The 55,782-nt window shown below is 71.2% G+C and carries 53 protein-coding genes and 1 pseudogene (2 of these 54 only partly in view); 24 read left to right on the top strand and 30 right to left on the bottom strand.

What is annotated here, in order from left to right; translation table 11 throughout:
* Positions 1-7, bottom strand: the 5' end (the start) of a protein-coding gene (locus ABTY62_RS18760) for an NAD(P)H-quinone dehydrogenase (protein ID WP_352130515.1). Its footprint begins 1,442 nt before the window's first position; only the first 7 of its 1,449 coding nucleotides appear in the window; it begins with the start codon at positions 5-7; the stop codon falls past the left edge of the window.
* Positions 8-93: 86 nt separating this feature from the next.
* On the opposite strand from ABTY62_RS18760, the gene ABTY62_RS18755 reads away from it, so the two are divergent.
* The 3 genes from ABTY62_RS18755 (at position 94) to ABTY62_RS18745 (ending at position 4,117) form a co-directional block, all read left to right on the top strand.
* Positions 94-531 (top strand): gamma-glutamylcyclotransferase family protein, encoded by a 438-nt coding sequence (locus ABTY62_RS18755; RefSeq protein ID WP_311724193.1) that lies wholly within the window; start codon positions 94-96, stop codon positions 529-531.
* 153 nt (positions 532-684) lie between these two features.
* Positions 685-1,506 carry a purine-nucleoside phosphorylase gene (locus tag ABTY62_RS18750; RefSeq protein WP_311724194.1) on the top strand — a complete coding sequence of 274 codons (822 nt, stop codon included), beginning with the start codon at positions 685-687 and terminating at the stop codon, positions 1,504-1,506.
* An 865-nt stretch (positions 1,507-2,371) separates the two neighbouring features.
* Positions 2,372-4,117 (top strand): phospho-sugar mutase, encoded by a 1,746-nt coding sequence (locus ABTY62_RS18745; protein ID WP_352130514.1) that lies wholly within the window; start codon positions 2,372-2,374, stop codon positions 4,115-4,117.
* A 20-nt stretch (positions 4,118-4,137) separates the two neighbouring features.
* On the opposite strand, the gene ABTY62_RS18740 is transcribed toward ABTY62_RS18745, so the two are convergent.
* Positions 4,138-5,088 carry a helix-turn-helix domain-containing protein gene (locus ABTY62_RS18740; RefSeq protein ID WP_352130540.1) on the bottom strand — a complete coding sequence of 317 codons (951 nt, stop codon included), beginning with the start codon at positions 5,086-5,088 and terminating at the stop codon, positions 4,138-4,140.
* Positions 5,089-5,223: 135 nt separating this feature from the next.
* Here ABTY62_RS18740 and ABTY62_RS18735 point away from each other — a divergent pair, with 135 nt between their 5' ends.
* Entirely contained in the window at positions 5,224-6,261 is a 1,038-nt protein-coding gene (locus ABTY62_RS18735) for a saccharopine dehydrogenase family protein (protein ID WP_352130513.1), read from the top strand.
* A 31-nt stretch (positions 6,262-6,292) separates the two neighbouring features.
* On the opposite strand, the gene ABTY62_RS18730 is transcribed toward ABTY62_RS18735, so the two are convergent.
* Both ABTY62_RS18730 and ABTY62_RS18725 read right to left on the bottom strand, forming a co-directional pair.
* Entirely contained in the window at positions 6,293-7,237 is a 945-nt protein-coding gene (locus ABTY62_RS18730) for a YwqG family protein (protein WP_352130512.1), read from the bottom strand.
* Positions 7,234-8,451, bottom strand: coding sequence for an FAD-dependent monooxygenase (locus ABTY62_RS18725; protein WP_352130511.1), 1,218 nt, complete (start codon positions 8,449-8,451; stop codon positions 7,234-7,236). Before ABTY62_RS18725 ends, ABTY62_RS18730 begins: the two co-directional genes overlap by 4 nt.
* Before the next feature lie 115 nt (positions 8,452-8,566).
* Here ABTY62_RS18725 and ABTY62_RS18720 point away from each other — a divergent pair, with 115 nt between their 5' ends.
* Together ABTY62_RS18720 and ABTY62_RS18715 are read left to right on the top strand one after the other, a co-directional pair.
* Complete coding sequence (locus tag ABTY62_RS18720; protein WP_352130510.1) at positions 8,567-9,283, top strand: TetR/AcrR family transcriptional regulator; 717 nt, start codon at positions 8,567-8,569, stop codon at positions 9,281-9,283.
* Positions 9,284-9,304: 21 nt separating this feature from the next.
* Positions 9,305-10,636 carry an ankyrin repeat domain-containing protein gene (locus ABTY62_RS18715; RefSeq protein ID WP_352130509.1) on the top strand — a complete coding sequence of 444 codons (1,332 nt, stop codon included), beginning with the start codon at positions 9,305-9,307 and terminating at the stop codon, positions 10,634-10,636.
* 98 nt (positions 10,637-10,734) lie between these two features.
* Here the strand turns inward: ABTY62_RS18715 and ABTY62_RS18710 are convergent, their stop codons facing one another.
* From ABTY62_RS18710 to ABTY62_RS18700, 3 genes are read right to left on the bottom strand one after another with little or no spacing between them, the layout of a single operon-like run.
* Entirely contained in the window at positions 10,735-10,956 is a 222-nt protein-coding gene (locus ABTY62_RS18710) for a DUF397 domain-containing protein (protein ID WP_352130508.1), read from the bottom strand.
* Positions 10,953-11,174, bottom strand: coding sequence for a DUF397 domain-containing protein (locus ABTY62_RS18705; protein ID WP_352130507.1), 222 nt, complete (start codon positions 11,172-11,174; stop codon positions 10,953-10,955). The genes ABTY62_RS18710 and ABTY62_RS18705 overlap by 4 nt, the downstream gene beginning before the upstream one ends.
* Positions 11,171-12,007 carry a helix-turn-helix domain-containing protein gene (locus ABTY62_RS18700; protein WP_352130506.1) on the bottom strand — a complete coding sequence of 279 codons (837 nt, stop codon included), beginning with the start codon at positions 12,005-12,007 and terminating at the stop codon, positions 11,171-11,173. The genes ABTY62_RS18705 and ABTY62_RS18700 overlap by 4 nt, the downstream gene beginning before the upstream one ends.
* A gap of 210 nt (positions 12,008-12,217) precedes the next feature.
* Between ABTY62_RS18700 and ABTY62_RS18695 the strand changes: the two genes are divergently transcribed.
* Both ABTY62_RS18695 and ABTY62_RS18690 read left to right on the top strand, forming a co-directional pair.
* Positions 12,218-12,559 carry a hypothetical protein gene (locus tag ABTY62_RS18695; protein WP_352130505.1) on the top strand — a complete coding sequence of 114 codons (342 nt, stop codon included), beginning with the start codon at positions 12,218-12,220 and terminating at the stop codon, positions 12,557-12,559.
* An 84-nt stretch (positions 12,560-12,643) separates the two neighbouring features.
* The gene (locus ABTY62_RS18690; protein ID WP_352130504.1) at positions 12,644-13,120 is read left to right on the top strand and encodes a tautomerase family protein; all 477 of its coding nucleotides are present in this window, start codon (positions 12,644-12,646) and stop codon (positions 13,118-13,120) included.
* 50 nt (positions 13,121-13,170) lie between these two features.
* Here the strand turns inward: ABTY62_RS18690 and ABTY62_RS18685 are convergent, their stop codons facing one another.
* Positions 13,171-13,947 carry an SDR family oxidoreductase gene (locus ABTY62_RS18685; RefSeq protein ID WP_352130503.1) on the bottom strand — a complete coding sequence of 259 codons (777 nt, stop codon included), beginning with the start codon at positions 13,945-13,947 and terminating at the stop codon, positions 13,171-13,173.
* Positions 13,948-14,150: 203 nt separating this feature from the next.
* On the opposite strand from ABTY62_RS18685, the gene ABTY62_RS18680 reads away from it, so the two are divergent.
* Positions 14,151-15,035 carry a helix-turn-helix transcriptional regulator gene (locus ABTY62_RS18680; protein WP_352130502.1) on the top strand — a complete coding sequence of 295 codons (885 nt, stop codon included), beginning with the start codon at positions 14,151-14,153 and terminating at the stop codon, positions 15,033-15,035.
* A 47-nt stretch (positions 15,036-15,082) separates the two neighbouring features.
* On the opposite strand, the gene ABTY62_RS18675 is transcribed toward ABTY62_RS18680, so the two are convergent.
* The 3 genes from ABTY62_RS18675 to ABTY62_RS18665 form a co-directional block, all read right to left on the bottom strand.
* Complete coding sequence (locus ABTY62_RS18675; RefSeq protein WP_352130501.1) at positions 15,083-15,817, bottom strand: PH domain-containing protein; 735 nt, start codon at positions 15,815-15,817, stop codon at positions 15,083-15,085.
* 75 nt (positions 15,818-15,892) lie between these two features.
* Positions 15,893-16,534 carry a TetR/AcrR family transcriptional regulator gene (locus ABTY62_RS18670; RefSeq protein WP_352130500.1) on the bottom strand — a complete coding sequence of 214 codons (642 nt, stop codon included), beginning with the start codon at positions 16,532-16,534 and terminating at the stop codon, positions 15,893-15,895.
* A complete protein-coding gene (locus tag ABTY62_RS18665; protein WP_352130499.1) occupies positions 16,534-16,860 on the bottom strand; it encodes a non-heme iron oxygenase ferredoxin subunit in 327 nt (108 codons plus the stop codon). The genes ABTY62_RS18670 and ABTY62_RS18665 overlap by 1 nt, the downstream gene beginning before the upstream one ends.
* 245 nt (positions 16,861-17,105) lie before the next feature.
* Here ABTY62_RS18665 and deoC point away from each other — a divergent pair, with 245 nt between their 5' ends.
* From deoC to ABTY62_RS18645, 4 genes are all read left to right on the top strand, one after another.
* Positions 17,106-18,116 (top strand): deoxyribose-phosphate aldolase, encoded by a 1,011-nt coding sequence (gene deoC, locus ABTY62_RS18660; protein WP_352130498.1) that lies wholly within the window; start codon positions 17,106-17,108, stop codon positions 18,114-18,116.
* Between the two features lie 22 nt (positions 18,117-18,138).
* Positions 18,139-19,575, top strand: coding sequence for an aldehyde dehydrogenase family protein (locus tag ABTY62_RS18655; protein WP_352130497.1), 1,437 nt, complete (start codon positions 18,139-18,141; stop codon positions 19,573-19,575).
* Positions 19,568-20,449, top strand: a complete 882-nt coding sequence (locus ABTY62_RS18650; protein ID WP_352130496.1) for an aldehyde dehydrogenase family protein — start codon at positions 19,568-19,570, stop codon at positions 20,447-20,449. Before ABTY62_RS18655 ends, ABTY62_RS18650 begins: the two co-directional genes overlap by 8 nt.
* Positions 20,450-20,540: 91 nt before the next feature.
* Positions 20,541-21,212 carry an ATP-binding protein gene (locus ABTY62_RS18645; protein WP_352130495.1) on the top strand — a complete coding sequence of 224 codons (672 nt, stop codon included), beginning with the start codon at positions 20,541-20,543 and terminating at the stop codon, positions 21,210-21,212.
* Positions 21,213-21,433: 221 nt separating this feature from the next.
* Here ABTY62_RS18645 and ABTY62_RS18640 read toward each other — a convergent pair whose 3' ends face one another.
* Entirely contained in the window at positions 21,434-22,198 is a 765-nt protein-coding gene (locus tag ABTY62_RS18640; protein ID WP_352130494.1) for a SigE family RNA polymerase sigma factor, read from the bottom strand.
* A 200-nt stretch (positions 22,199-22,398) separates the two neighbouring features.
* Between ABTY62_RS18640 and afsQ1 the strand changes: the two genes are divergently transcribed.
* The 4 genes from afsQ1 (at position 22,399) to ABTY62_RS18620 (ending at position 25,905) form a co-directional block, all read left to right on the top strand.
* On the top strand, positions 22,399-23,076 hold the full coding sequence (gene afsQ1, locus ABTY62_RS18635; protein ID WP_311724214.1) for a two-component system response regulator AfsQ1: 678 nt from the start codon (positions 22,399-22,401) through the stop codon (positions 23,074-23,076).
* A 71-nt stretch (positions 23,077-23,147) separates the two neighbouring features.
* Positions 23,148-24,632: an ATP-binding protein gene (locus ABTY62_RS18630; protein ID WP_352130539.1), complete on the top strand. Its 1,485-nt coding sequence runs from the start codon at positions 23,148-23,150 to the stop codon at positions 24,630-24,632.
* Entirely contained in the window at positions 24,629-25,231 is a 603-nt protein-coding gene (locus tag ABTY62_RS18625) for a hypothetical protein (protein ID WP_352130493.1), read from the top strand. Before ABTY62_RS18630 ends, ABTY62_RS18625 begins: the two co-directional genes overlap by 4 nt.
* A 101-nt stretch (positions 25,232-25,332) precedes the next feature.
* Complete coding sequence (locus tag ABTY62_RS18620) at positions 25,333-25,905, top strand: VanZ family protein (protein WP_352130492.1); 573 nt, start codon at positions 25,333-25,335, stop codon at positions 25,903-25,905.
* Positions 25,906-25,979: 74 nt separating this feature from the next.
* On the opposite strand, the gene ABTY62_RS18615 is transcribed toward ABTY62_RS18620, so the two are convergent.
* On the bottom strand, positions 25,980-26,279 hold the full coding sequence (locus ABTY62_RS18615) for a hypothetical protein (RefSeq protein ID WP_352130491.1): 300 nt from the start codon (positions 26,277-26,279) through the stop codon (positions 25,980-25,982).
* Positions 26,280-26,404: 125 nt separating this feature from the next.
* Positions 26,405-27,571, bottom strand: coding sequence for an adenosine deaminase (locus ABTY62_RS18610; RefSeq protein ID WP_352130490.1), 1,167 nt, complete (start codon positions 27,569-27,571; stop codon positions 26,405-26,407).
* Between the two features lie 102 nt (positions 27,572-27,673).
* On the opposite strand from ABTY62_RS18610, the gene ABTY62_RS18605 reads away from it, so the two are divergent.
* Positions 27,674-28,438, top strand: a complete 765-nt coding sequence (locus ABTY62_RS18605) for an alpha/beta hydrolase (protein ID WP_352130489.1) — start codon at positions 27,674-27,676, stop codon at positions 28,436-28,438.
* A gap of 16 nt (positions 28,439-28,454) precedes the next feature.
* On the opposite strand, the gene ABTY62_RS18600 is transcribed toward ABTY62_RS18605, so the two are convergent.
* On the bottom strand, positions 28,455-29,468 hold the full coding sequence (locus ABTY62_RS18600) for a LysR family transcriptional regulator (protein WP_311724220.1): 1,014 nt from the start codon (positions 29,466-29,468) through the stop codon (positions 28,455-28,457).
* A 35-nt stretch (positions 29,469-29,503) separates the two neighbouring features.
* Between ABTY62_RS18600 and ABTY62_RS18595 the strand changes: the two genes are divergently transcribed.
* Positions 29,504-30,865: an MFS transporter gene (locus ABTY62_RS18595; RefSeq protein ID WP_352130488.1), complete on the top strand. Its 1,362-nt coding sequence runs from the start codon at positions 29,504-29,506 to the stop codon at positions 30,863-30,865.
* Positions 30,866-30,946: 81 nt separating this feature from the next.
* Here the strand turns inward: ABTY62_RS18595 and ABTY62_RS18590 are convergent, their stop codons facing one another.
* The 11 genes from ABTY62_RS18590 to ABTY62_RS18540 form a co-directional block, all read right to left on the bottom strand.
* Positions 30,947-32,227, bottom strand: a complete 1,281-nt coding sequence (locus ABTY62_RS18590; RefSeq protein WP_352130538.1) for a thymidine phosphorylase — start codon at positions 32,225-32,227, stop codon at positions 30,947-30,949.
* A gap of 44 nt (positions 32,228-32,271) precedes the next feature.
* Positions 32,272-32,691 carry a cytidine deaminase gene (locus ABTY62_RS18585; RefSeq protein WP_352130487.1) on the bottom strand — a complete coding sequence of 140 codons (420 nt, stop codon included), beginning with the start codon at positions 32,689-32,691 and terminating at the stop codon, positions 32,272-32,274.
* Entirely contained in the window at positions 32,691-33,950 is a 1,260-nt protein-coding gene (locus tag ABTY62_RS18580) for an ABC transporter permease (RefSeq protein WP_352130486.1), read from the bottom strand. The genes ABTY62_RS18585 and ABTY62_RS18580 overlap by 1 nt, the downstream gene beginning before the upstream one ends.
* On the bottom strand, positions 33,947-35,176 hold the full coding sequence (locus ABTY62_RS18575; RefSeq protein WP_352130485.1) for an ABC transporter permease: 1,230 nt from the start codon (positions 35,174-35,176) through the stop codon (positions 33,947-33,949). Before ABTY62_RS18575 ends, ABTY62_RS18580 begins: the two co-directional genes overlap by 4 nt.
* Positions 35,173-36,744: an ABC transporter ATP-binding protein gene (locus ABTY62_RS18570; protein ID WP_352130537.1), complete on the bottom strand. Its 1,572-nt coding sequence runs from the start codon at positions 36,742-36,744 to the stop codon at positions 35,173-35,175. The genes ABTY62_RS18575 and ABTY62_RS18570 overlap by 4 nt, the downstream gene beginning before the upstream one ends.
* Positions 36,745-36,898: 154 nt before the next feature.
* The gene (locus ABTY62_RS18565) at positions 36,899-37,942 is read right to left on the bottom strand and encodes a BMP family lipoprotein (RefSeq protein WP_352130484.1); all 1,044 of its coding nucleotides are present in this window, start codon (positions 37,940-37,942) and stop codon (positions 36,899-36,901) included.
* Positions 37,943-38,087: 145 nt separating this feature from the next.
* Entirely contained in the window at positions 38,088-39,395 is a 1,308-nt protein-coding gene (locus ABTY62_RS18560) for an amidohydrolase (RefSeq protein WP_352130536.1), read from the bottom strand.
* 270 nt (positions 39,396-39,665) lie between these two features.
* Entirely contained in the window at positions 39,666-40,727 is a 1,062-nt protein-coding gene (locus ABTY62_RS18555) for a hypothetical protein (RefSeq protein WP_352130535.1), read from the bottom strand.
* 217 nt (positions 40,728-40,944) lie between these two features.
* On the bottom strand, positions 40,945-41,877 hold the full coding sequence (locus ABTY62_RS18550) for an N-acetylneuraminate synthase family protein (protein ID WP_352130483.1): 933 nt from the start codon (positions 41,875-41,877) through the stop codon (positions 40,945-40,947).
* Entirely contained in the window at positions 41,878-43,098 is a 1,221-nt protein-coding gene (locus tag ABTY62_RS18545) for a cytidylyltransferase domain-containing protein (protein ID WP_352130482.1), read from the bottom strand.
* A gap of 256 nt (positions 43,099-43,354) precedes the next feature.
* Positions 43,355-44,680: a DUF6716 putative glycosyltransferase gene (locus ABTY62_RS18540; protein WP_502997478.1), complete on the bottom strand. Its 1,326-nt coding sequence runs from the start codon at positions 44,678-44,680 to the stop codon at positions 43,355-43,357.
* A gap of 322 nt (positions 44,681-45,002) precedes the next feature.
* On the opposite strand from ABTY62_RS18540, the gene ABTY62_RS18535 reads away from it, so the two are divergent.
* The 4 genes from ABTY62_RS18535 to ABTY62_RS18520 all read left to right on the top strand — a co-directional run bounded on the left by ABTY62_RS18535 (position 45,003) and on the right by ABTY62_RS18520 (position 49,272).
* Positions 45,003-45,977 (top strand): glycosyltransferase family 2 protein, encoded by a 975-nt coding sequence (locus tag ABTY62_RS18535; RefSeq protein ID WP_311724228.1) that lies wholly within the window; start codon positions 45,003-45,005, stop codon positions 45,975-45,977.
* Positions 45,977-47,410: an alpha-2,8-polysialyltransferase family protein gene (locus tag ABTY62_RS18530; protein ID WP_352130480.1), complete on the top strand. Its 1,434-nt coding sequence runs from the start codon at positions 45,977-45,979 to the stop codon at positions 47,408-47,410. Before ABTY62_RS18535 ends, ABTY62_RS18530 begins: the two co-directional genes overlap by 1 nt.
* A gap of 124 nt (positions 47,411-47,534) precedes the next feature.
* Positions 47,535-48,776 carry an acyltransferase family protein gene (locus tag ABTY62_RS18525; protein WP_352130479.1) on the top strand — a complete coding sequence of 414 codons (1,242 nt, stop codon included), beginning with the start codon at positions 47,535-47,537 and terminating at the stop codon, positions 48,774-48,776.
* Positions 48,777-48,858: 82 nt separating this feature from the next.
* Complete coding sequence (locus ABTY62_RS18520; RefSeq protein ID WP_352130478.1) at positions 48,859-49,272, top strand: peptidase inhibitor family I36 protein; 414 nt, start codon at positions 48,859-48,861, stop codon at positions 49,270-49,272.
* Positions 49,273-49,336: 64 nt separating this feature from the next.
* Here the strand turns inward: ABTY62_RS18520 and ABTY62_RS18515 are convergent, their stop codons facing one another.
* The 4 genes and pseudogenes from ABTY62_RS18515 to ABTY62_RS18500 all read right to left on the bottom strand — a co-directional run bounded on the left by ABTY62_RS18515 (position 49,337) and on the right by ABTY62_RS18500 (position 52,654).
* Complete coding sequence (locus ABTY62_RS18515) at positions 49,337-49,936, bottom strand: XRE family transcriptional regulator (RefSeq protein WP_352130477.1); 600 nt, start codon at positions 49,934-49,936, stop codon at positions 49,337-49,339.
* A 662-nt stretch (positions 49,937-50,598) separates the two neighbouring features.
* Positions 50,599-50,970 (bottom strand): annotated as a pseudogene (locus ABTY62_RS18510) (transposase family protein); the annotation flags it as partial.
* On the bottom strand, positions 50,971-51,387 hold the full coding sequence (locus tag ABTY62_RS18505; protein WP_352130476.1) for a hypothetical protein: 417 nt from the start codon (positions 51,385-51,387) through the stop codon (positions 50,971-50,973).
* 316 nt (positions 51,388-51,703) lie between these two features.
* Positions 51,704-52,654: a LysR family transcriptional regulator gene (locus ABTY62_RS18500; protein ID WP_352130475.1), complete on the bottom strand. Its 951-nt coding sequence runs from the start codon at positions 52,652-52,654 to the stop codon at positions 51,704-51,706.
* A gap of 138 nt (positions 52,655-52,792) precedes the next feature.
* Here ABTY62_RS18500 and dnaE point away from each other — a divergent pair, with 138 nt between their 5' ends.
* Positions 52,793-55,782, top strand: the 5' portion of a protein-coding gene (gene dnaE, locus ABTY62_RS18495) for a DNA polymerase III subunit alpha (protein ID WP_352130474.1). 607 nt of this gene lie beyond the right edge of the window; only the first 2,990 of its 3,597 coding nucleotides appear in the window; the start codon lies at positions 52,793-52,795; its stop codon lies beyond the right edge, outside the window.

The raw sequence follows: 55,782 nt of genomic DNA, 5'->3' as shown, positions 1-55,782 counted from the left end.
GCTCCATTGTCCCGCACCCGTTCGACATCACTCTCACGGGGGGTTCCCGCCGCCCCCGGAACCTTCTTCCCTCACTCCCGTACCCTCTGAGCCATGTCGCTCTACGCCGCGTACGCCGGCAACCTCGACGCGCGGCTGATGTCCCGCCGCGCACCGCACTCCCCGCTGCGCGGCACGGGGTGGATCAACGGCTGGCGCCTCACCTTCGGCGGCGAGCAGATGGGCTGGGAGGGTGCCCTCCCGACCATCGTCGAGGCGCCGCGCTCCCAGGTCTTCGTCGCTCTGTACGACATCGCCCCCATGGACGAGGACTCCATGGACCGCTGGGAGGGGGTCGGCCTGGACATCTACCGCCGGATGCGGATCCGGGTCCACACCCTGGACGGCGACGAGCCGGCCTGGCTCTATGTGCTCAACGGCTACGAGGGCGGCCTGCCCTCCGCCCGCTATCTCGGCGAGATCGCGGACGCCGCGGAATCCGCGGGGGCCCCGCACGACTACGTCATGGAACTGCGCAAGCGCCCCTGCTGAGGCCGGGCGCCCCGCCGCCCTTTCCGTTCCCTGCCCTTGCCCATTCCGTGCCTCTTTCCACACCACCCCGACGCGGTTCGATCGCGCCTTGGCAAAGAATCGAACACCGTCGTCAAGAACGTCTACGCGCGTAGGCAATCACCGGCTAGTCTCATGCGCGTGAACGCATCAGTTACCCATCAGGGGGACCCCTACGCCGCCGCCGACGTCGCGGCCGCACGCCTGCGCGAACTCACCGGCGAAGAGACCCACGACGTCGTCCTGGTCCTCGGCTCCGGCTGGGTGCCCGCCACCGACGCCCTGGGCGCCCCGGAACACGAGTTCCCGGTCACCGAACTCCCCTCCTTCCCGCCGCCCAGCGTCGAGGGCCACGCGGGCAAGATCCGCTCGTACAAGATCAACGACAAGCGAGCGCTGGTCTTCCTCGGCCGCACGCACTTCTACGAGGGCCTCGGTGTCGCCGCCGTCGCGCACGGCGTACGCACCGCCGTCGCCGCCGGCTGCAAGACCGTCGTCCTCACCAACGGCTGCGGCGGCCTCCGCGAGGGCATGCGCCCCGGCCAGCCGGTGCTGATCAGCGACCACATCAACCTCACCGCCGCCTCCCCGATCGTCGGCGCGAACTTCGTCGACCTCACCGATCTGTACTCGCCGCGGCTGCGGGCGCTGTGCCGGGAGATCGACCCCACCCTCGAGGAGGGCGTCTACGCGCAGTTCCCCGGCCCGCACTACGAGACGCCCGCCGAGATCAACATGACCCGCACCCTCGGGGCGGACCTGGTGGGCATGTCCACCGCCCTGGAGGCGATCGCCGCCCGCGAGGCGGGCGCCGAGGTCCTCGGCATCTCCCTGGTCACCAACCTCGCCGCGGGCATGACGGGCGAACCCCTCAACCACGAGGAGGTCCTCCAGGCGGGCCGCGACTCGGCCGCGCGGATGGGGAGCCTCCTGGCGCAGGTCCTCGACCGCGTCTGACGGCACCCGCCGGCGCCCCGCCCGCGGGCGCGGGCCCGAACCGCCGGCTCGCCGACCCGAGCCGACGCCCCGGGCCCGCAGGACCGGACTCACAGGACCTGATGCGGCGCCCCGGACGCTCTGCCCGAGGCCGGTGACCCCGGCAGTACGGACCCGAGCCGCCGCGAAGCGAGTTACGACCCGAGTCACGGACCCCGAGCCGCCGTCCGGGCCCGCTGACCGACCCGGTCAACCGGAGCTGCCGACCCGAGTCACGGACCCCGAGCCGCCAGCCGGACCGGCTGACCCGGACCCGCGGATCCGAGCCAGTGCCTGGGACACACTGCCCCGGGCCGCAGACCCGACCCGCTGATTCGAGCCGCCGGGCAGGGTTACCGGCCCGAGCCGCCGGACCGGACCGCTGGGCGGCTGCCGTCCCGGTCCGCCACGCCCTGTCCGGCGGATCTTGGCGCCTGCTGCGGGCCGCTCCCCTCCCCCGCCCCTTCCCAGCACCTGTCGATATGCGACTCTGCCGCGCAGATCGAAACGGTCGGGAAGGGGCGGGTATGGGGAGAGAGCCACCGACGAACCCGGCGACGCGCGCGGCAGCGCCACCCGCGCCGCGGTCGCCGGGCCGGGTCGGCCCGTCCCTGGCCCGCCCCGCGCGGGCCCTGGCGTCGTGCCGGTTTCCCGGGGTACTCACTGGTCAGCCACGCTCGGCGGCCATCCACCCCCGGCGGCGCCGAGGCGGCGGGCGCGGGCTCGCGACAGCGCCGCCCGGCCCCGCCCCGGAGCCCCGCCGGACCGCACCCACACGCCCGACCCAGCCACCACCAGCCACCGCCAGCCCCACCAGCCACCCCCCAGCCACCCCAGGAGGCCTCCCATGGCGCCCACCCCCGAGTCCGAGCTGATCTCCAAGGCCAGCACCTGGATGGCGGAGGACCCCGACCCCGAGACCCGCGAGGAGCTGGCCAAGCTGCTCCAGGCGGCCGACTCGGGCGAGCCCACGGCCCTCGACCAGCTGGCCGACCGCTTCTCCGGCACCCTTCAGTTCGGCACCGCCGGCCTCCGCGGCGAACTGGGCGCCGGGCCCATGCGCATGAACCGCGCCGTGGTCATCCGCGCCGCCGCCGGCCTCGCCGCGTACCTCACCAAGCAGGGGCACTCCACCGGGCAGCCGCCCACCGCGCAGCGGCCCGGCCTCGTCGTCATCGGCTACGACGCCCGCTACAAGAGCGCCGACTTCGCCCGCGACACCGCCGCCGTCGTGACCGGCGCGGGCCTCCGGGCCGCCCTGCTGCCGCGCCCGCTCCCCACCCCCGTCCTCGCCTTCGCCATCCGCCACCTCGGCGCCGTCGCCGGGGTCGAGGTCACCGCCAGCCACAACCCGCCCCGCGACAACGGCTACAAGGTCTACCTCGGCGACGGCTCCCAGATCGTGCCGCCCGCCGACCTCGACATCGCCGCCGAGATCGCCGCGATCGGCGCCCTCGACGACGTTCCCCGCCCGGACTCCGGCTGGGAGACCCTCGGCGACGACGTCCTGGACGCCTATCTCGCCCGTACCGACGCCGTTCTGACCCCCGGCTCTCCTCGGGACGTACGCGTCGTCTACACCCCGCTGCACGGCGTCGGCCGCGAGACCGTCACCGCCGCCTTCGCCCGCGCGGGATTCCCGGCCCCTGTGGTGGTCGCCGAGCAGGGCGAGCCGGACCCGGCCTTCCCGACCGTCGCGTTCCCCAACCCGGAGGAGCCGGGCGCGATGGACCTGGCGTTCGCCACCGCCCGCGGCCTCGGCCCCGGCGGGGCCGACATCATCATCGCGAACGACCCGGACGCCGACCGCTGCGCGGTGGCCGTACCGGCCGCGGCCCCCGCCGCGGCCGCCTGGCGGATGCTCCGGGGCGACGAGGTCGGCGCGCTCCTGGCCACCCACCTCATCCACAAGAGCGCCCGCGGCACCTTCGCGACCTCGATCGTCTCGTCCTCCCTCCTGTCCCGCATCGCGCAGGCCGCGGACCTCCCGTACGCCGAGACGCTGACCGGCTTCAAGTGGCTGGCCCGCGTCGACGGGCTGCGCTACGCCTACGAGGAGGCGCTCGGCTACTGCGTCGACCCCGAGGGCGTACGCGACAAGGACGGCATCACCGCCGCCCTGCTCGTCGCCGAGCTGACGGCCGAGCTCAAGGAGCAGGGCCGCACCCTCACCGACCTGCTCGACGACATCGCGCTGGAACACGGGCTGCACGCCACCGACCAGCTGTCCGTGCGCGTCGAGGACCTGTCCCTGATCGCCCAGGTCATGAAGCGGCTGCGCGAACAGCCGCCCACCGAGCTCGCGGGCCTCGCCGTGTCCGCCGGCGAGGACCTCTCGCGCGGCACGGCGGCCCTGCCCCCGACGGACGGCCTGCGCTATCAGCTCTCCGGCCGGGCCGGCGCCACCCCGGGGTCCACCGTCCGGTCGGCCCGGGTGATCGTCCGCCCGAGCGGCACCGAGCCGAAGCTGAAGTGCTACCTGGAGGTGGTGGTCGACGCCCCCGCGGCGGACGCCCTCGCCACAGCGCGCGCGACGGCGGAGCAGGTCCTGTCGGCGCTCAAGGCGGACCTCGCGGAGGCGGCGGGGATCTGACGTTCCCGGTCAGACCATGATCATGTCGGCCCGGTCCGCGAGCGGAAGGTGCGGCGGTAGGTGTCCGGGGGCACTCCGACGGTGCGGTTGAAGTGTCGGCGCAGGGTCGTGGCGGTGCCCATGCCGGTGGCCGCCGCGATGGCGTCGACACTGTCGTCGGTCGTCTCCAGCAGTTCCTGGGCGTGGCGGATCCGCTGCGTCAGCAGCCATTGCAGCGGGGTGGTGCCGGTCACCGCCCTGAAGTGGCGGCCCAGGTTGCGCGAGCTCATCCGCGCCCGGCGGGCCAGGTCCTCCACGGTCAGCGGATGGTCCAGCCGTTCCATCACCCAGGGGAACAGTTCGGCGAGCGGGTGGTTGTCCGGGGCGGGCACCGGGGTGGTGACGAACTGGGCCTGGCCGCCGTCCCGGTGCGGCGGCACGACCAGGCGGCGGGCCACCGTGTTGGCGATCGACGAGCCGTGGTCGAGGCGGACGAGGTGCAGGCACAGGTCCATCGCGGCGGCCTTGCCCGCAGAGGTGAGCACGCTGCCGTTGTCCACGTAGAGCACGTCCGGGTCCACCTCCACCCGGGGGTAGCGGGCGGCCAGGACCTCGGTGTGCGCCCAGTGCGTGGTCGCGCGCCGCCCGTCCAGCAGGCCGGCGGCGGCCAGCACGAACGCGCCCGTGCAGAGGGAAGCCACCCGCGCGCCCGCCTCGTGGGCCGCGCGCACCGCGTCGACGAGGTCGGCCGGTGGGTCCACGTCGACATCGGCCCAGCCTGGGACGATCACGGTGTCGGCGCGCGGGAGTTGGTCGAGGCCGTGGTCGGGCTCCAGCCGGAACCGGCCGACCCGTACGGCGCCCGGCCCGCAGACGACGACGCGGTACCAGGGGTCGACCGTGCCGGTCATGTCGGAGCCGAAGACCTCGTACGCCAAGGACAGCTCGAAGTGCAGCATCCCGTCGGTGGCGGCCAGCGCGACAGTGCCCATGCCCATGCCCATGCCCATGCCCATGTCCGGAATTGTATGGGTGATGTCGTTCCGGACACTCGTGCGGAACACCCGCCCTCGCCAGGATGGTCCAGGTCAGATCGAGGCAGGTCATTTGAGTACGGGGGAGAACCCATGGAATCAGGATCAGGGCTCACGGTGGCGGTGTTCGGCGCGTACGGGCACACCGGGCGCTTTGTGGTGGCTCAGTTGCGGGATCGCGGGTTCGTCCCGGTTCTCTCCGGCCGCGACGCCGACAAGCTGCGGGCGCTGGCGGCGTCCGAGTCCGGGCCGGCCCCCCGCCCGGCGTCGGTCGACGACCCGGCCTCGCTCGACCGCGCGCTGGCCGGTGCGGCGGCCGTGATCAACTGCGCCGGGCCCTTCGCGACGACGGCCGTCCCCGTGATCGAGGCGGCACTGCGCGCCGGGATCCCGTATGTGGACGTGGCGGCCGAGATCGAAGCCAACGTCGATACGTTCGCGCACTTCACGGACCGCGCCCGCGCCGCGGGAACGGCGATCGTCCCCGCGATGGCCTTCTACGGCGGCCTCGGCGACCTGTTGGCCACCGCCGCGATGGGCGACTGGACGAAGGCCGACGAGGCACACATCGCATACGGGCTGAGCGGTTGGCACCCCACCGCCGGGACGCGCACCGCGGGCTCGGTCTCCCAGGAGCGGCGGGACGGCCGACGCGTCCGTTACACGAACGGACAGTTGGAGTACCACAACGACGAACTGCCCACCCTGGAGTGGCCCTTCCCCGACCCGATGGGCCCCCGGGCCGTCATCGGGGAGTTCACCATGGCCGACGTCGTCACCATCCCCAGCCACCTGTCCATCCCCGAGGTGCGCACCTATATGACGGCCGAGGCGGCCAGGGACCTGTCGGCCCCGGACACACCGGCACCGACGGCGGTCGACGAACGCGGACGGTCCGCGCAGACCTTCCTCGTCGATGTCGTCGTACGCTCCGGCGACACGGAACGGCGCGCCGTGGCCAAGGGCCAGGACATCTACGCCGTCTCCGCGCCGCTCGCGGTGGAAGCGGTTCACCGCATCCTCACCGGACGGACCAGGACGGTCGGTGTCGCCTCCGCGGGCGAGATCTTCGACGCGCCCGACTTCCTCCGCGCGCTGTCCCCGCACATTTCCCTCGACCTGCGTGAGTAGCGGGCAGCCCGCCCGGCACCCCCGGCCCGCGTCATTCGGACTGCGAGACCATCGCCGCCAGGCCGCACCCGGTGTCCAGGAAGAAGGTGTGGTAGCCGGCCATGTGGCCGATGTCCTGCATGTCGATCTGGGCGATGTACGCCATGAGCTTCCCGCATGCCGGGCACTCGGGGTATTCGGCGTCGTCGATCCACACGGGTCGGCCGCCGATCGCCGAGTCGACGGGGCAGGGGCCCGACCGGTGGCCGGGGACCATGCGTACGGTGGGCGCCCCGGCCGCCGGGAGGCCCGTGCCGGGCTCGGGCGGGTCCGAAAGGCGGGAGGTCCCGTCCGGCCCGACGCGGATGAACACCGGGTCGGCATCATCGACGGCACACCCGTAACAGACGACCAGCCGCAGCCGCCCCGACCAGCCGGCGTGCACCAGCGCCCCGGCGACCCGCGCGTCGGCGGTGTCCAGGTCCAGCGCGGTCCACAGCGCGGCGCCGCATCCCTGGCAGCGCTCCTGCGGGATTCGGCTTTCTTCAACTTCTTCGGATTCTTCGGCCACCAGGTGGTGGGCGACGGGCCCGCACAGCTCCCGGGCCCGATCGCCCTCCAACATCCAGCCGCCTTCCGGCATGTACTCGGCGGGCGTGACGAAGAGCTTGTCGGCGCCGGGCGGCGGCTGGTCGCGCCACCGACGGAAGGCTTCCTCGGCGACCGGGCCCCGTGTCTGCGCCAGGGCCGACAGCAGGTGGTTCAGGCGGAGTGCGCCTTTGCCGCCCGCGTCGGCCTGCGCGACGAGATCACGCTGTGTCTCGTCGTCGGCCGCGCAGTACAGCACGGCCGGATACACCACGTCCGCAGCGAGGAGCCGGGGCAGATGGGGCGCCAGGCTTTCCGGAGCGGTCCTCGCCAGTTCCTCGAGCTCGGGGGCGTCACCGTCGCGTGCGGCAATGGCCCGGACCATGAGATCTTCCAGATGCTCCGTCATATGGGGAACGTAGCAACGGCCTCCGACCGCGTACGACGCGGCTCGGCGACATAGTCGGGCAGCGCCACATCGCTGCTGACCTTCTCCCCCAGCCTGAGCATCCAGTTCAGGAAGACGGGCTTGGACAGCAGGCCGTTGCGGAAACGCAGGCCGGTTGCGGTGCCGGGCGCGAGGAACTTCCCGGTGCGGTCGCCGCCGGTCTGGCAGCCCTTGGCGTACTTCCGGAGCCTGTCCTCGTAGCGCGCGAAGGCCGCTCGATGGTCGCCTCCGGCCCGCGCGAGCTCGCCCGCCAGCACATAGGCGGCCACCATGGCGGTCCCGGTGCCCATCCCCCCGATGGTGGCCCCGCACGCGGCGTCGCCCACCAGGCACACCCGGCCCCGTGACCAGGTGTCCACGTCTGCCCGGCTGATCGAGTCGAAGTACAGCTCGGGGGCCCGGCGCAGCGAATCGAGCAGGCGGGGCACCTCCCAGCCGAGTCCGGAGAAGGCGTCGGCGATCAGACGCTTCTGCTGCTCGGGGTCGTGGCGGTCGTACGACAGCTCGGGCGCGGCGAAAACGAAGAACGCCCCGGCCCGCGCCGGGTCCCGGCGGTCGGCCCCGACGGAGGCGAGCCGCCCCGGAGCGTTGTAGCCGACCGAGCCCCGCTCCCACCCCTGTTCGTTGGCGAGCTGCCAGGTGGCGGCGTAGTAGCCGAGGTGGCTCACGTAGTCCTCCTCGGGGCCGAAGGCGAGGCGCCGGACGTTGGAGTGCAGCCCGTCCGCGCCGATCACCAGGTCGAACTCGCGCGAGGCCGCGTGCCGGAAGTCGACCCGCACGCCGGAGGGGGTCTCGGTGAGGCCGGTGATCGAGTCGCCGAAGAGGTACTCGGTGTGGTCCAGGCCGCGCTCGTACAGCAGCTGGGCCAGGTCGCCGCGGAGCACCTCGATCGCGCCGCCGGCGAACTCCGCGGGCAGGTGCAGCAAGGTCCGGCCGCTTTCGTCGACGAAGCTCATCGGGGAGCCGCCGGTCTGCATCGCGCGCAGCTCGGGCAGCAGGCCCATGCGCTCCAGCACGGTCAGGTGCGTATCGCCACGGAAGTCGACGGCCTGGCCGCCGCCGCGCAGGGCCGGGGCCAGCTCGACGACCGTCGGGTTGAAGCCGTGGCGCCCCAGCCAATAGGCCAGCGCCGGACCGGCGATGCTCGCGCCGGAGATAAGGACGTTCCGGTTCATGGTTCCTCCACCCCTGAAAACTGTGTCCGATGGACACGATTAATTACTGTGTACCATAGACGCAGTTATTCGGCACGCCAAGACCCCACGAGGTCGAGAGGAGGGGGCGACGGACATGGGCGACAACCACGCCGAGACGGTGCGGCTGCTGTGGGGCCCCCACGCCAAGCCGTCGCGCGGCCCCCGGCCGACCCTCGACCAGGACCGCATCGCACGAGCCGGGATCGAGATCGCCGACTCGGAGGGGCTGGCCGGCGTCTCCATGCAGCGGGTCGCCGCGCAACTGGGCGTCACCAAAATGGCGCTGTACCGCTACGTCCCGGGCAAGGCCGAACTGGTCGCGCTGATGGTCGATGCCGCGATCGGCCCGTACCCGGCGGCGGACTCACAGCCCTCGGGCTGGCGGGGCCAATTGGCGGACTGGGCCCGCCACCTCCTCTCCGCCTTCCTCCAGCACCCGTGGACGCTGGACGCCACCATCGGACCGAGGGTCATGGGGCCCTCGGAGCTGGGCTGGATGGAGTGCGCCGTCTCCGCGCTGGACGGCACGGGGCTCAGCGGCGCCGAGCGGATGGACGCGGTCGTCCTGCTGGTCGGCCATGTACGCGCCATCACCCAGCAGGCCCGGGCCGCGGGCCCGGCGGGCACCCCCGAGGCGGAGCTGAGCGGCATCCTCGCCGACCTGATGCGGGCGCAGGGCGAGCGCTTCCCCGCGCTGGCCGCCGCGCTCGCCTCGGCGGAGCAGTCCGGCGGGCAGGACCAGGCCTGGGAGTTCGGCCTCCAGCGCATCCTGGACGGTCTGGCCGTGCTCATCGACCAGCGCGGGCACTGACCGTCGTACACCATCGCCACCATGGATCTCAACGACGTACTGCGCTGCCTCAGAGAGGCCGAAGCCGACCGGCGTCGGCCCGAACTCTGCGGCGGGCGCTATGTGGCCGTGGCCAACCGCTGCGCCTACGACGACGCCTCCCCGCTGCCGCTCGACCTCTTCGACGGGGTCGACGACGAGGAAGGCGAGGAATGCGACATCCTCGCGGGGCTGGGCGAGGCCACCTCCGTGTACGAGGCGTTGGACATCCTGGCGTCCGCCGTGCTGGACCAGGTGGGGGATCCGCCTGACGAGGACGACATGAGGGAGGCCGACCTCCAGCGGCTGGACGGCATCCACTCGCCGGCGCACCGCGCTCTCGCGTGCCTGCTCATGGGCTACGAAGGCGCCATCGACGTGGACACGAGCGCAGGCGCGGGCTGGTTCGCCGGTGCCCGCATCGTCTTCCTAAGCACAGCAACCCCGCCCAACCAGGAAGCCGACTACGGCATCCTCGAACTCCAGCCCACCGGCGAGCCCTCGGACACCGACCGCGCGCTCATGGACGCCGCCGAGGCCGATGACGCCGACGCCATCTCCGAGGCCCTGAGCGCGGGCGCCCGTATCGACGCGCTGGACGAGCGCGGTATGAGCGCACTCCACATCGCCGTGGCCCACCGCCAGGCGTCCGCCGTGACAGCACTGCTCGCGGCAGGGGCCGATCCCGCACTCCAGGCCACCTACAACAACGCCCCTCAATTCGCGTCACTCGACGACAGCGAGCGGGTCTCGGCCGGCACGAAGCGGATCGAGGACGCCGGCCACCTGGACATCCTGCGCACACTCATCGAGGCGGAAGCCCCGGTCAACGCGCAGAACCGCGACGGCTCGACGCTGCTCGACCTGGCGATCGCCACGCGTCCCTACCCCGAGGAGACGATCCGCTACCTCGTCGGCAAGGGTGCGCGAAGTGTCCGGCTGGGGGACCCCGATTTCGGCCGCCTCTTGGCCGTCCTGCCGTACAGCGACGGCCGACGCGCCCTCGAAACACGCGTCAACGCAGTGCGGTTCCTCCTGGAGTCGGGAGCCCGCCCAGAGGACGCCGAGGTGGCGGCCCAGCAGGTCTGGCTACGGCCTCAGGACGGCCCGGCCTTGCACGCGCTGCTCCACTTCACCGGGTACTACGAGCGCGAGGTGCCCGGCGAGATACTCCTCGAACTCGTCGATGTGCTCCTCCGCCACGGTGTCCGCGACACGTCGTACCAGGGCAGCACCGCGCTGGAGTGCGCCGAGGCATGGGTGAAAGGCGGCCATGCCAACTACGAGCCGGTGGTGCGAAGGCTGCGCGAGGCCGCCGCCGAGGGCGGTGTCTGACTGAGGACAACAGCCTGGCGGGGCATCGCCGGTGGCGCCATGCAGTGCGACGGCCCCCGCCGGACAGCGAGGGCCGTGCTCTGGTGCCGTAGACCGGATCAGGCAGCGGGGAACCCGCCGCCCTTGACGGCCGAGACGAAGGACGACCAAGCCACCGCCGGGAACACCAGGGCGGGGCCGTGCGGGTCCTTGCTGTCACGGACAGGGACCCGGCCGCTGGACACGTACGCGGGCGCCCACTCGACGCACTCACCGCCATCACCGTTGCTGTAGCTGGACTTGACCCACTCCACTCGGGAGAGATCAGGGGTGCTACTCATGGCGTCAACTTCCCACCCTTGACGGCCGAGACGAAGGACGACCAAGCCACTGCCGGGAAGACCAGGGCAGGGCCGCCGTGAGGGTCCTTGCTGTCACGGACGGGGACCCGGCCGGTGGACGCGTACGCGGGTGCCCACTCGACGCATGCGCCGCCGTCGCCGTTGCTGTAGCTGGACTTGACCCACTCCGCGCGGGAGAAGTCCGGGGTTCTGCTCATGGCGTCAAAGCCTCCATGACGGAATGGATGAATGTCGCCGTCTGGGTAGGCGACAAGGCGTAGGCCCTGAGCAGATCGTACGACCGGCTACGCCTGACCACCCTCTCCCTGTCCTCGATGAGTTGCCCCGTAGAGATGCCCTCTTCATAGGCAACGGACGTACCGTCGTCCAGGGTCAGCAGATAAAGCGCGCCACCACCGCCCATCAGCGCATGCTCACCGTGCTCGAACGGCAGCAGCTGAATCACGGTGTGCGGAGTGTCCACCAGCTCGACCAGGCGGGCCAGTTGGGCACGCATGACGACCGGTCCACCGACCGGCCGCCTCACGCACGCCTCGTCCAGGACCACCGACAGATGAGGAGCGGGCGTGGCTTGTAGAAGAGCCTGCCGACTCATACGAGCCGCCACCTTCTCCTCTATCTCCTCCGCCGCGGCGTCGGGGTTGCTGACCCGGAAGAGCGCACGGGCGTAGTCCTCCGTCTGCAACACGCCGGGCACGAGCTGTCCGGCGTAATGCCCGATGGACTGTGCGCGCGCCTCCAGCTCCATGAACCGCCGGTACTTATCCGGGTGCACCTCGTGCCGGGCCAGCGCGTACAGCTTCACGAAGATCCCGTCCGTGCCGAACGCCGCGTCCAGCTGAGCGGGGAGTTCGGGAGGGATCATGTACTCCGCGAGCTCGATCCGACCCAGGTGACTGCGGCTCGAGTTCACCACTTCGGCGAGCTGATCCAGGCTCATCCCCGCCTGTTCGCGGTGTCGGCGCAGCTCGGCGCCGAAGAGATGGCGGACGCTTCGTTCGGGTGTCAGTTCGCGTTTGCGCGCGGCCATGTACGCAACTCCTGCCTCCCAAGGTGCGGCTGGGAGTCCAACCACCGCCGAGAGTACGCACCGACAGCCACGCTTGCACTACAAACAGTGAACAAGGCCCTGCCGCACATAGGACCCCCGCGACGCGCGACCGTCCGGGGGCGTGGCCACCAGCCGACCCTTAGAGGAGCTGATGACGTGATCGACCCTAATCGGTGCGCACCCACGTGCGTGAGTGCCCTTTTCGCCTCCGCGACGACCGGCCTCCGCCTGCTGCCCTGGACCAGCCCGGACGGCAAGCCGTGCTACCTGGCGACGGACCACGGAGACAGCCCCCTGAGCCGCCGCGCCGACGAGATCGAGACGCTGCAAGTGTCCATGGGCACGCAATTGCTCGGCCACGCCCGCGCGCTACTCGCCGACCGCAAAGCCGACGCCGGAGAGCTCCGGTTCCTGGCGAACCGCCTGTGCGAGGCGCTGCGCGATGTGCTGCGCGTGGCCGAGAGCAGGGGCGGGCGCCTGCCCGCGCACGACGATGGCCGCACTGCCGGGGACGCCGCCCCCGACGCCTGACGCCGCGGCGTCGCCAGCACCTATGACAGTCGCCATAAGCCCGGTGTAGGGTCCGGGATATAACGACCGTTATAGGAGGCAGGCATGACCGTCGTCACCGTGAACACCTCGAAGGGGCGCCTGGATCGGGAGCAGCGCCGCAAGCTGGCCGAGACCCTGACGGACGCGGTGCTCGTGCCCGAGGTCGGCCAGTTCGCCCCGGCCGCCCGGGCGGGGTTCCAGGTGCACTTCGTGGAGCGCGAGCCGGACATGGTCGCCATCGGCGGCCGCCTGCTGGCGGATGCCGGTCAGGAACCCGACGTCATGCTGATCGATGTGGCGGTGATGGACGGCGACTGGCGCCGGGAGGTCCGGGCCGAGGTCATCGAGCGCGTCCTGGCCGCGCTGGCCGAGGCGTGCGGACTGCCGGAGCCGTCGCCGGCCTGGTGGGTCAACTTCCGGGTGATCACGGAAGGCAGCTGGGGTTCGCGCGGCGGCGTGCTCTCCATCCTCTCCCTCCTCGACAGCGGAGTGTTCACCGAGGAGAAGGCCGAGGCGATCCGCGCGGCGATCGGCGCCTGAGCGCCGTGCCGCCGCCCGGCGTGAGCGGCGGCACGCCGACAGCACTCAGGTCAGCCGGGCTGGCCGGTCGGCATGACGGTGACCTGCGGGAGGTTCACCCGCGGCGGGAGGCTCGCGAGAAACCCGACGGTCCGCGCGACGTCCTGCGGCTCGAGCCACTCCAGCATCTCCTTGGAGCTCTCCAGGAACGCGCGCGCCCCCGCGTCGGCGACGTGGTTCTGAAGCTCTGTGTCGACAAGGCCCGGCTCGATCACCGAGACCCGCACCTTCTTCGCCCCCAGCTCGGCCCGCAGGTTGCGGGAGAGGTGGGAGACGTACGCCTTGGTCCCGGCATACACAGCGAAGCCCGGGACGACGCTCTGCGCCGCGATCGAGGAGGTGCTGACCAGATCGGCCACTCCGCGCTCGGCGGCGGCGTTCACCAGCTGCGGAGTGAAAGCGGCGATGGCGTTCGTCAGACCGGTGATGTTGAGGTCGATCTGGCTCTGCCCGTGGGCTCGGGCCCGCTCCTCGATCGGGCCGAAGTGCATGACGCCCGCGTTGTTGAGGAGCAGGTCGGCACCGCCCAGCTCGGCCGCCACCCGGTCGGCCGCCGTCCGCACCGCCGCCGCGTCGGTGACGTCGACGGCCAGGGCGAGCGCCTGGCCACCGTTCTTCTCGATCCGGGCGACCAGGGCGTCCAGCCGCTCCGCACGCCGCGCCAGGACGACGACGCGGGCGCCCAGCTCGGCCAGATGCTCGGCCGACGCCTCGCCGATGCCGCTGGAGGCACCGGTGACGACCGCCACGCGGCCGGTGAGAGGACGGGAGGGAGTCTGCGTGGTCATGGGGCAACACCTTCCAAGGCGGGACATGGTCGCGGCCGGTCGCCGCGAGCTCCTGCACCACGACACCACCCACCAGGTCCTCCTGGGCCGCCACAGCGGGCCCTGACCAGGCAGGTCTCCGCCAGGCAGGTCGCCACGAGGCTGGTAACGACAGGGCCACCCAGCGCCCGGCACCGTGTGCCCGGCTTGGTCACACTGGAGGCATGGACCGAAGCAGCGAGATCGCCGCCTTCCTGCGCTCACGGCGTGCCGGGCTCACCCCCGACCGGGCCGGGCTGCCCGCCGACGGGCGCACCCGCCGGGTGCCCGGGCTGCGCCGCGACGAGGTGGCCCGCCTGGCCGGGGTCAGCACCGAGTACTACACCCGCCTCGAACAGGGCCGCGCCGGCTCCCCCTCGCCCGAGGTCGTCGAGGCTCTCGCCCGAGCCCTTCAGCTCGATCCCTCCGAGCGCGAGCACCTCACCAACCTGCTGGTCCGCCCCGCCACCGCACGCCGGGCCCCGGTGAGCCCGCAACGGGTCAGGCCCGGTCTGCACCTGATGCTGCACACCCTCGACCATGTGCCCGCCTTCATCCTGGGCCGCCGCGCCGACGTCCTGGCCTCCAACCGCCTCGCCCGCGAGGTCCTGACCGACTTCGACGCCCTGCCCGCGCCCCGACGGAACCTGGCCCTCTACTACCTGCTCGATCCCCAGGCCCGCGAGCGGGTCGCCGACTGGGAACGGGTCGCCTCCGAGACCGTGGCCGTCCTCCGCCTGGAGGCCGGCCGCCACCCCCACGACCGCCGGCTCGCCGACCTCGTCGGCGAGCTGACCCTGAAAGCACCCGAGTTCTCCGCCTGGTGGAACGACCATCGCGTGCTGAGCCGCACCCACGGCGCCAAGTCCTACCGCCACCCGCTCGTCGGAGACCTCCACTTCACCTACGAGTCCTTCCAGCCGCTCGGCGACACCGACCAGACCCTGTGCGTCTACAACGTCGAACCGGGCTCCCCGACCGCCGAGGCTCTCCAGCTCCTCGCCACCTGGACGGCGCCGCAACAGCGGACGCGTCATCCCCCGTCCGACGCGGCGGAGACGTCCGCCTGACCGACACGGACGCGGGAAGCATGGCCCCAGAGGGCCGGGCCGGCCGCTCAGGTGATCGCCAGCACCACCGCGAGCAGCACGATCCCCGCCACCGCCGGCGCGATGACCTCGAACGCCCAGCGCACCTCCGGCTCGCCCTGCGCGCCCTCCCGCTCGGCGTTCGTCTCCGCGAGGCCGCGCAGCTCGTCGATGGAGCGGTCGGCCGTGGCGCGCTGCGCCTCGGCCGCGTCCGCCGAGACCTGGACGGACGTACGGCGGAAGGGGTCCTCGGTCGCCGCCTTCGCCTGCCGCCGGCCGGCCCGCTTGCGCTGCCGCAGCGACACCGGGATGGCCCACATCTGGTACTTCGCGCCGCCCGCGAGCACCTCGCTGGAGAAGCTCGCGCGCACCGCCTCCACCGAGCCCCAGGGCAGGGTGATCGTGCGGAAGGGGTTGCGCACCCGCAGCCGGTCCCGGCCGGCGTACACCGCGGGCCGCACCGTGAACGCGATTACCAGCGGCACCGCGAACAGCAGCCCGGCCAGCGCCACCCACGGGGTCCGCCCCTCGCCCCGGATCACCGCGTCGATCCCCAGCCAGGCGCCGATCGCGAGCAGCAGCACGCCGCCCGCGATGCCGCCCGGAGAGCGGTAGACGCGGTCCGCGTACTCGGTCCCCTGATCAGCGGACCCCTGGTCGGCGGGCCCCTGGCCGGCGGGCCCCTGGCCGGCGGGCCCCTGGCCGGCGGGCCCCTGCTCGTGCGGGGCGGAGGAGTCGTGCGAGGAGTCGTCCGGGCTCGTCATATGGCCGATTCTGCCGCACCGGCGCTGCGGCCCGTATGCAGGGCCTCGGGCGGACCCCGGACGAGCGCCGCGCCATCAAGACCCTCCTGACCCCGCGCCCCCCTGACAGCCGTCCGGTCGAGTCACCATGCGCACCAGGTCCGCCCAGGTGGCCTGAAGGTCGTCGGCGGGAACTCCGCGCTCGCGGACCAGATAGTCCGCCGTCTCGAAGGCCGTGAAGGCGAGCAGGGCATGGGCGAGCACGTCATGGTCACAGTCGACTCCCGCTTCCCCCAGGAGCACCGACACATGGCGGTGAAACGCGCGACCCGTATCGGAGGCGTTGCGGTTCCGGGGGCGGAGTTGCCGCGCCAGGGCGGCGCCCAGGTCCGTGCCATCGGCGATGCGGTCGATCAGGGTCCAGCCGAACGCCGTCAGCCGGTCCGCCGCCGGTGCGCCGGGGCCGAGGGGTGGGGGACCGGAGGCGCACACCTCACGGAAGCCGGCCTCGGCCTCGTCGAGGAGGGCGGCCAGGAGGCCGTCCCGGTCGCCGAAACGGCGGAAGAGGGTGCCCTTCCCCACGCCGGCCCCCTTCGCGACCGCCTCCATCGTCACGTGCTCGGCGCCGCGCTCGGCGACCAGGCGACGGGCGGCCTCCAGCAGGAGGACGCGGTTGCGGGCGGCGTCGGAACGCTCGGCGCCGACGGCGCCGACCGCGGCGCCGTCCGGTGCGTCCATCAGCCCTCTCCCGTCAGGCGTACGTACACGCTCCCGTCGTCGATGCGAACCGGATAGACGGGGACGGGGCGTGTCGCCGGGGGATCGAGGGGCCTGCCGGTGCGCAGGTCGAACCTGGAGGCGTGCAGCCAGCATTCGATGCTGAAGGCGTCCACCTCGCCTTCGGAGAGCGAGACGGCGCTGTGCGAGCACGTGTCGTGGATGGCGAAGACCTGCTGCCCGGTGAGGACGAGGGTGATGGGAACGCCCTCCGCCTCGAAGCGCCGGGGGACGCCCTCTTCCAGCACGTCGAGCGCGCAGAGGTAGGTGTGGCCGCTGTCGGGCATCGTTCTCCTCGAAGCATGCGGGGGGGACGCGGTCTCGGGGGCAGCCGCGCTCGTCCCGCGCGCCACGTGTGAGCTGCGTCGATGGCCGAGGCTAGCGGGATGGGACGGTGCCGGGATGCGACCCGGGTCCCGGTCCGCGTCGGCAGATCGAACTAGTACTCCGGCAGGACTCCGCCCCGTATCAGGTGGTTCGGCATCCGGGGGTGACATTCGGCTACGCGCGTAGATATGCTCCCCTGGTGACCATGCCCACCACAGTTCCCGCATACGGCGCGGAAGCGGCCGAGCGACTGGCGTCGATGGCGGACGTGACCGCCACCGACGGCGCGCTGCGCCGCTTTCTGCACGGCCTGCCGGGCGTCGACGCGGTCGGCCTCCAGGCCCGTGCCGCCGCGCTCGGCACCCGCTCGATCAAGACCACGGCGAAGGCCTACGCCATCGACCTGGCCATCTCCATGATCGACTTGACGACCCTGGAGGGGGCGGACACCCCGGGCAAGGTCCGGGCGCTCTGCGCCAAGGGGGTCAGCCCCGACCCGACCGACCGCACCGTCCCCAAGGTCGCGGCGATCTGCGTCTACTCCGACATGGTGGCCACCGCCAAGCAGGCCCTGGCCGAGGCGGGCGGGCCCGAGGTCCATGTGGCCTCCGTGGCGACCGCCTTCCCCTCCGGGCGGGCGGCGCTCGCCGTCAAGCTCGCCGACACCCGGGAGGCCGTGGCCGCCGGGGCCGACGAGATCGACATGGTGATCGACCGCGGCGCGTTCCTGTCCGGGCGTTACCTCCAGGTCTTCGAGGAGATCCGGCAGGTCAAGGAGGCGTGCCGGCGCGAGGACGGCAGCGGCACCGCCGCCCACCTCAAGGTCATCTTCGAGACCGGTGAGCTCCAGACGTACGACAATGTGCGCCGCGCCTCCTGGCTGGCGATGCTCGCGGGCGCCGACTTCATCAAGACCTCCACCGGCAAGGTCGCGGTCAACGCGACGCCGCCCGTCACCCTCCTCATGCTGGAGGCGGTCCGCGACTTCCGCGACACCACCGGGGTGCAGGTCGGGGTGAAGCCCGCGGGCGGCATCCGCACCTCCAAGGACGCCATCAAGTACCTGGTGCTCGTCAATGAGACGCTGGGCGCCGACTGGCTGACGGCCGACTGGTTCCGCTTCGGCGCCTCCAGTCTCCTCAACGACCTGCTGATGCAGCGCCAGAAGCTGAGCACCGGACGGTACTCCGGTCCCGACTATGTGACGGTGGACTGAGGCTGCCATGACGAATCCAGGCATGACGAACGCATTCGAGTACGCGCCCGCGCCGGAGTCCCGCTCCGTCGTCGAGATCGCCCCGTCGTACGGGCTGTTCATCGACGGCGAGTTCGCCGAGGCCGCCGACGGCAAGGCCTTCAAGACCGTCTCCCCCTCCTCCGAGGAGACCCTGTCCGAGGTCGCCCAGGCGGGCGCCGAGGACGTGGACCGCGCGGTCAAGGCGGCCCGCAAGGCCTTCGGGAAGTGGTCCGCGCTGCCCGGCGCCGAGCGCGCCAAGTACCTCTTCCGCATCGCCCGCATCGTCCAGGAGCGCTCGCGCGAGCTCGCGGTCCTGGAGTCGCTGGACAACGGCAAGCCGATCCGCGAGTCGCGCGATGTCGACCTCCCCCTGGTCGCCGCGCACTTCTTCTACTACGCGGGCTGGGCCGACAAGCTCGACCACGCCGGATACGGCAAGGCCCCCCGGCCGCTGGGCGTCGCGGGCCAGATCATCCCCTGGAACTTCCCGCTCCTGATGCTCGCGTGGAAGATCGCCCCCGCCCTCGCCGCGGGCAACACGGTCGTCCTCAAGCCCGCCGAGACCACCCCCCTGTCCGCCCTCTTCTTCGCGGACGTCTGCCGCCAGGCCGGGCTCCCCAGGGGCGTCGTCAACATCATCACCGGCGACGGCTCCACGGGCGCCGAACTGGTGGCCCACCCCGGCATCGACAAGGTCGCCTTCACCGGCTCCACCGAGGTCGGCAAGGCGATCGCCCGCGGCGTCGCCGGTACGGACAAGAAGGTCACCCTCGAACTGGGCGGCAAGGCGGCCAACATCGTCTTCGACGACGCGGCGATCGACCAGGCCGTCGAGGGCATCGTGGGCGGCATCTTCTTCAACCAGGGCCACGTCTGCTGCGCGGGCTCCCGCCTCCTCGTCCAGGAGTCCATCCAGGACGAGCTGCTGGACGCGCTCAAGCGCCGGATGCGCACGCTCCGGGTCGGCGACCCGCTGGACAAGAACACCGACATCGGCGCGATCAACTCGGCCGAGCAGCTGGCCCGGATCCGTACCCTCGCGGACGCGGGCGAGGCGGAGGGCGCCGAGCGCTGGGCCCCGGAGTGCGAGCTGCCCTCCTCCGGCTACTGGTTCGCGCCCACCCTGTTCACCGGCGTCACCCAGGCCCACCGCATCGCGCGCGAGGAGATCTTCGGCCCGGTGCTCTCCGTCCTGACCTTCCGCACCCCGGAGGAGGCGGTCGCGAAGGCGAACAACACCCCGTACGGCCTGTCCGCCGGGATCTGGACCGAGAAGGGCTCGCGCATCCTGTGGATGGCGAGCAAGCTCCGCGCGGGCGTGGTGTGGTCCAACACCTTCAACAAGTTCGACCCGGCCTCTCCGTTCGGCGGCTACAAGGAGTCCGGTTACGGTCGCGAGGGCGGCCGCCACGGCCTGGAGGCGTACCTCGATGTCTGAGAAGTCCGAAAAGCATGACGAGCGCCTGGGCGTTCTCAAGACCTACAAGCTTTTCGTCGGGGGCAAGTTCCCCCGGTCCGAGAGCGGGCGGGTGTACGAGGTGACCGACCCCAAGGACCGCTGGCTCGCCAACGCGCCGCTCTCCTCCCGCAAGGACGCCCGCGACGCGGTCGTCGCCGCCCGCAAGGCGTTCGGCGGCTGGTCGGGGGCCACGGCCTACAACCGCGGCCAGATCCTCTACCGCGTCGCCGAGATGCTGGAGGGCCGCCGCGAGCAGTTCGCGCGAGAGGTCGCCGACGCGGAGGGGCTCGGCAAGTCCAAGGCCGCCGCCGTCGTGGACGCCGCGGTCGACCGCTGGGTCTGGTACGCGGGCTGGTCCGACAAGGTCGCCCAGATCGCCGGGGCGGCCAACCCCGTGGCGGGCCCGTACTTCAACCTCTCCACGCCCGAGCCGACCGGCGTGGTGGCCGTCCTGGCGCCCCAGGAGTCGTCGTTCCTCGGGCTGGTCTCCGTGATCGCCCCGGTGATCGTCACCGGCAACACGGCCGTGGTCGTGGCGAGCGAGCGGGCCCCGCTCCCGGCTCTCTCCCTCGGCGAGGTCCTGGCCACCTCCGACCTCCCGGGCGGCGTGGTCAACGTCCTCTCCGGCCGCACCGCCGAGATCGCCACCCCGCTCGCCGCCCACCAGGACGTCAACGCGATCGACCTCGCGGGCGCGGACGCGGAGTTGGCCCGCGCGCTGGAGGAGGCGGCCGCGGACAACCTCAAGCGCGTCCTCCGTCCACAGCCTGTGGACTGGTCGGCCGACCCGGGCACGGCCCGGCTGCTGTCCTTCCTGGAGACGAAGACGGTGTGGCACCCGATGGGCGTATAGCGCGCCCGGGGGAACGCCGCGCGACCGCCGGGGGAACACCACACGACCTGAGGGATCCCTCCGGCGGCGCGATGCCTCACACTGGTGTCCCGTGACCGTTCCTCCCATAACCGCCCGCGTCGTCCTGCTGTCCGGGCCCTCCGGCTCCGGAAAGTCGTCCCTGGCGGTCCGCACCGGCCTGCCCGTGCTCAATCTGGACGACTTCTACAAGGAGGGCGACGACCCCTCGCTGCCACAGCTCCCGGGCGGGGCGGGCGCCGACTGGGACTCACCGCTGTCATGGGACGCGGACGCGGCGGTCGCGGCGATCGAGGAGCTCTGCCGTACGTCCCGTACGACGGTGCCGGTGTACGACATCGCCACCAGCGCCATCGTCGGCGCCGAGCCGCTGGACATCGGCCGCACCCCGCTGTTCGTCGCCGAGGGGATCTTCGCCGCCGACATCATCGAGCGCTGCCGCGCGCTCGGCGTCCTCGCCGACGCCCTCTGCCTGCGCGGCCGCCCCTCCACCACCTTCCGCCGCCGCCTGATGCGCGATCTGCGGGAGGGGCGCAAGTCGGTGCCCTATCTGCTGCGGCGGGGCTGGCGGCTGATGCGCTCGGAGCGCGGGATCGTGGCGCGGCAGGCGGCGCTGGGGGCGTACCCGTGCGGGAAGGACGGGGCCCTGGGCCGGATCGCGGCCGCCGCGGCCGCCGGCCGGGCCCGCCCCGGCACGAGGGCCGCGGAGGCGGCGCCGAGCGGCGCCGCGCCTCAGTCCGCCTGAGGCAGCCCAACCCCCGACAGGCAGACAGGCAGACAGGCAGACAGGCAGACAGCGGAAAGCGGGCCCGGACAGACCCCCCGGCCGTCCGGACCCGCTCGTTTCCCCCGTGATCCCCCGTACTTCCCCCGTTTTCCCCCGATTCCCCCGTGCTACCGGCGCTCCCCCGAACGCCGGCCCCCGTGGTCCCCCCGCGGTTCCCCCGTGTCCCCCACCCTCATCCCTCAGGCGACAAGCTCCCCGAAGGACTCCTCCTCGTCCCGGCCGAAGCTGAGGCACTCGTCCTCACGCAGCCGGCGCAGCGAGCGCCAGATGCTGCTTTTGACCGTTCCGACACTGATGTTGAGTATGTCCGCGATCTCCGGGTCCGTCCGACCCTCGTAGTAGCGCAGCACCAGCATCGTGCGCTGGAGCTCGGGCAGCCGGGCCAGGGCCTGCCACAGCACGGCGCGCAGCTCGGTGCCGCGCATCGCGTCGTGGTCGCCCACCGTCTCCGGCAGCTCCTCCGTCGGGTACTCGTTGAGCTTGCGCCGACGCCAGGCGCTGATGTGCAGATTGGTCATGGTGCGGCGGAGATAGCCGCCGACCGCCGCCTTGTCACTGATCCGGTCCCAGGCCCGGTAGGTCGAGAACAGCGCGCTCTGGAGCAGGTCCTCGGCCTCGAACCGGTCGCCGGTCAGGTGGTAGGCGGTGGCGTACAGGGAGGCGCGGCGCTCCTGGACGTAGGCGGTGAACTCCGCCTCCGACGCATCGCGCCGCTCCCCCGATTCCTCCCTGTACGAGCTTCCCCCGTTCCCCCCGTTCCCCCCGCGTCCCCCGTTGTCCCCCGTGTACGCGTCAATAGCCACCATGTAAGGAGGCCGCTGACGCCCGGCGCCGCGAGCGCACCCCCGCCCGCTCACGGCACCGGACTTCTCGTTGCTCCGGCCGGCGTCGTGGAGGCGCGTGCGAATGACCGCGCTGGCGTTGTTGAAGTGCAGTGTGTTCATCTCGCGCCCCCCGTCGGTAGAGCTTGCTCGGTTCCCGCTTCCCGGGCCGTCGTTCCTCCCGGTGCCCAAAAGATTGCCGGGCCAGTTTCATGGCCCTGTCTGCCGACTGTCACAGGCTCGTCACAGGGGTAGGGGGTGAATGAACCTCCTGGCCGCCTGACGGTCGAACTACAGGCCCCTTGTAGGCCAGAATGACCAACGTGCCTTTCCTTCTGCTGATCGAGGACGACGACGCCATCCGCACGGCCCTCGAACTCTCCCTGTCCCGCCAGGGCCACCGCGTGGCGACGGCGGCGACCGGCGAGGACGGCCTGAAACTGCTGCGTGAGCAGCGGCCGGATCTGATCGTGCTGGATGTGATGCTGCCCGGCATCGACGGCTTCGAGGTGTGCCGCCGCATCCGGCGCACCGACCAGCTGCCGATCATCCTGCTGACCGCGCGGAGCGATGACATCGACGTCGTGGTCGGGCTGGAGTCGGGTGCGGACGACTATGTGGTCAAGCCCGTGCAGGGGCGGGTGCTCGACGCCCGTATCCGCGCGGTGCTGCGCCGCGGCGAGCGGGAGGCCAATGACTCGGCGTCGTTCGGCAGCCTGGTCATCGACCGTGCGGCCATGACCGTGACCAAGAACGGCGAGGATCTCCAGCTCACCCCCACCGAGCTGCGGCTGCTGCTGGAGCTGAGCCGCAGACCCGGGCAGGCGCTGTCGCGGCAGCAGCTGCTGCGGCTGGTGTGGGAGCACGACTATCTCGGTGACTCCCGGCTGGTGGACGCGTGCGTACAGCGGCTGCGCGCGAAGGTGGAGGACGTGCCGTCGTCCCCGACGCTGATCCGTACGGTGCGCGGCGTCGGATACCGGCTGGACGCGCCGCAGTGAGCGAGAAGCCGGGCCGGGCCCGCGGCTGGGCCGCGTGGTTCCTGTACTGGCTCAGTCTGAGGCTGCGGCTGATGCTGGTGTTCGGTCTGGTGGCGCTGGCGGCCGCGGTGTCCGCGTCGGCGATCGCGTACTGGCTGAACCGCGACGCGGTGCTCACGCGCACCCAGGACGCCGCGCTCGACGACTTCCGCAAGTCGCTGAAGGAGGCCACCGACCCGCTGCCCTCCGTGCCGACCTGTCCCGAATTGCAGGACGCGGCGGCTCGGATGGCGGACAACACCCAGAAGTACGAGGTGGTGCTGGTCGCCCCGACCGAGGGCGGCGGCCCGTGCCCCGCGGCCTCCGCGGACGAACTGTTCACCGTGAAGACGGTGCCGGAGGCGCTGCGGAGCGCGGTGGACAGGAAACGCGTCGTCGCGGGCTCCAATACCTCCCCGTACCACCTCTACTGGCAGCGGATCACGGTGAAGGGCACCCCGTATCTGGTCGCCGGCGCGCGGGTGAACGGCGGCGGGCCGACCGGCTACATGCTCAAGTCCCTGGAGACCGAGCGCCAGGACCTCAACTCCCTGGCCTGGTCCCTGGGCATCGCCACCGCCCTGGCGCTGATCGGCTCCGCGCTGCTCGCGCAGGCCGCCGCGGCCACGGTGCTGCGGCCGGTGCAGCGGCTCGGGGAGGCCGCGCACCGGCTGGGCGAGGGGCACCTGGACACCCGCCTCGAGGTCTCCGGCACCGATGAGCTCGCCAATCTCTCCCGTACGTTCAACCGGGCCGCGGAGCGGCTGGAGAAGCGGGTGGAGGAGCTGAGCGCGCGGGAGGCGGCCAGCCGCCGCTTCGTCGCGGACATGTCGCACGAGCTGCGCACCCCGCTCACCGCGATCACGGCGGTGACCGAGGTGCTGGAAGAGGAGACCGACGCGCTCGACCCGATGATCGCCCCGGCGGTGCAGCTGGTGGTGAGCGAGACGCGGCGGCTGAACGACCTGGTGGAGAACCTGATGGAGGTGACCCGCTTCGACGCGGGCACGGCCCGGCTGGTCCTCGACGATGTCGATGTCGCGGACCAGGTGACGGCGTGCATCGACGCCCGCGCCTGGCTGGACGCGGTCGAGCTGGACGCGGAGCGCGGCATCATGGCCCGGCTCGACCCGCGGCGGCTGGACGTCATCCTCGCCAACCTGATCGGAAACGCGCTCAAGCACGGCGGCTCGCCGGTCCGGGTCTCGGTGCGGCCCGTGGACGACGAGCTGCTGATCCAGGTCCGGGACCACGGCCCGGGCATCCCCGAGGATGTGCTGCCGCATGTCTTCGACCGCTTCTACAAGGCCAGCGCCTCCCGGCCCCGGTCGGAGGGCAGCGGCCTCGGCCTGTCCATCGCGCTGGAGAACGCCCATATCCACGGCGGCGAGATCACCGCGGACAACTTCCCCGACGGCGGCGCCGTCTTCACGCTGCGCCTGCCCATGGACGCGTCACGGCTCAACGAGCCGGACCAGGACAGTGGCCAGGACAACACCGATGGCCAGGACGGCCCGGACGAGGGGGGTAAGCGATGAGGCGGCGGGCGGCGGGCGCGCTGCTCGGGGCGGTGGCGCTGCTGACCGCGGGATGCGGCATCCGTGGTACGTCGGTGCCGGTGGACGCGGGCCCCGCCCCGTCGCGCGCGTCGTGCCAGGCGCCCGAGCCGGGGCGGTCGGCCGAGGGGGAGGGCCGGGTCTCCGTGCGGATCTATCTGCTGTGCACCTCGCGGATCCTCTCGGTGAGCCGCACCACACAGCTCACGGACGAGAAGACGCCACCGAAGCCGCTGGAGATCGCCCAGGCGCTGCTGGAGCAGTTACGGGAGCCGCCGTCGGCGGCCGAGGAGGGGGCGGGGTTCTCCACCGCGGTGGAGGACTGGGTGCGGATCTCCGGCCCCGCCAAGGGCGACCCGGACAATGCGCTGCGGCTGAACCGGCTGCCGGAGGAGCTCCAGTCCTACGCGCTCGCGCAGATCGTCTGCACCCTTGCGGAGACCTCGGCGGCGGATTCCGCACACCGGGTGGTGCTCGGCGGCCCGGACGCAGAACGGGATCCGCTCAAGCGGTACGAGTGCACGGAGGAAATGCGCCGGCACCCCGAGATCGCGGTGAATTCCGGAGTGCTCGTCTCCTGATCCCGCCTGTCCGGGTTCTCGGCCGACTCACCGGTAACCCGTTTCTCACCAGCGCGCCTCCTGCGGAACCGGGACCCCCGCAAGAGGCGTCCTTAAGAAGCGTGCAGGGTCATGGTTCCGGCCGCCGCAGGGCCGCCTTCCGCTTCCGCGCCGCGGGCTTCGTGCTTCTGGTCGCACACCTCTCGTACGTGGGCTGGCTGACCCTGCGCCCGCTCACCGCGCCCTGGGTGACCGCCGTGTCCCTGGAACCGCTGGCCACCATCCGCGCCGATCTGGCGCTCGGCCCCTGGGAGGCCACCCGCAGCATCGGCGGCGCGCTGCTGCTGCTCGCGCCGCTGGGGGTGCTGCTGCCGCTGGCGGGGGGCCGGGTGACGGTCTACCCGCTCGCCTCGTTCGTCCGGACGGTCTTCGCCGGCGCCATGCTCTCCCTGACGATCGCGCTCGTGCACAGCGAGCTGACCGGCCAGATCATGAACGTCGACACGGTGCTGCTCAACACGGCGGGCGTCGCGCTCGCGCATCTCGCGGTGGTCCCCCCGGTACGGGCGTGGCTGCGCCGGCGGGCGGACCGGAAGCAGGCCGCACCCCCCCGGCGCCAGGGCCGGGAAGGGGAGCGCGAGGAGGGCGTCCAGGCCGTGGCCTCGACCATCGCCGGCGTCGGGATCGCCCCGTAGCAGTGCCTGCGCACACGCTGGGGCCCGCACGCCCGGTCCGGGTGTGCGGGCCCCAGGGCCCGACAGTGGGAGGGTCAGCCGCCCAGCAGGCTGCCCGTCAGACCGCCGGCATTCAGGGCGTTCTGGAGGGGGAGGCCGCCCAGCAGGCCCTTGCCGTTGGGGCCGGGCTGGCCCGGCCGCGGGGCCGCGTGCGGCGCCTGTCCCGGCGACGCCGCTGCCTGCCCGGCGACCGCCTTCGTCTGCCCGGCTGCCCCGCCGGGGGCCGCGGGGCCGACCGGGGCGTTGCCCGCCGCGGCCGCGGTGCCGCCTCCGGCAATGACGGCGACCGCACCGAGGGCAATGGCGCCGAGGGTCTTGATGGTTCCCTGCTTCATCAGAAATCTGTCCTTGAGACGGGGGCTTGACCGGTACGGCAACGTAGCGATTGTTTTCCGCTGCCCGCAAACCCGGAAAAGCCTCCGCCGCCCGCCTTCCCGGCCGTTTATCCCGGCCCGTACGACTACCTGCCGCCGAGGCCAGACCCCCTGGTCAGTGGTGATGCCGAGGCCATCTGACGGAACAGCCACTCGGACTTCAATTCGGCATATCCGGGCTTGATCACGTCATTGATCATCGCTAGACGTTCACCAAAAGGAATGAAGGCGGATTTCATTGCATTGACCGTAAACCATTGCATGTCGTCGAGCGTGTAGTGGAACGTCGAAACGAGGTGCTCGAATTCCGCACTCATGCTCGTTCCGCCCATCAGACGATTATCCGTATTGACGGTCGCCCGGAATTGCAGCCGGCGCAGCAGCCCGATGGGGTGCTCGGCGTACGAGCGGGCCGCGCCCGTCTGGAGGTTCGAGGTCGGGCACAGCTCCAGCGGGATGCGCTTGTCCCGGACGTACGAGGCGAGCCGGCCGAGGGTCACGCTCCCGTCGTCGGCGACCTGGATGTCGTCGATGATGCGGACGCCGTGGCCGAGCCGGTCGGCGCCGCACCACTGGAGCGCCTGCCAGATGGAGGGCAGCCCGAAGGCTTCGCCCGCGTGGATCGTGAAGTGGTTGTTCTCCCGCTTCAGATACTCGAAGGCGTCGAGGTGGCGGGTGGGCGGGAAGCCCGCCTCGGCGCCCGCGATGTCGAAGCCGACGACGCCGCGGTCGCGGTAGGCGTTGGCGAGTTCGGCGATCTCCAGCGCGCGGGCGGCGTGGCGCATCGCGGTGAGCAGGGCGCCGACGCGGATCCGGTGGCCCTTCTCCCCGGCCCGCCGCTCCCCCTCGCGGAACCCCTCGTTGACCGCCTCGACCACCTGCTCCAGCGTCAGCCCCCGGGTCAGGTGCTGCTCGGGGGCGTAGCGCACCTCGGCGTAGACGACCCCGTCCGCGGCCAGGTCCTCGGCGCACTCGGCGGCGACCCGGAACAGCGCGTCGCGGGACTGCATGACGGCGCAGGTGTGCGCGAAGGTCTCCAGGTAGCGCTCGAGCGAACCGGAGTCGGCGGCCTCCCGGAACCAGCGGCCCAGCCCGTCCGGATCGGTCTCCGGCAGCCCGTCATAGCCCGCGTCGCGGGCGAGTTCGACGACGGTGGCGGGGCGCAGCCCGCCGTCCAGGTGATCGTGGAGCAACACCTTCGGGGCACGGCGGATCTGCTCGGGGGTGGGGCGGTCGTTGTACTCGCTCGTCATCTGCGCACCATACACCTACGCGCGTAGACAGCCCTCGATAGATATGCAACAGTGACCCGCACGAGTGGTGGAGTACACCGCTCCTTCTGCGATCGTTCTGCCATGGCTCAGCAAGCGTTGCCCGAGCGGGGCGCCCGGCTGGGGCGGCCGAGAGGCGCGGCCGCCGCCGAAAAGACCGTGCACGGTGTGGTGTTGCTGCTCCCCGGCGGGCCGGAGACCGGCACCGGACGGCCGTCCCGGCTGTCGGTGGCGTCGGTGCTCCCCCTGGCCCGGCGGCTGGTCCGGGCGGGCCGCGCCGAGGGGCTGACCGCCCATGTCGTCCACTACCGCCATCGCGGCTGGAACGGCGAGGCGGCCCATCCCGCCGCGGACGCCGAGTGGGCGGTGGACGAGGTGGTGCGGCGCTACGGCGATGTGCCGGTGTGCCTCGTCGGCCACGGCCTGGGCGCCCGCGCCGCGCTGCGGGCCGCCGGGCACGAGGCCGTCGTCTCGGTGGTGGCGCTGGCCCCGTGGCTGCCGGAACCCGAGTCCGGGCTCGACCCCGAACCGGTGAAACAGCTCGTCGGGCGGCAGGTGCTCATCGCCCACGGCACGAACGACCAGCGGACCGACCCCGAGCTGTCGTACCGGCTCGCGGAGCGGGCCAAGAAGGCCAACCGGGACGTGTGCCGCTTCGAGGTCCACACGGACGGCCACGGCCTGCACCACCACCGCTCCGAAGTGCAGGCGCTGACCGCCGACTTCCTGCTCGGCTCCCTGTTCACCCACGGCTACTCGCGCCCGGTCGCGGACGCGCTCGCGGCCCCGCCACCGCTGGGGCTGCGCATGCCGCTGGCGGCGGGGTTCGGCTCCTCGCTGCCGCGCTGAGCCGCACCCCGCGTCGTCACCTGGGCAGCAGCTGACCGCGGCGGCTCAGCAGGAAGCGTTTGAAGGCCGCGACCGGGGCGGTGTCCGGGTGGCCGTCGAGCCAGGCGACGCCGATCTCGCGGACCGCCCGCGGGGCCGTCACCGTCAGCTCCGCGACGCCGGGGCGCGGCACCGCCGGGGGCGGCAGCAGCGCCACGCCGAACCCCGCGGCCACCAGGCCGCGCAGCGTCTCGGCCTCCTCCCCCTCGAAGGCGATCTTCGGCTTGAAGCCCGCCTCGGCGCACAGCGCGTCGGTGATGCGCCGCAGCCCGTAGCCCGGTTCGAGGGTGACGAAAAGCTCCGCGGCGGCCTCGGCGAGCCTGACCCGCTTGCGGCCGGCGAGCCAGTGGTCGTCGGGGACCACCAGGCGCAGCCGCTGCTCGTCGAGGCGGCGCGCGACCAGGTCGGGGGCGTCGGGGATGGGCGAGGTGAGGCAGAGGTCGAGGTCGCCCGTGCGCATCCGCTCGATCATCGCCTCGCCGTAGTTCTGGACGAGTTGGAAGCGCACGCGCGGGTGGTCGACCCGGAAGGCCCGGATCAGACCGGGTACCGTCTCCGGGCCGAGGGTGTGCAGAAACCCGAAGGCGATCTTGCCGGAGGCCGGGTCGGCGTCGGCGCGTACGGACTCGGCGGCGCGCTCGACCTCGGCCAGCGCCCGCTCCACGGCGCGCAGAAACGTACGGCCGGCGGGGGTGAGCGCGACGGTGCGGCCGCGGCGGGCGAACAGCGCGACGCCCAGGTCCTCTTCGAGACGGACCATCGCCCGGCTGAGGGTCGACTGGGGCACGCCGAGCCACTGCGCGGCGCGGGTGACGTGCTCGTGCCGGGCCACCGCCGCGAACTGCACGAGGCGGGGGGTGAGGGACGCGGCCCAGGAGTCGGCCTCGAACTCGGCTGTCACGGGAATGTCTTTTTCGTTGCTGGCGCGTGACAGTGATCTCGCTGACCTCGGCTGATGCGGCACAGCATCGATTATGGCAATTCCGTGCATTGGACGCATCAAAGAGGGGCACATACGGTCGAGTCATGTCTCCTGCTGATACCGAGGCGTCCACCGGAACCCCGATGGACGCCTGCGCCAACACGACCGCTGCTCAGGCGAACCCGGACCGAATGAGCCCCGGAGACCCCGGCTTCGGCCGGATGAGGCTCGCTCTCTTCGCCGCCGGTCTCGCGACGTTCGCCCTTCTCTTCTCCACCCAGGCGCTGCTCCCCGCGATCTCCGCCGATCTCCATGTCCAGCCGGACCAGGCGAGCTGGACCGTCTCCGCCGCCACCCTCGCGCTGGCCCTGGCGGTGCTCCCGCTCAGCGCCCTGTCCGAGCGCTTCGGCCGCCGCGCGATGATGACCGGCTCGCTCGCCGTCGCCGTCGCGGTCGGGCTCGCGGTGCCCTTCGCCCCTGACCTGGGCTGGCTGATCGCCCTGCGCGCCGTCCAGGGTGCCGCGATCGCCGGCATCCCCGCCTCCGCGATGGCCTACCTCTCGGAGGAGGTCCGCCCCTCCTCCCTCATCGGCGCCATCGGGCTGTTCGTGGCGGGCAACAGCTTCGGCGGTATGACCGGGCGGCTGCTCACCGGCTGGGTCGCGGACGGCTGGGGCTGGCGCGTGTCGCTGGCCACGGTCGGCGTCCTGTCGCTGGTCTGCGCGATCGCCTTCCGGCTGCTGCTGCCCAAGGCGCGCCACTTCACCCCGGCCGCGGTCAGCCCGCGCGCCCTGGCCCGCACCTGCGGCGGGCATCTGTCCGATCCGCTGCTGCGCAGGCTGTACGCGATCGGCGCGCTGTTCATGACCGTCTTCGGCGGCGTCTACACGGTCATCGGCTACCGCCTGGTCGCCGAGCCCTTCAACCTGTCGCAGTCCCTGGTCGGCTCGATCTTCCTGATCTACCTGGTCGGTACGGCCTCCTCCGCGGCGGCCGGAAAGCTGGTCGGCCGGCTGGGCCGGCGCGGCGCGCTGTACGTGGCGGTCACCACCACGACGGCCGGGCTGCTGCTGAGCCTCGGCGACTCGCTCGCCGCGGTGCTGCTGGGCCTGGTGCTGATCACCGCGGGCTTCTTCGCGGGCCACGCCGTGGCCTCCTCCTCGGTCAGCCGGGCCGCCAAGACCGGGCGCGCCCAGGCCTCGGCGCTCTACCAGACCACGTACTACATCGGCAGCAGCGTGGGCGGCACCCTCGGTGCGCTCGCCTTCCACGCGTCCGGCTGGACCGGCACGGTCGTGCTCGGCCTGGTGGCCGTGGGCGGCGCGGCGGCCATCACGCTCTACGCGACCCGCAAGGCGCTGGCCGAGCGGCGCGCGGAGATCGTGGCGCGCTCGGCGCGGCAGCCCGAGCGCACCTCGTCCAACGAGACCACGCAGGGCCTGCGCCGACTGGCCGCGCAGGCGTAACCGCAGAAGTACCACAGAGCCCGAAGGGGCCGCTCCGCCAACTGTCCCGGCGGAGCGGCCCCTTCGCCCATCCCCATGTCCTTACGGCGCGATGCGGTCCAGGACGATCGGCTCGGGCGTGAACTCCGTACCCGGCGGGGCGTAGCCCACCGCCCCCGCCAGCGCCTCGAGCGCGTAGTCGAACTTCTCCGGCGTGTCCGTGTGCAGCGTCAGCAGCGGCTCGCCCGCCCGTACCGCGTCACCCGGCTTGGCGTGGATCTCCACGCCCGCCCCGGCCTGCACCGGGTCCTCCTTGCGGGCCCGGCCCGCGCCAAGACGCCAGGCGGCGACGCCGACCGCGTAGGCGTCCAGGCCGGTCAGCACGCCGGTCGACTCGGCCGTCACGACATGCCGTTCACGGGCGACAGGCAGCGGCGCGTCCGGGTCGCCGCCCTGCGCGGCGATCATGCGGCGCCAGTGGTCCATCGCGGAGCCGTCCGCGAGCGTCTTGGCCGGGTCGGCGTCCGGCAGGCCCGCCGCGTCCAGCATCTCCCGGGCGAGGGCGAGGGTGAGCTCGACGACATCGGCCGGGCCGCCGCCCGCCAGGACCTCCACGGACTCGCGGACCTCAAGCGCGTTGCCCGCGGTGCGGCCGAGCGGGGCGGCCATGCCGGTGAGCAGGGCGACCGTACGGACCCCGTGGTCGGTGCCCAGGCCCACCATGGTGGCGGCCAGCTCCCGCGCCGAGGCCAGGTCCTTCATGAAGGCGCCGGAGCCGACCTTCACATCCAGCACCAGCGAGCCGGTGCCCTCGGCGATCTTCTTCGACATGATGCTGCTCGCGATGAGCGGGATCGACTCCACCGTCCCGGTCACATCGCGCAGCGCGTACAGCTTCCGGTCCGCGGGGGCCAGCCCCTCGCCCGCCGCGCAGATGACGGAGCCGACGTCTTCGAGCACCCGCAGCATTTCCTCATTGGAGAGCTGCGCCCGCCAGCCGGGGATGGACTCCAGCTTGTCGAGCGTACCGCCGGTGTGGCCGAGGCCGCGCCCGGACAGCTGCGGCACGGCCGCGCCGCAGGCGGCCACCAGCGGGGCCAGCGGCAGCGTGATCTTGTCGCCCACGCCGCCGGTGGAGTGCTTGTCGGCGGTCGGGCGCGCAAGGGACGAGAAGTCCATACGCTCGCCGGACGCGATCATCGCGGCGGTCCAGCGGGCGATCTCCGCGCGGTCCATGCCGTTGAGGTAGATCGCCATCGCGAGCGCGGACATCTGCTCGTGGGCGACCTCACCGCGCGTATAGGCGTCGATGATCCAGTCGATCCGGTCGTCGGTGAGACGGCCGCCGTCGCGTTTGGCGCGGATGACGGTGATGGCGTCCATGGTGAGGTGCGGGCCTTTCATCGGGGAGAGCGGGGAGAGCTCGCTCAGCGTTCCAGGTCGTTGCGACCGAACGCGTCCGGAAGGAGCTCGGCGAGCGGGCGGATACCCGAGGCGGTGTCCACCTGGAGCTCCGGGCCGCCGTGTTCCCACAGCAGCTGGCGGCAGCGGCCGCAGGGCATCAGCACCGCGCCGGCGTGGTCACAGCAGGTGAACGCGGTCAGCCGGCCCCCGCCGGAGGCGAACAGCGCGGAGATCAGGCCGCATTCGGCGCAGAGCGCGACACCGTACGCCGCGTTCTCCACATTGCAGCCGGTCACCGTGCGGCCGTCGTCGACGAGCGCGGCGGCGCCCACGGGATAGCGGGAGTACGGGGCGTAGGCCCGGGACATGACGCCCCGGGCCTGCGCGCGCAGCGCTTCCCAGTCGACCGGCGTGTTCGCGGTCGGGGTCGCCGCCGTGGTCATCATCCGCCTCCCTTGTGGTAGGGCAGCCCCACCGCCTTGGGTGCGCGCAGCCGCTGGGCGGACAGCGCCAGCACCAGCAGCGTGGCGATGTACGGCGCCGCGGTCACAAACTGGCTCGGCACCTCATCGGTCAGCGAATACCAGACCAGCAGCACCGCCGAGGACGCCGCGCCGATGGCCGCCACCAGGTACTTCTTCCGGTACAGCTGACACAGGGCGACCAGCACCAGCACGATCACCAGGAGCAGCAGCAGCGCGTGCACATTGGTGCCGCCGGAGCGCAGGTTGAGGCTGTCGGTGTAGCCGAACAGGCCCGCGCCCATGGCGAGACCGCCGGGCATCCAGTTACCGAAGATCATCGCGGCGAGGCCGATGTAACCGCGGTTTCCGGTCTGGCCCTCCTGGTAGATGTTGGAGGCCACCTCCGCCAGGAAGACACCGCCGAGCCCGGCGAACCCGCCGGAGATGATCACGGCCAGGTACTTGTACCGGTAGACGTTGACGCCCAGGGACTCCGCCGCCACCGGGTTCTCGCCGCAGGACCGCAGCCGCAGGCCGAACGAGGTGCGCCACAGCGCCCACCAGGTGAGCGGCACCAGCAGCAGCGCCACGACGGTCAGCAGCGACAGCTCCGTCACCACACCGCCGATGAACCCCGCGACATCGGAGACGAGGAACCAGTGTTTGCCGTTGAGGGTCTTCATCGCGTCCGACAGCCCTGGCACGGTGATCTGGGTGATCGGGTCGATGGGCGGCGACTTGCGGGCGGACCCCGAGCTCTCCAGGAAGGTGAAGTTGGAGAGATAGCGGGTGGCACCGACGGCGAGGATGTTGATCGCCACACCGGACACGATGTGGTTGACGCCGAACGTCACGGTGATGATGGCGTGCAGCAGCCCGCCGAGCGCACCGCCGATGATGCCGAACAGCACACCGGTCCACGGCCCCCACTGATACCCGGCCCAGGCGCCCAGCCAGGTGCCGAGGATCATCATGCCCTCGAGGCCGATGTTGACCACGCCCGCCCGCTCGGCCCACAGGCCGCCGAGCCCGGCCAGCCCGATCGGGATGGCCAGCTCCAGCGCGCCCGCGACCTGGCCCACCGAGGTGATGTCGTCGGCGCCGGTGATCATCCGGACCGCCGAGGTCAGGAGCAGGGCGCCCGCGACGATCAGCAGGATCACGGGCAGGGACAGCTTCCGGCGCACCGGCTTCCGCGACTGCGGCTGCGGCTTGTCCGTCGCAAGGGTGGTGCTCACGCCGGCACCTCCTCACGGGTCGTCGTCGTGCGGGCCGCGGCGGCGAGTTCCTCGCCGACCCTCCGCTGCTGGCGGCGCAGGCCGTACCGGCGAACGGTTTCGTAGGAGACGACCACGGAGATCACGATCAGGCCCTGCATGATCGTGGCGATCTCCTTCTCGTAGCCGTTGTAGTCCAGCGTCTGGGACGCCTTGTCGAGGAACGCGATGAGCAGCGCGCCGAAGGCGATCCCGACCGGGTTGTTGCGGCCGAGGAGGGCGATGGTGATGCCCGTGAAGCCGATGCCGGTCTGGAAGTTCAGGCTGTACGTGTGCGAGTCGCCGAGCAGCACCGGCATGCCCGCCAGGCCCGCCACCGCGCCGGAGATCAGCATGCTGGTGAGCACCATGCGCTTGGCGTCGACGCCGCTGGCGGCCGCCGCGCTCTCGCTGGCGCCGGTGGCGCGCAGGTCGAAGCCGAAGCGGGTGCGGCCCAGCACCAGCCAGTACGCCACGCCGCAGCCGATCGCGACGAACACGAAGCCGTAGATGTCACCGGCCACATCGCTGACGTGGAGGCCCGGGAACCAGGAGGACTCGGGCAGGTCGCCGGTGGTGAGGTTGTTGCTGCCCTTGGGCTGCACACCGAACTGGTCGGGCAGGATGAGATACGCGATCAGGCTGGTGGCGATCGCGTTGAGCATGATCGTGGAGACGACCTCGCTCACGCCGCGGGTGGTCTTGAGGATGCCCGCGATGCCCGCCCAGAAGGCGCCCACCAGCATGGCGACGATCACGATCAGCGCGATGCTCAGCGGGCCGGGGAGATCGACATTGGCGCCGACCAGGGCCGCGGCCATCGCCGCGAGCCGGTACTGGCCGTCCACGCCGATGTTGAACAGATTCATCCGGAAGCCGACCGCCACCGCGAGGGCCGCCAGATAGTAGGAGCTCGCCTGGTTGACGATGAGCACCTGGATATCGGCGTTGGACGCGTAGTCCAGCATCAGCTGGTACGGCTCGAACGGGCTCTTGCCCGAGATGAGCAGCACCCCGGAGGTCAGCAGCACCGCCACCACCAGGGCCAGCACCGGGCCGGCCGCGGCCAGCAGCAGCCGGTCACGGCTGAACCTCTTGCCCGCGGAACCGCCGGAACCGCCGGACTTGGCGGACTCGGCGGGCTTGGCGGACTCGGCCGACTCGGCGGGGCCGCCGCTCGTCGGCTTCTCGTCGTTGGTCTTCGTCATCGCGCCGCCCCCTCCTCGGCGGGGTGCTCCAGATGGCCCGTGGCCGCGCCGGTCATGGCCGAGCCCAACTCCTCGGGGGTGATGGTCGCCGGGTCCGCGTCCGCGACCAGCCGGCCGCGGTAGATGACCCGCAGGGTGTCGGACAGGCCGATCAGCTCGTCCAGGTCCGCGGAGATCAGCAGCACGGCCAGGCCCTCCCGGCGCGCCTCGCGGATCTGGTCCCAGATCTGCGCCTGCGCGCCGACGTCCACGCCGCGGGTGGGATGCGCGGCGATGAGCAGCCGCGGACGGTGGCTCATCTCCCGCCCCACGATGAGCTTCTGCTGGTTGCCGCCGGACAGCGAGGCCGCGGTGACCTCGATGCCGGGGGTGCGCACGTCGTACTCGGCCACGATCCGCTCGGTGTCCGCCCGCGCGCCCTTGAGGTCGAGCCAGAAGCCCTTGCCCTTGCTGTTGGGGCGCTCGGTGACATGCCCGAGGATGCGGTTCTCCCACAGCGGCGCGTCGAGCAGCAGGCCGTGGCGGTGCCGGTCCTCGGGGATGTAGCCGACGCCGCCCTCGCGGCGGCGGCGGGTGGGCCAGTCGGTGATGGCCTCGTCGCCGAGGAGGATGGTGCCGCTGTCGGTCCTGCGGATGCCGACCAGGGCCTCGATCAGCTCGGTCTGGCCGTTGCCCTCGACCCCGGCCAGGCCCAGCACCTCGCCCTTGCGGATGGTGAAGGTGATGTCGTCCAGCACGGTGCGGGCGCCGTGCTCGGCGTCCTGCGCGGTCAGGGTCACCCCTTCGACCTGGAGCATCGGCACGTCGGTGACGGTGGACTCGCGCGTCTCGGGCGAGGGCAGTTCGCTGCCGACCATCAGCTCGGCGAGCTGCCGGGCGGTGACCTCGGAGGGGACGACGGACCCGACCGTGGTGCCGCGCCGGATGACGGTGATGTCGTCCGCGACGGAGAGCACCTCGCCCAGCTTGTGCGAGATGAAGATGACGGTGAGTCCCTCGGCCTTGAGCTCGCGGAGGTTGTCGAAGAGCGCGTCGACCTCCTGCGGGACCAGCACGGCGGTCGGCTCGTCCAGGATCAGCGTCCGCGCGCCCCGGTAGAGGACCTTCAGGATCTCCACGCGCTGGCGGTCGGCGACGCCCAGGTCCTCGACGAGGACGTCGGGGCGCACCCCGAGGGCGTACGCGTCCGAGATCTCCTTGATCTTCGCACGGGCCTTGGAGCCGATGCCGTACAGCTTCTCGGCGCCGAGCACCACGTTCTCGAGGACGGTGAGGTTGTCGGCGAGCATGAAGTGCTGGTGCACCATGCCCAGGCCGCGGGCGATGGCGTCGGCGGGACTGTGGAAGGAGACCTCTTCGCCATCGACCGCGATGGTCCCCTCGTCCGGCTTGTGCATGCCGTAGAGGGTCTTCATCAGGGTGGACTTGCCCGCGCCGTTCTCACCGACGATCGCGTGCACGGTGCCCTTGCGGACGGCGATGTGGATGTCGTGGTTGGCGACGACGCCGGGGAAACGTTTGGTGATCCCGCTGAGTTCTACGGCGGGCGGACTGCTGGACGCGTTGATGGCGCACTCTCCTCGAAGAAGGAGTCTCGGCGGTACCTGGTGGAATCACGGGGCCGCGACGGGCCGCCGCACAGCGAGCGGGACCTGAGGTGGTGTGCCCAAAGCTCCCTCCCCAGGCCCCGCTCAACATCTGCTCAGCAGATCGAATGCCGCCTTACGGCGTCGTCTTGACCTTGATCTCGCCGCTGATGATCTTCTTCTTCGCGGCCTCGACCGCCTCGACGACCTTGGTCATCTTCTGGTAGGCGGGGTTGGAGTCGGCCAGGCCGACGCCGCCCGTCTTAAGGCCGTAGCGCACGGTGCCGGACTCCGCCTTGCCGTCCTTGACGGACTTGACCAGGTTGAAGACGGCGTCGGCGACGCCCTTGGTCGCCGAGGCAAGGATCTTGTCCTTGTACTTGGCCAGGCCCTTCTGCGTGTACTGGTCGCTGTCGACGCCGATGGCCCACTTGCCGCGCGTGGCGGCGGCCTCGATGACGCCGCTGCCCGAGTCGCCCGCGGCCTGGTAGATGACGTCCGCGCCACCGTCCAGCTCGCCGTTGGCGGTGTCCTTGCCGGCGTCGGGCTTCTTGAAGCCGCTGTAGTCCGGCGGCTGGGTCAGGTACTGGACCTTCACCTTGACCGACTTGTCGGTCTCCTCGACGCCCTGGACGTAGCCCGCCTCGAACTTCTTGATCAGCGGGTTCTCCACGCCGCCGACGAAGCCCACCGTCTTGGTCTTGGTGGTCAGGGCGGCCGCCACGCCCGCCAGGTAGGAGGCCTGCTCCTCGTTGAACACCATGTTGACCACGTTCTTGGCGTGGACGGTGTCGTCGTCGACGAGGCCGAAGGTGACCTTCGGGAACTTCTTGGCGACCTCCTTCACCGCCGGGGCGTAGACGAACCCGACGGCGATGACCGGGTTGTGCCCCTCACGGGCCAGCTCGGTCAGGCGCTGGACCTTGTCGGCGTCAGACTCGCCCTCCGACGGCTCGATGTCGTCGCCTTCGACCCCCAGTTCCTTCTTGGCCTTGACGAAGCCGGCGTAGGCTGCGTCATTGAAGGACTGGTCGCCACGCCCGCCGACGTCATAGGCGATGGCGACGCCCTTGTCCTTCTTCTTGGAGTCGGACGAGCTGCTGCCACCACAGGCCGTGGTGGTGAAAGCGAGGGCCGCGATGCCTATGCCCGCGACGGCGATGCTGGATACCCGGCGCACGAGGGATCCCCTTCGGCTTGAGCGCGCCTCCTTCGGCGCTGGTTTCGCCGCATCGTAACGCGCGTAGATGGCAGATAAAGGGGCCCCCGGAAGCCGTTATCGGATCGTCGCGAATCTGACTTGTCCTGGGGGCCTCCGGGACATGTCAATCAAGCAAAGCCGCGGCGGTGAACAGCTCCACGCCAACCTCGATGGCCTCTTCATCCACGTCGAAATCGCCGCAATGCAGGTCACGCCGGACAGTGTCGCCGACCCTGCGGACGCCCAGCCTCGCCATCGCGCCGGGCACATGCTCCAGGTACCAGGAGAAGTCCTCGCCGCCGAGGCTCTGCTCGGTGCTCTCCACCGCATACAATCCGCGGCGCGTTTCCATCGCCCGGCGCAGCAGCCCGACCGAGCTCTCCTCGTTCACCACGGGCGGCACCCCGCGGACGTAGTTGATCTCCGACTTGGCGCCGTGCAGGGTCGCGATCTCGTCGACGGCGGCGTGCACCAGATCGGGCGCCTCCCGCCAGGCCGGCAGGTCCAGGCAGCGGACCGTGCCCGACAGCTCGGCGTGCTGCGGGATGACGTTGCAGGCGTGGCCCGACTCCACCCGGCCCCAGGTGACGGCCAGGCCGGAGCGGGTGTCGACGCGGCGGGACAGCAGCGCGGGCACCTCGGTGATCACCTTCGCGGCGGCGGTCACCAGATCGGTGGTCAGATGGGGGCGCGCGGTGTGGCCGCCCGCGCCGTCGAGGGAGACCTCCAGGCGGTCGCAGGCGGAGGTGATCGCGCCGACGCGCAGCCCGATGCGGCCCACGTCGACCCCGGGGTCGCAGTGCACCGCGAGAATCCGGCCGACCCCGTCCAGCACACCCGCCTCGACCGCGTCGGGCGCGCCGCCCGGCAGCACCTCCTCCGCGGGCTGGAACAGCAGCCGCACGGGGCGCGGCAGCCGGCCCTCGCGGGCCAGCTCGGCCAGCACCAGACCGGCGCCGAGAACGACGGTGGTGTGCACATCGTGGCCGCAGGCGTGGGCGCGGTCGGGCACGGTCGAGCGGTAGGGCACGGACTTGGTGTCCGGGATGGGCAGCGCGTCGATGTCGGCGCGCAGCGCCAGCATGGGCAGGGCCGCGGCGTCGCCGGTACCGGTCCCGGTCCCGGTGCCGGTCCCGGTGCCTGTGCCGATGTCGCAGATGAGGCCGGTGCCGGAGGGCAGCACGCGCGGCTCCAGGCCGGCCTGTTCGAGCCGCGCCTTGATCGCGGCGGTGGTGCGGACCTCGCGGTTGCCGAGCTCCGGGTGCATGTGGATGTCCCGCCGGAAGGCGATCAGTTCCGTCCGAAGCTCTTCGGGAAGCCGGCCGGGCAGAGCGAGGGCGTCCGCGCCGAGACTGGCGGCGACCTCGGGTGCGGCGGCCAGGGCGGTGACGGCCTCGGCCTCGGCGGTGACGGAATCGGTCTGGGGGGACATCAATTGCTTCACCCGATGAAGCGTAGAACGGCTGGTGGGGCGGCCGGATGTCGATCAACAAAACATCAACCCGTTCGGGGACGGGAAACTGCCACCCCTTGCGCATGATCTCCCTAGTCAGGGGGTATAACAGGCCCCTCCACCGCCGCCTGGTAGTGACGAGCGCCACATGGCGTACAGGCGAAGCCCTGACAGGAAGTTGCCGCCGTCATCTCAGGATGTGGTCATCGACGTGGTCACCGATGTGTTCACGGGCCCCGGACCCGCCGCTCACGGCGCCGCCGACGCGGGCATCGACCGCAGCCGGTGCGCGTCCCGGGCGGTGCCGGTGACCCCCGACAGAAACCCCTGGGCGCGCGGCGAGGCGTCGCTGCGCAGCCAGGCGGGGTCCACATCGCAGACCGCGACCTTGACCCCCGTGCCCACGAGCGCGAGCGGCAGCGTGTGCACGACGGTCGACGGGAAGCTCACGATCGTATGGCCGATGGGGCCGCGGCGGGCTATCAGCTCCAGCGGCAGGTCCGGCCGTACGATCTCCAGCCCGATCTCGACCGAGACCCGGTGGAGCTTGTCGGCGCTCTCGCGGCGGTGCGCGAAGTAGCGGGTCGCCCCGTGCGTACGGGCCAGGGAGGCCACCGCCTCCAGATAGCGCTCCAGGTCCACCACCCCGGTCTCCACCAGGGAGGTGCCCACCAGGTCGGTGCCCCGGGTGAGCGTCGGCGGGCCGAAGCGGTCCCGGGTCCAGGCGAAGGAGTTGGCCGTGACCGTCACCCCGGCGGGCGGCTCGACGGGCATCGAGCTGAACACCTCGACGCGCCGGTCGCCACCTGGGGTGAGCCGACGGCGCGCGTTCGCGGACACCGGAGCGAACACCATCTCGCGCGCCCCCCGGCCGGTGCCGCGCCGGTGCCAGCGCACCAGGGGCTCACCGCTGGCCAGTTGGGAGACGAACTCCATGGTGGCCGTGCCGTCGTCGACGACGACCAGGTCCCGGGCGCGGGTGAGCATGAGCAGCAGCTGCACATAGCGCGAGAACGGATCGCCGATGACGATCCGGTCGGCGCGGCGCAGCGGCCCGCGCAGCCCCCCGATCGTCTTCAGCGGCGCGCCCGCCCCGCCGCGCGCCTCCTCCCACCGCACCGCGAAGCCCTCGTCCCGCGCGAGCTCCGCCATACGGCGCAGCTGGCCGCGCGTCATCGGGTCGTGCGGCGACAGCACCACGACCGTGAGCCCGTCGGGGTCGGCCCCGGCCGTGTGCGCCCACTCCAGGACGTTCAGCAGCTGGACCGGGCTCTCGACGAAGGCCAGGGTGGCGCCGGAGCCGGCGCCGATGGTACCGGGACGTGCGGCACGCTCCGCGGCGTCCCGGGGCAGGGCCCGGAAGCGGCGGGCAGCCCCCGACGAGTCACGGGGACCCGCCGCTTCCGGGTGTGGGCCGGGCTGACCGGCCGATGAGTTCACAGCAGACGGCTCCTTGGCCTCTTGGACCTCATGACCCTCTCGGGCCTCTTTGGCTCCGACTCGGGCCTCTTTGGCTCCGACCGGACGGTCAGACCCCGACGGGCTCGCGCTCGGCGGAGTCGCCCTCGGCGACGACACCCGCGACACGGCGCAGCTTCTTCATCGGCCCGAGCTCGCTCTCGTAGACCTTCTTGACGCCGTCGCCCAGCGACTCCTCGATGGTGCGGATGTCGCGCACCAGGCGCTGGAGGCCCTGCGGCTCGACCGAGGCGGCCTGGTCCGAGCCCCACATCGCGCGGTCCAGGGTGATGTGGCGCTCGATGAAGGTCGCGCCGAGCGCGACGGCGGCGAGGGTGGTCTGGAGACCGGTCTCGTGGCCCGAGTAGCCGATCGGCACGTTCGGGTACTCGGCCTGGAGCGTGTTGATCACGCGCAGGTTGAGCTCCTCGGCCTTGGCCGGGTACGTCGAGGTGGCGTGGCAGAGCAGGATGTTGTCGCTGCCCAGCACCTCCACCGCGTGGCGGATCTGCTTCGGGGTGGACATGCCCGTCGACAGGATGATCGTGCGGCCGGTCGCGCGCAGGGCGCGCAGCAGCTCGTCGTCGGTCAGCGAGGCGGAGGCCACCTTGTGGGCGGGGACGTCGAACTTCTCCAGGAAGGCGACGGCCTCGGTGTCCCACGGGGAGGCGAACCAGGCGAGCCCGCGCTTCTTGCAGTGCTCGTCGATGGCGCGGTACTCGTCCTCGCCGAACTCGACGCGGTGCCGGTAGTCGATGTAGGTCATCCGGCCCCAGGGGGTGTCCCGCTCGATGTCCCACTGGTCGCGCGGGGTGCAGATCTCCGGGGTGCGCTTCTGGAACTTGACCGCGTCACAGCCGGCGTCCGCGGCAGCGTCGATCAGCTTGAACGCGTTCTCCAGGTCGCCGTTGTGGTTGATGCCGATCTCACCGGTGACGTAGACCGGGTGGCCGGGGCCGGCGATCTTGTCACCGAGCGTACGGAGGCGATTGTTGGAGCTCACTTAAGACAGTTCCTTTCCAAGAATCCACGAGGCGATCTCGCGGATCGCACCGTCACCTCCGGGCGTGGAGGTGACCGCGCGTGCGGCGCCGCGCACGACGTCGTGCGCACCTGCGACCGCCACGGGCCAGCCGACGAGGCCGAAGCACGGGAGGTCGTTGACGTCGTTGCCGACATAGAGCACGCGCTCCGGCGCGATGCCCTGCTCCTCGCACCACTGCTTCAGCGCGAGGTCTTTCCGGTCGATGCCGTGCAGCACGGGGACCCGCAGCTTGCGGGCGCGTGCGGCGACGACCGGGTTCTGCTCCGTGGACAGGATCAGCAGCGCCAGCTCAGCGCGGCGCAGGGCGGCGATCCCGAGCCCGTCGCCGCGGTGCACGGCGACGAGTTCGCGTCCTTCGGAGTCGATCAGCACCTTGTCGTCCGTCTGGGTGCCGTCGAAGTCGAGTACCACCGCGTCGATGTCGTCGCGGGTGGGGAGCGCGCCGGGGCGCGGGGCGTCGAGGAGCGGCGCGAGGGCGCGGGCCCGCGCCAGGTCGTGCGGGTCGTCGATCTCCAGGACGCGGGCGGCGTCGGTGCGCACCAGCGCGGTGCGGCCGAAGAAGCGGTGCCGCTCGGCGCGGAACCCCTCGACGCGCATCGCGTACGCGGCGCCGGTCTCCAGCAGGTCCTGCGGCCGGTCCTGGCGGCGCGGCCGGTACGACTTGTCGTGGTTGACGCCGTACCCGCCGTCGGCCGTCGTCCCGGCGTCCGCGTCGGTCGCGTCCTCCGCGTCCCGCCAGACGAAGCCGTGGAACGGGGCCACGGTCAGCGCGGTGTCCGCCCCGCCGTCCAGCACCGCCTCGGCAACGCCGTCCACGTCCTCGCGGACGATGAACGGGCTGGTGCACTGCACCAGCAGCACCACCTCCGCGGAGAACCCGTGGATCGCCTCGTACGCGTCGAGCGCGTGGAGCACGGCGGCCTCGCTGGTCGCGGTGTCACCCGCGATGGCGGTGGGCCGCTGGACGACCTCCGCGCCCGCGCCGCGGGCCACGGCGGCGATGCCCGCGTCGTCGGTGGACACGATCACGTCCGTCACCAGGCGGCTCGCCCGGCACTCCCGGACGGCGCGCGCGACGAGCGGCACGCCCCCCACGGCGGCCAGGTTCTTGGCGGGCACGCCCTTCGAACCGCCTCGGGCGGGGATCACGGCGACCACACGCCGGTCGGAGGGGGACATGGCGGCTCCTTCAGTGCCTTCGGGGTTTTCGCGTGGGGGGTGCGGGACGCGCGCGGGGCGGTCTGCGGTGGGGTGGCCCGCGGGGGTGCTCACAGCAACCACCCGTTCGCCCCGCCGCGGCAGCGGCTACTCGTCACATCAGCGGCTGCGCCGCGGGCACTGCCGCCCGCGCGGCGCAGAGGTGCGGCCATCGGGGACATGTGCGGCCCGGCGGCCGCCTGCGTTCCCCCAGCTACCGCTGGGAGGTGCCCCCGGCTCACAGCTCCCCCATCCGGCGGATCACCGGCGCCACGCGCTGGACGCCGTGCCGGTAGGCGCCGCGCGCCGCCTCCCGCATGGTGTTGCGTACGACCCGCCGCAACCCGCTGACCTGCGCGTCGTCCCCGGCCGCCGCGCCCGGCCGGGGCCGGCCGTCCGGCTCGAAGCCGTACCGGGCGAGCCTCGCGGGCAGATAGCCGGGCGCGGTGACGCGCGTGTAGTAGGGGGCGAGCGGCGGCAGCTGCTCCGCCGCGGCCAGCTCGGCGACCCGCTCGCGCGCGGCGTCGAAGGCCGTCTCGTACGCGCCGTCGGCCGCGACGCCCTGGCGGCTCACCCACTCGGGGTCGGGCTCGGGGCGGTGGCCCGCGTCCAGCTGGTCCCAGGAGGCGAGGCAGCCGGAGCCGAGGAAGTGGTGGTTGCCCAGCACCTCGCGCACCCCGAGGTCGGTGAGGACGGCGGTCGGGATGCCACGGTGCAGGGATTCCAGGGCGGCCGTGGAACTGACCGTCACCAGCAGGTCCGTGGTGTCCAGGACCTCGCCCATGTTTCCGTAGGCGAGGCGGAAGTTCTTCGGCACGCCGTCGCCGAGCTTGCCGACCAGCTTCTGGTACGGCAGCTCCTCGATGTGCGTGGTGTGCTCACCGGGCTTGCTGCGCAGCTTGACCAGGACCTCGCGGTCGGGGTGCGCCCGGGCGTGCTCCACGGCACGGCGCAGCAGGTACATCCGGTCGGTGCGGTTGTCCGGGACGGACGGCTGGACCGCGAAGACCACGGTGCCGCCGGGGTGGGCCCGCCCCTCGCGCGCCTTCTCGTCGTACGGGGCGCCCCCGAGGAAGGGCAGCGCGCACTCCACGACGCTGTCCGCCGACGCGCCGACGCCGGTGTAGACGTCGCGGAACCGCTCCGCGTCATGCCGGGAATTGGCGAGGACGACATCGGCGCCGTGCCGCAGCAGCAGGCCGTCGGCGAGCTTCTCGTAGACCACGCCCACATAGCCGGTGACCACGACGGGGCGGCGCGGCGCGGCCTCCCAGGCGCGGGCGAGGCCGTGCAGCATGGCCTGGACGGCGCCGCCGACCAGGGAAAGTACGATCACGTCGTACCGCTCGCGGTCCATCGCCGCGACGAACTCGACCCCCGTCACCTCACGCATCGAGTCCGCCCGCACCCCGACCTCGGCGAGCTGCCGGACCGTCGGCGTGGCCCGGCCGCGCAGCAGGAAGCCGTCCATGCGGCGGGCGGAGGCGGAGTCCAGGTCATCCGGTACGAGGCGGTGCGCGGTGAGCGCGCCCCATTTCCACCGGGTGTCGGAGTCCGCGAGCACGGCGACTCGTAGGGGGGAATTGGTACGTGAGGGCACGACGTTGACGCTAGGAAGCGATTTCGATTCGCGGCCCAACTCAGGAGCAACAAAGGGTTAACAGAACATCGACGCTTGGCGAATCGGCCGACGGGAACCGACGGGAGCCCTTCGGAAAGCCGTCGGGGAGTCTTCCGGAAGCTGTCGGAAAGTCGGTCGAAGCCCCCGGTCAACCGCCTAAATGTGGCGACAGGGGCGGCGGGTTAACCGTCCTGACGTCCTTCGTTCACCTTCACGTACACCCCTCGTCAAGCCGAATGCCAGACGGCGACCTACCGTCACGCGAGTGGTTAAGCTCTCCGTCATCGTGCCGTTCTACAACGTGCAGACCTATGCCCCCGATACGCTGAGAAGTCTGCGTGCGAACGCGCGTGCGGACTTCGAATTCATTCTCGTCGACGACTGTGCCACCGACGGGACGCCGGAGATCCTGGAGCGCGCCGAGCGCGATCTTCCGGGGGCCGTCTACGTGCGTCACGAGAAGAACGGGGGGCTCGCCACCGCCCGCAACACCGGCCTGGACGCGGCCCGCGGCGAGTACCTCACCTTCCTCGACGGCGACGACTGGCTCGCCCCCGGCTACTACGAGCAACTCCTCGCGTCCATCGAGGACTTGGGGTGCGACTTCGTGCGCACCGACCATGTCCAGTGCACCGGCCGGGCGCGCACGATCCACCGCGTGCCGCACGGTCTGCGCAACGTCGTCATGAACCCGCGCGACGTCATCCTCCCCGCCGACCGCTCCACCTCCGTCGACTACGCCTACGCCTGGGCGGGCATCTACCACCGCCGCCTGGCCGACCAGGGCCTGCTGCACTTCACCCACGGTCTGCGCACCGCCGAGGACCGCCCCTGGATCTGGAAGCTGCACCGCGAGGCGAGCTCATTCGCGGTGGTCGGACTGCTCGGCGTCTTCTACCGGCGCGGCGTCGCCTCCTCCCTGACCCAGATCGGCGACGTACGGCAACTCGACTTCATTCGCGCATTCGACCAGGTAATCGAAGAAACGGCCCAGGACCGGGACGCGGCCGATCTTCTCCCGAAGGCCGTGCGCACCTATTGCGCGATCATTTCCCACCATCTCGGCAACATCGAAAGGTTCGAGCCGACCGTGGCCAGGAAACTGCGTTCCATGTCCGCGGCCGCCATGAAGCGCATGCCACAGGACGTACTCAAAGAAGCGCTGGACTCGATGGACTACGAGCGCGCCGCCCGGCTGCGCCGGCTCAAGCGCCGCCCGGTGACGGAGGTGGCGGCCTGATGTCCGCCCTCGTCCCCGCCGGCGCCGCCGGGTCCGCCCGCGCCCCCCGCAAGCGCACCCAGATCTTCCTCGCCTCCACGCTCTACGGCGCCGCCACGATCGTCGCCGCGCTCGACTCGGACCGCATCGGCCCGGCCGACCGCCGGCTGCTGCTCGTCAGCAACAACGCCGCGACGCCCGAGACCACGCCCGCCATCGACGAGATGCCGGGCTTCGAGCGGCTGCGCGGCCGCTTCGACCGCGTCCTGTCCTGGAACGAGACGATCAGCCCCTTCCACCCGGGCGGCTGGTCCCCGCGCGCCGACGACGCCCCGCTGTGGGAGCGCCATCTGCGGCTGCTGTGGAACCTGGGCGACGACGACATCGAGATCGTCCTGGAGTCCATCCAGGTCAACCCGGCCGGGGCGATCGCCAATGTCTTCCAGGGCGCGCCCATCGACGTCTACGCCGACGGGCTGATGAGCTACGGCCCCACCCGTAACAAGCTCGATCCGCTGATCGGCACCCGCATCCGCCGCCTCCTCCACCTCGACCTCGTCCCGGGGCTGCGGCCGTTGCTGCTCACCGAGTTCGGCGTCGAGCCGGAGATCATCCCGACCGATGTCTTCACCAAGGTGCTCTCCGAGATCACCGACGCTGCCCCGCGCAGCGTCGCCTCCGCGAGCGAGCGGATCGCCACCGGCGTGGGCCCGGCCCTGATCCTCGGCCAGTACCTCTCCGCGCTCGACATCCTCACTCCGCAGGAGGAGGAAGAGCTGCATGTGCGGATGTTGCGCGGGGCCGTGGCCCTCGGCCACCGCAGCGTCGTGTTCAAGCCGCACCCCACCGCGCCGGCCCGCTGGTCGCGGATGCTGGAGAAGAAGGCCGCGGAGCTGGGCGCCGAGCTGACCGTCATGGACACGCCCGTCCTCGCCGAGGTGCTGTACCAGCGGATGGCCCCCGCCCTGGTCATCGGCTGCTTCTCCACCGCTCTGCTCACCGCGAGCGTCTTCTACGGGCTGCCCGTCGCCCGGATCGGCACCGAGGTGCTGCTGGAGCGGCTGACCCCCTACCAGAACAGCAACCGGGTCCCGGTCACCATCGTCGACGCGCTGCTGCCCAACCTCGAGGACCACAAGGCCGTCGCCGCCTGGACCCCGCCCACCGACGAGCGCACCGGCCAGCGGCTGACCGGGCTGGTCAGCGCGGTCGGCTTCGCCATGCAGGCCAAGATCTACCCGAATCTGCGCCCCGCCGCCGAGCGCTACCTCGCGGCCCACCTGGACGCCGCCACCTGGCGCTACTTCAAGCGCCGCCGCCTCACGGCACTCGCCCTGCCCGGCGCGGTCCCCTCCCAGCTCGCCTTCATCCCGCGCAACGAGACCGTGCGCCGCGTGGCGCGCCGGGCGCGCGCGCTCAAGCGGTCGGCGCTGAAGCGAGCGGCCACGGGGTGAACCGGAGGGACTGAGCAGACAGGCGACGAGTGCGAAGGAACGGAAACGGCACCATGACCACGGGCAGAGAGCTCGGCCGAATACGCGTTGAGGGTGACGGGGCGACGCGGAACGAGGTGACATCATGACCGCGACCGCAGGCGCACCCGCCCCGTCGTCCACCGGCTCGGGGAGCAACCCGGCCGGCGGGGACGCGGACGACACCGGCCCGATATCCCGCGCGCGCCCCCTGCCCCCCGCACTCCCGCAGAATCCTTCCCCCTCCCCCTCCCCCTCTCCTGAGGGCTCGCGCCCGTCCCGCGGCGCGCCCGTACGGCTGCGCGCGCTGGACGGCCTGCGGCTGCTCGCCGCCCTGATGGTCGCCGCGTACCACTACGGCGGCCGAGGCGGGGAGATCAGCCAGGCGTGGGGCACCTCCCCCCGCGAGCAGTTCCCCACCGCGTCCACCTACTTCGCGTACGGCTGCCTCGGCGTCCAGATCTTCTTCGTCATCAGCGGCTTCGTCATCTGCATGAGCGGCTGGGGCCGCCCCCTGCGCTCCTTCTTCGCCTCCCGCGTCTCCCGGCTGTACCCCGCCTACTGGGCCGCGATCCTCATCGTCACCGCCGTCTTCGCGCTGCCCTGGATCGCGTTCAAGTCGGTCTCGCCCAGCGACACGCTCGTCAACCTCACCATGCTTCAGCAGCCCATCGGCGCGGACCGGGTGCTGGGCGTGTGCTGGACGCTCTGGGCCGAGCTGCGCTTCTACGCCCTGTTCGCGCTCTTCGTCGTCCTCCCCGGCGCCAACCGCCAGCGCGTCATCCTCTTCTGCGCCGTATGGACCCTGGGCGCCGCTCTCGCGGACGCCGCGAACCAGCCCTTCCTCGAGCTGGTCCTGATGCCGGAGTACGCCCCGTACTTCATCGGCGGCATGGGCATCTACCTGATCCACCGCTACGGCCATGACGCCCTGGCCTGGGGCATCGTCGGCCTCAGCTTCCTCATCGGCCAGCACTACGCGGTGGCCGAGCTGTGGCACGCGCCGAATCCTTCCTTCTTCTCCTACCGCTCGACGCTCGGCATCGTCGCCATCGTCGCCTTCGGCTATCTCGCGGTCGCCCTGATCGCCCTGGGGAAGTTCCAGTGGGCCAACTGGCGCTGGCTCACCCTCGCGGGCGCGCTCACCTACCCCTTCTACCTGGTCCATGAACACCTGGGCTGGGTGGTGGTCGAGCTGCTCCACCAGAAGCTGGGCATCCCCTCGTACGGCACCTTCGCCCTGACCATCCTGCTGATGCTGTTCCTCGCCTGGCTGCTCTACCGCTTCGTGGAGCAACGCCTGACTCCTGTCATCAAGCGGTCGTTGACGGCCGTTCGGGTCCCCTGACGGCCCGGCCCGCCCTAGGGTCTCCTCCCGTTGGTTCGGCGCATCACCCGCTGGGCCCGACTCGGGCCAAGGAGGAAAATAGATGAGGAACACGTTCCGTGCCCTGCTGGTATCGGTGGCTGTCGCGTCCGCCACCGCGTTGCCGTCCTCCATGGCCCACGCGGCCGAGGCCGACGGGTACGACCGGTGTCCTGACGGCTACTACTGCATGTTCTCGGGGCTCGACGGCACCGGCGACATGATCAAGCTGAACGGAAACACGCCGGACCTCGCGGCGCTCGGCATGGACGACCGTGCCAAGTCGGACTGGAACCGGACCTCTTCCACCATCCACCTCTGGTCCGACGCGAGCTACTCCGGCTGCACGGTCGTCACCTCCGCCGGCCCGACCGGCAAGGGCAACTTCTTCCCCGACTACCGGGACTTCCTCAGCTCGGTGCAGTTCAACGGCCCAGGTGGCCTGAGCTGCGGCACCCCGCCCGGCGAAGACGCCTGACCCCGGGCCGCCCCGGCGGCCCGGGCGCCACGCGCGCCCCGGCCGCCGCGCCCACCAACTGCCGCTACCGCGGGGCGGCCGAGTTCTCGGGGACGGGAACGCCACCGGCCCACAGTTCTTCTGTGTGCTCGACGAAGCGCGAGTACATCCCCACCTCGCCGTGACGCCGCAGATGCATCAACGGCGAATCATGGCCGACGAGCCGGGCCAGGTGCGGCGTGACGAGTGCGTCGTCGTCGAAGCGGAAGACCGACAGGGACACGTGGTTGACGGCATCGGCCGGAGCGGAAAATCGCGCTTCCAGACCCTGCACCTCACCTATCTTGGCGAGTTGCTCCAGGGTCATCTTGATGCGCGTGGAGACCGTCAGGGCGACGTCCTCGATCTCTTCGCGTTGTCGGGCCACCGGTCCGTCCGGATCGCCGAGCAGGAAGCGGACTCGGCAGCCGCTCTCTGCCTTCCGCCGCAGCGTCTCGGGAAGAGCTGGCACCTGTGTCCAGAGAAAGTACGACGTAAAGCCGGCGAAGAACAGGTCGTCCTTCGCCCCGGCGATCAGGTCGCCCCAGACCGTCGAGGGGCAGGCCGACCTGTAAGCGTAGCTTTGGACGAGCTCCCGGTCGCCGCCGGTCTTCAGGCGGTCCCTCACCGCTTTCGGCCACAGCATCTCTGCGTCAACTCCCAACACCTCAGAGGCGTCTACCCGGTTCCTGGCGTGCGGGATGAGCTCTTCGTCCGCGACACCCGCCCGGACAGCGAGCAACCTCGGTGACAGCCCAGCGGACAAGGCTCCCGCTGGGGACGTTTGGGCGTTTTCAACGGTAGCGTCGAAACGCCCCAAGAGCCCTTGCCTTGGACGGTGATAGGTCCGCCATGGCGGATCAGGATTTGGTCGGCAAGCCTCCCGGCGACGGGCCAACGTCCGGGGGCAGGGGCCACCAGCTGCGAAGGAGACACGCGCCCGCCCACGCACGCCTAGGAATGCGCGGCCGATCCGGACCACCCGAATGAACCGGGCGACTGACAGGACAAGGTCCCGCCCCTGTGCCGCGGTCCCCCACCTGGTGGGGTGGGCCGTCCTGATGCGTCCCCAGCCAGCACGGACCGGGGCGTCACCAGCACCAGCACCGCCACGCCACGCCACGCCACGCCCTACGAAACCAGGCCAGTGGCTCAACGGGCACCACCGCCGGTCCGGACAGTGATCGTCTACCCCTGTACGCGAATATCGGCGATGCGCCACGGATGGGGGCCGTACGGCCGGCCTGGCGTCGCCCTGGCAGCGATCAACGCACCGGGGAACATCGATACGCTGAGCCTCTTCCATCCTCAGTTTGAGCAGGTCAGGTGAAGAGTGAGGACGGCTTGAACGACCCTGGTGATGCGTGTGGTCGAGCATCGGAGCTTGCGCAGGAGGCGCCAGGTCTTGAGGGTGGCGATGGCCGGTTCGACCAGGGCTCGGATCTTGGCCTGTGACCGGTTCACGGCCTGCTGGCCGCCGGAGAGGTTCTCCCAGCGGCCTCGGCAGGGGACGCGGGCAGCCGGCCCGGCGCCCTGGTAGCCCTTGTCCGGCCAGCAGTTGAGGTCCGCTGCGGTGAGTACGTCGAGAATGCCGTGTTCACGTGCGGCGCGGATGTCATGAACGGCCCCAGGCAAGGCGGGTGAGGCCCAGAGCAGACGTCCAGCCGAGTCGGCGAGGACTTAGGGCTTCCCCAGGTACGGCTGCAAGGCCCGCCTGGTCTCGGACGAGAGCCGGTCCGGGTCGATGGTGCCCACGGCGACGGCAAGCGCCTCCCCGCCCATCTGCGGGAAGGACGCCACCAGCAGTCGCTCTTCGTCGAAGAGCGGCTCGATCACCTGGAACACGGCTGCGGCCCCGATCGAGATGTCGGGGCTCGCCAGCAAGAGCTCGACGAACCGGAAACACCGCTTCAGGACGTCGTCGTCCGCCCCGTCCGCCGTCATGGAACAGAGCCTCGGAATGAGGAACCCGTCGGTGAAGACGTCCTTGAGGAAGTCGTAGAGATCTAGGTCCTCCGCAGCCTGCGCCTGCTCCTTGAGCTCCGGCACCATCTGACCGAGCAGGCCCGGAATGGCGTCCCGAGAATTCACTTCCATTTCGCTTTTACTCCCTTTTCATTGATGAGATCGGGCAAGACGTCGGGGCCCGCCTCCTGACGGAAGCAGGCCCCGACGCAATCATCCGCTCCGGGTCGGTCGAACTGTCACTTCTCGTCGTCCAGGAAGTGCGCGTACAGCCGTGCCGCGTGCGTGGCGGCTGGGATGTCGTGAGAAGTCATGCCGCTCTCCAGTGGTCTCGCTCTCTTCGGCACCGTGGGTACACCAGCGGCCACCGAACCGTCAGCACGATCCTTCCCGTGGCCCGGCCGGATTCGCTCAGCTCGGCACCGCCACGTACATCGGTCATGCGTGTTCACGCATGTGCAGGCTGCGCGGGCTGGGCCCATTTCGGCGTCCAGATGCCGTTGTCGGCGCGGCCCGGATAGCCGGAGGTGAGGTGGTGGCGCAGGGCGGCCAGGGCGGGGTGCGGGTTGTCGGTGCGCCAGACCAGTGAGTGGGGGTAGACCGGGGTCGGATCCTGGAGGGGGATGCGTCGCAGGTCGTGGCGGGCCGGCCAGACGAGCGGGGTCTGCTCGCTGACGAAGGTGGCCAGCGTCGAGGAGTCCGCGATGGTGTCGAGCAGATGCTCGACACCGAAGTTCGGGCCGACCGCGTCGATGGTGAGACCGAACGTGGCGGCGAGTTCGTCGTAGTAGGCGGCCCACTCGGTGCCGGGCATGTTGCCGGGCATCCAGATCCGGCGCCCGGCGAGTTGGGCGGGAGCGATCGCGGGGGCGCCGGCGAACTCGTGGGCCGGCCCGGTGAACAGGTACAGCGGTTCGTCGAAGACCGGAGTGGCCTCGATGCCGTCGGGGAGCTGCCGGCCCGGCATGGTCACGGCGCGGAAGGTCGCGTCGATCGTTCCGGACCGGACGGCGGCGATGGCCGTGTCGAAATCGAACAGGTTCAGGACATCGAGCTCGGTCTCGGGATGCGCGCGGTGGAAGTCGCGCAGCAGACCCGCCACCGAGACCCGGTAGCGGATCACGTCGACGCGCAACGCCCGGCGCCCTGGCCGCACGGAAGCGGCCGCCCGTTCCTCGGCTTGGAGGAGAGCCCGGGCGTAGGGCAGGAACGCCTGCCCGTCGATGGTGAGCCGGGCGCCGCGGGCCGTACGGCTGAACAACTGCACACCGAGGTCCTTCTCCAGCACGGCGACGCGCTTGGACACGGCCTGTGGAGTGATCGACAGGTTGGCGGCGGCTTCCTGGAACTGTCCCGCGTCCACGGCGGCGACGAAGGTGCGCACGGCAGTGAGGTCCATGGCGCCCATCCTAGGTGGACAACCAATCGTTGAGTCTGAGCACCGAAATAGTTGTTTGATCGCAGTACGCCGCGCTGGTTTTGATGTCTTCGATCAACCTGTGGTTTGGCAAGCAGCGCGGCAGGAGGCGCCCCATACATGCCGGATTCCTTCGTTCATCTCCACAACCACACCGAGTACTCGATGCTGGACGGCGCGCAGAAGCTGAAGCCGATGTTCGGCGAGGTGGCCCGGCAGGGGATGCCCGCGATCGCGATGAGCGACCACGGCAACATGTTCGGCGCCTATGAGTTCGCGCAGGTCGCGAAGGGCTTCGAGGGGATCAGGCCGATCATCGGCATCGAGGCGTACGTGGCGCCTTCCTCTCGGTTCGGCCGGAAGCAGGAGTTCTGGGGGCCGGGAGGCCGTCGTGCCACGAGCGCGGACGGCGAGGGGGCGAAGGATGTCTCCGGTGGCGGCCGTTTCACCCACATGACCATGTGGGCGCGGAACAGCCAGGGTCTGCGGAATCTGTTCTGGCTCAGCACGCAGGCCAGCTATCAGGGCCAGTTCCCGGCCGGAAAGCCGCGCATGGACCGGGAGTTGATCGCCGAGCGGCCGGACGGCGTCATCGCCACCACCGGCTGCCCGTCCGGCGAGATCCAGACCCGCCTGCGGCTCAACCAGTACGACGAGGCGAAGGCCGCCGCCGCGGCGTACCAGGAGATCTTCGGCCGCGAGAACTACTTCCTGGAGCTGATGGACCACGGCCTGGACATCGAGCGTGAGGTCCGCGAGGGCCTGCTGCGGCTGGCCAGGGAACTGCACATTCCGCTCCTGGCCACCAATGACGCGCACTACGTCACCGAGGACCAGGCCGACGCCCACGACAGCCTGCTGTGCATCGGCGTCGGCAAGAACAAGGACGACCCGGGCCGCTTCCGTTTCAACGGCTCCGGCTACTACCTCAAGACGGCCGCCGAGATGCGCGGCCTGTTCTCGGAGCTTCCGGAGGCCTGCGACAACACCCTGCTGATCGCCGAGGGCGTCGAGTCCTACGACGAGGTCTTCGACCACGTCGACGAGATGCCGCGGTTCCCGGACGTGCCCGAGGGCGAGACCCAGGAGTCGTGGCTGCGTAAGGAAGTCCTCAAGGGGCTGGCGATGCGCTACGGAGACCCGGTCCCCCAGCGCATCCTGGATCGCTTCGAGACCGAGATGTCGGTCATCGGCCCCATGGGATTCAGCTCCTACTTCCTCGTCGTGGCGGACATCTGCCGCCACGCCCGGGAGAACAGGATCCCCCTCGGTCCCGGCCGGGGTTCGTGCACCGGCTCGATCGTCGCCTACGCCACCCGCATCACCGAGCTGTGCCCCCTGGAACACGGCCTGCTGTTCGAACGCTTCCTGAACCCCGAGCGCATCAACCCGCCGGATGTCGACCTCGACTTCGACGACCGTCAGCGCGACCGGATGGTCCGCTACGTCACCGAGAAGTACGGCGAGGAGTACACCGCCATGGTGAACACGTTCGGCAAGATCAAGGCCAAGAACGCGATCAAGGACTCCTCGCGCATCCTCGGCTACCCCTACGCCCACGGCGAGCGGATCACCAAGGCGCTCCCGCCGGACCAGAACGGCAAGTCCGCCCCGCTGGCCGCCATCTTCGATCCCTCCCACGAGCGGTACGGCGAGGCCGGGGAGATCCGGCAGATGTACGACAACGAACAGGACGTGAAGCGCGTCCTCGACACCGCCCGCGGGGTGGAGGGCCTCACCCGCGGCACGGGAGTGCACGCCGCGGCGGTGATCCTTTCCAAAACGAAGCTCACCGACCGCATTCCGCTGCACATGCGTGGATCGGACGGCGTGAAGATCACCGGCTTCGACTACCCGTCCTGCGAGGCCATGGGCCTGATCAAGATGGACTTCCTGGGGCTGCGGAACCTGGGCGTCATCGACCAGGCCATCGAGAACATCCGCGAGAACCGGGGCATCAGCCTGGCCACCGTGGATCCCCTGGACGGCGACCCGTCCACCGTCGTGATCCCGCTGGACGACGCCACGACATACCGGCTGCTGGCCGAGGGCAACACCTTCGGTGTCTTCCAGCTCGACGGCGGCGGCATGCGCGTCCTGCTGAAGCAGATGGAACCCACTCGCTTCGAGGACATCGCCGCGGTCAACGCCCTCTACCGGCCCGGCCCCATGGCGGCCAACGCGCACACCAACTACGCGCACCGCAAAACCGGCCGCCAGGAGATCGCCCCGATCCACCCCGAGCTGCGCGACGCTCTGGAGCCGATCCTCGGCAACACCTTCCATCTGCTCGTCTACCAGGAGCAGATCATGGCCATCGCCCGGGAGCTGGCCGGGTACACCCTCGGCGGCGCCGACCTGCTGCGCCGTGCGATGGGCAAGAAGAAGCCGGAGGTGCTGGCCGCGGAGTGGGACAAGTTCCACTCCGGCATGCGCGGCAACGGGCACGGCGAGGAAGCCATCAAGGCCGTGTGGGACGTCATGCTCCCGTTCTCCGGCTACGCGTTCAACAAGTCCCACACCGCCGGCTACGGCCTCGTCTCGTACTGGACCGCCTATCTCAAGGCCAACTACCCGGCCGAGTACATGGCCGCCCTGCTCACCTCGGTCGGCGACGACAAGGACAAGGCCGCGGTCTACCTCGCCGACGCTCGCAAGAACGGCGTCCGCGTTCTCCAGCCGGACGTGAACGAGTCCGTCGCCGAGTTCACCGCCGTCGGCGACGACGTACGGTTCGGGCTGCGATCCGTACGCAACGTCGGCGACAACGTCATCGAGGCCGTTGTCGAGGCGCGCCGCCGGAGGGGGAAATTCACTTCGTTCTCCGATTTCCTCGACAAGGCCGACCTGCCCGCGCTGAACAAACGAGCCGTGGAATCCCTGATCAAGGCCGGCACCTTCGACTCCCTGGGCCATTCCCGCAAGGGCCTCACCGCCGTCCACGAGGACGCCATCGACGCGATCATCCCCGTGAAGAAGGCGGCGAGTTACGGGCAGGACGATCTCTTCGCCGACCTGGGCGGCGGGGGAAGCGGCGAACCGGCCTTCGGTCTCGACTTCGCCGTCGACGAGACCGAGTGGCCTCGCCGGCAGCTCCTGGCGACCGAACG

Origin of the sequence: Streptomyces sp. NPDC097640 (assembly GCF_040302705.1) — a bacterium.
Taxonomy (GTDB): Bacteria; Actinomycetota; Actinomycetes; order Streptomycetales; family Streptomycetaceae; genus Streptomyces.
Note: the sequence above shows the minus strand (reverse complement) of the source record. Positions and strands in the feature narration are given on the sequence as shown.

Coding starts and splice junctions, on each gene's coding strand:
- ABTY62_RS18755 (WP_311724193.1), top strand. CDS start 94: ATGTCGCTCTACGCCGCGTACGCCGGCAACCTCGACGCGCGGCTGATG.
- ABTY62_RS18750 (WP_311724194.1), top strand. CDS start 685: ATGCGCGTGAACGCATCAGTTACCCATCAGGGGGACCCCTACGCCGCC.
- ABTY62_RS18745 (WP_352130514.1), top strand. CDS start 2,372: ATGGCGCCCACCCCCGAGTCCGAGCTGATCTCCAAGGCCAGCACCTGG.
- ABTY62_RS18740 (WP_352130540.1), bottom strand. CDS start 5,088: ATGGGCACTGTCGCGCTGGCCGCCACCGACGGGATGCTGCACTTCGAG.
- ABTY62_RS18735 (WP_352130513.1), top strand. CDS start 5,224: ATGGAATCAGGATCAGGGCTCACGGTGGCGGTGTTCGGCGCGTACGGG.
- ABTY62_RS18730 (WP_352130512.1), bottom strand. CDS start 7,237: ATGACGGAGCATCTGGAAGATCTCATGGTCCGGGCCATTGCCGCACGC.
- ABTY62_RS18725 (WP_352130511.1), bottom strand. CDS start 8,451: ATGAACCGGAACGTCCTTATCTCCGGCGCGAGCATCGCCGGTCCGGCG.
- ABTY62_RS18720 (WP_352130510.1), top strand. CDS start 8,567: ATGGGCGACAACCACGCCGAGACGGTGCGGCTGCTGTGGGGCCCCCAC.
- ABTY62_RS18715 (WP_352130509.1), top strand. CDS start 9,305: ATGGATCTCAACGACGTACTGCGCTGCCTCAGAGAGGCCGAAGCCGAC.
- ABTY62_RS18710 (WP_352130508.1), bottom strand. CDS start 10,956: ATGAGTAGCACCCCTGATCTCTCCCGAGTGGAGTGGGTCAAGTCCAGC.
- ABTY62_RS18705 (WP_352130507.1), bottom strand. CDS start 11,174: ATGAGCAGAACCCCGGACTTCTCCCGCGCGGAGTGGGTCAAGTCCAGC.
- ABTY62_RS18700 (WP_352130506.1), bottom strand. CDS start 12,007: ATGGCCGCGCGCAAACGCGAACTGACACCCGAACGAAGCGTCCGCCAT.
- ABTY62_RS18690 (WP_352130504.1), top strand. CDS start 12,644: ATGACCGTCGTCACCGTGAACACCTCGAAGGGGCGCCTGGATCGGGAG.
- ABTY62_RS18685 (WP_352130503.1), bottom strand. CDS start 13,947: ATGACCACGCAGACTCCCTCCCGTCCTCTCACCGGCCGCGTGGCGGTC.
- ABTY62_RS18680 (WP_352130502.1), top strand. CDS start 14,151: ATGGACCGAAGCAGCGAGATCGCCGCCTTCCTGCGCTCACGGCGTGCC.
- ABTY62_RS18675 (WP_352130501.1), bottom strand. CDS start 15,817: ATGACGAGCCCGGACGACTCCTCGCACGACTCCTCCGCCCCGCACGAG.
- ABTY62_RS18670 (WP_352130500.1), bottom strand. CDS start 16,534: ATGGACGCACCGGACGGCGCCGCGGTCGGCGCCGTCGGCGCCGAGCGT.
- ABTY62_RS18665 (WP_352130499.1), bottom strand. CDS start 16,860: ATGCCCGACAGCGGCCACACCTACCTCTGCGCGCTCGACGTGCTGGAA.
- deoC (WP_352130498.1), top strand. CDS start 17,106: ATGCCCACCACAGTTCCCGCATACGGCGCGGAAGCGGCCGAGCGACTG.
- ABTY62_RS18655 (WP_352130497.1), top strand. CDS start 18,139: ATGACGAACGCATTCGAGTACGCGCCCGCGCCGGAGTCCCGCTCCGTC.
- ABTY62_RS18650 (WP_352130496.1), top strand. CDS start 19,568: ATGTCTGAGAAGTCCGAAAAGCATGACGAGCGCCTGGGCGTTCTCAAG.
- ABTY62_RS18640 (WP_352130494.1), bottom strand. CDS start 22,198: ATGAACACACTGCACTTCAACAACGCCAGCGCGGTCATTCGCACGCGC.
- ABTY62_RS18630 (WP_352130539.1), top strand. CDS start 23,148: ATGCTGGTGTTCGGTCTGGTGGCGCTGGCGGCCGCGGTGTCCGCGTCG.
- ABTY62_RS18625 (WP_352130493.1), top strand. CDS start 24,629: ATGAGGCGGCGGGCGGCGGGCGCGCTGCTCGGGGCGGTGGCGCTGCTG.
- ABTY62_RS18615 (WP_352130491.1), bottom strand. CDS start 26,279: ATGAAGCAGGGAACCATCAAGACCCTCGGCGCCATTGCCCTCGGTGCG.
- ABTY62_RS18610 (WP_352130490.1), bottom strand. CDS start 27,571: ATGACGAGCGAGTACAACGACCGCCCCACCCCCGAGCAGATCCGCCGT.
- ABTY62_RS18605 (WP_352130489.1), top strand. CDS start 27,674: ATGGCTCAGCAAGCGTTGCCCGAGCGGGGCGCCCGGCTGGGGCGGCCG.
- ABTY62_RS18600 (WP_311724220.1), bottom strand. CDS start 29,468: ATGCACGGAATTGCCATAATCGATGCTGTGCCGCATCAGCCGAGGTCA.
- ABTY62_RS18595 (WP_352130488.1), top strand. CDS start 29,504: ATGTCTCCTGCTGATACCGAGGCGTCCACCGGAACCCCGATGGACGCC.
- ABTY62_RS18590 (WP_352130538.1), bottom strand. CDS start 32,227: ATGGACGCCATCACCGTCATCCGCGCCAAACGCGACGGCGGCCGTCTC.
- ABTY62_RS18585 (WP_352130487.1), bottom strand. CDS start 32,691: ATGACCACGGCGGCGACCCCGACCGCGAACACGCCGGTCGACTGGGAA.
- ABTY62_RS18575 (WP_352130485.1), bottom strand. CDS start 35,176: ATGACGAAGACCAACGACGAGAAGCCGACGAGCGGCGGCCCCGCCGAG.
- ABTY62_RS18560 (WP_352130536.1), bottom strand. CDS start 39,395: ATGTCCCCCCAGACCGATTCCGTCACCGCCGAGGCCGAGGCCGTCACC.
- ABTY62_RS18545 (WP_352130482.1), bottom strand. CDS start 43,098: ATGTCCCCCTCCGACCGGCGTGTGGTCGCCGTGATCCCCGCCCGAGGC.
- ABTY62_RS18530 (WP_352130480.1), top strand. CDS start 45,977: ATGTCCGCCCTCGTCCCCGCCGGCGCCGCCGGGTCCGCCCGCGCCCCC.
- ABTY62_RS18525 (WP_352130479.1), top strand. CDS start 47,535: ATGACCGCGACCGCAGGCGCACCCGCCCCGTCGTCCACCGGCTCGGGG.
- ABTY62_RS18520 (WP_352130478.1), top strand. CDS start 48,859: ATGAGGAACACGTTCCGTGCCCTGCTGGTATCGGTGGCTGTCGCGTCC.
- ABTY62_RS18515 (WP_352130477.1), bottom strand. CDS start 49,936: ATGCTGTGGCCGAAAGCGGTGAGGGACCGCCTGAAGACCGGCGGCGAC.
- ABTY62_RS18505 (WP_352130476.1), bottom strand. CDS start 51,387: ATGGAAGTGAATTCTCGGGACGCCATTCCGGGCCTGCTCGGTCAGATG.
- ABTY62_RS18500 (WP_352130475.1), bottom strand. CDS start 52,654: ATGGACCTCACTGCCGTGCGCACCTTCGTCGCCGCCGTGGACGCGGGA.